General features: G+C 41.9%; 53 protein-coding genes (2 of these 53 only partly in view). 44 read left to right on the forward strand and 9 right to left on the reverse strand.

The features are described 5' to 3' along the window. From CVN76_RS12420 to CVN76_RS12435, 4 genes are all read left to right on the forward strand, one after another. Positions 1 to 534 carry the 3' portion of a FadR/GntR family transcriptional regulator gene (locus CVN76_RS12420; protein WP_061144192.1) on the forward strand. It extends 183 nt beyond the left edge of the window, so only the last 534 of its 717 coding nucleotides appear in the window; its start codon lies off the left edge, out of view; the stop codon is at positions 532 to 534. Positions 535 to 589: 55 nt separating this feature from the next. Then, entirely contained in the window at positions 590 to 1,576 is a 987-nt protein-coding gene (locus CVN76_RS12425) for a fumarylacetoacetate hydrolase family protein (protein ID WP_100531487.1), read from the forward strand. Between the two features lie 149 nt (positions 1,577 to 1,725). Beyond that, positions 1,726 to 3,318: a bifunctional 3-(3-hydroxy-phenyl)propionate/3-hydroxycinnamic acid hydroxylase MhpA gene (mhpA, locus tag CVN76_RS12430; RefSeq protein ID WP_157805655.1), complete on the forward strand. Its 1,593-nt coding sequence runs from the start codon at positions 1,726 to 1,728 to the stop codon at positions 3,316 to 3,318. Between the two features lie 179 nt (positions 3,319 to 3,497). Continuing rightward, positions 3,498 to 4,379 (forward strand): VOC family protein, encoded by an 882-nt coding sequence (locus tag CVN76_RS12435; RefSeq protein WP_198512547.1) that lies wholly within the window; start codon positions 3,498 to 3,500, stop codon positions 4,377 to 4,379. Positions 4,380 to 4,776: 397 nt separating this feature from the next. Here the strand turns inward: CVN76_RS12435 and anmK are convergent, their stop codons facing one another. Beyond that, positions 4,777 to 5,931 (reverse strand): anhydro-N-acetylmuramic acid kinase AnmK, encoded by a 1,155-nt coding sequence (anmK, locus tag CVN76_RS12440; protein ID WP_100531490.1) that lies wholly within the window; start codon positions 5,929 to 5,931, stop codon positions 4,777 to 4,779. Between the two features lie 44 nt (positions 5,932 to 5,975). Beyond that, positions 5,976 to 7,499 carry a glycoside hydrolase family 10 protein gene (locus CVN76_RS12445; protein WP_100531606.1) on the reverse strand — a complete coding sequence of 508 codons (1,524 nt, stop codon included), beginning with the start codon at positions 7,497 to 7,499 and terminating at the stop codon, positions 5,976 to 5,978. A 368-nt stretch (positions 7,500 to 7,867) separates the two neighbouring features. Here CVN76_RS12445 and murQ point away from each other — a divergent pair, with 368 nt between their 5' ends. The 10 genes from murQ to CVN76_RS12495 all read left to right on the forward strand — a co-directional run bounded on the left by murQ (position 7,868) and on the right by CVN76_RS12495 (position 16,410). Further along, positions 7,868 to 8,761, forward strand: coding sequence for an N-acetylmuramic acid 6-phosphate etherase (gene murQ / locus CVN76_RS12450; protein WP_269800034.1), 894 nt, complete (start codon positions 7,868 to 7,870; stop codon positions 8,759 to 8,761). A 33-nt stretch (positions 8,762 to 8,794) separates the two neighbouring features. Beyond that, on the forward strand, positions 8,795 to 9,100 hold the full coding sequence (locus tag CVN76_RS12455; RefSeq protein WP_100531492.1) for a PTS sugar transporter subunit IIB: 306 nt from the start codon (positions 8,795 to 8,797) through the stop codon (positions 9,098 to 9,100). Positions 9,101 to 9,151: 51 nt separating this feature from the next. Then, the gene (locus tag CVN76_RS12460; RefSeq protein WP_061144185.1) at positions 9,152 to 10,441 is read left to right on the forward strand and encodes a PTS sugar transporter subunit IIC; all 1,290 of its coding nucleotides are present in this window, start codon (positions 9,152 to 9,154) and stop codon (positions 10,439 to 10,441) included. Between the two features lie 74 nt (positions 10,442 to 10,515). Then, positions 10,516 to 10,800 (forward strand): hypothetical protein, encoded by a 285-nt coding sequence (locus tag CVN76_RS12465; RefSeq protein ID WP_100531493.1) that lies wholly within the window; start codon positions 10,516 to 10,518, stop codon positions 10,798 to 10,800. A gap of 23 nt (positions 10,801 to 10,823) precedes the next feature. Beyond that, the gene (locus CVN76_RS12470; RefSeq protein ID WP_100531494.1) at positions 10,824 to 12,173 is read left to right on the forward strand and encodes a 6-phospho-beta-glucosidase; all 1,350 of its coding nucleotides are present in this window, start codon (positions 10,824 to 10,826) and stop codon (positions 12,171 to 12,173) included. Positions 12,174 to 12,246: 73 nt separating this feature from the next. Continuing rightward, positions 12,247 to 12,576 carry a PTS lactose/cellobiose transporter subunit IIA gene (locus CVN76_RS12475; protein WP_100531495.1) on the forward strand — a complete coding sequence of 110 codons (330 nt, stop codon included), beginning with the start codon at positions 12,247 to 12,249 and terminating at the stop codon, positions 12,574 to 12,576. Positions 12,577 to 12,596: 20 nt separating this feature from the next. Then, a complete protein-coding gene (locus CVN76_RS12480) occupies positions 12,597 to 13,682 on the forward strand; it encodes a DUF871 domain-containing protein (RefSeq protein ID WP_100531496.1) in 1,086 nt (361 codons plus the stop codon). Positions 13,683 to 13,750: 68 nt separating this feature from the next. Continuing rightward, positions 13,751 to 14,647: an N-acetylglucosamine kinase gene (locus CVN76_RS12485; protein ID WP_100531497.1), complete on the forward strand. Its 897-nt coding sequence runs from the start codon at positions 13,751 to 13,753 to the stop codon at positions 14,645 to 14,647. Between the two features lie 23 nt (positions 14,648 to 14,670). Beyond that, entirely contained in the window at positions 14,671 to 15,546 is an 876-nt protein-coding gene (locus CVN76_RS12490; RefSeq protein WP_100531498.1) for a MurR/RpiR family transcriptional regulator, read from the forward strand. A gap of 135 nt (positions 15,547 to 15,681) precedes the next feature. Then, a complete protein-coding gene (locus CVN76_RS12495; protein WP_100531499.1) occupies positions 15,682 to 16,410 on the forward strand; it encodes a GntR family transcriptional regulator in 729 nt (242 codons plus the stop codon). A 133-nt stretch (positions 16,411 to 16,543) separates the two neighbouring features. Here CVN76_RS12495 and nfsA read toward each other — a convergent pair whose 3' ends face one another. Next, entirely contained in the window at positions 16,544 to 17,293 is a 750-nt protein-coding gene (nfsA, locus tag CVN76_RS12500; protein ID WP_100531500.1) for an oxygen-insensitive NADPH nitroreductase, read from the reverse strand. A 169-nt stretch (positions 17,294 to 17,462) separates the two neighbouring features. Between nfsA and CVN76_RS12505 the strand changes: the two genes are divergently transcribed. The 13 genes from CVN76_RS12505 to lacD all read left to right on the forward strand — a co-directional run bounded on the left by CVN76_RS12505 (position 17,463) and on the right by lacD (position 32,290). Further along, on the forward strand, positions 17,463 to 17,951 hold the full coding sequence (locus CVN76_RS12505) for a MarR family transcriptional regulator (protein ID WP_100531501.1): 489 nt from the start codon (positions 17,463 to 17,465) through the stop codon (positions 17,949 to 17,951). Positions 17,952 to 18,133: 182 nt separating this feature from the next. Continuing rightward, the gene (locus CVN76_RS12510) at positions 18,134 to 19,156 is read left to right on the forward strand and encodes an ROK family transcriptional regulator (protein ID WP_100531502.1); all 1,023 of its coding nucleotides are present in this window, start codon (positions 18,134 to 18,136) and stop codon (positions 19,154 to 19,156) included. A gap of 50 nt (positions 19,157 to 19,206) precedes the next feature. After that, the gene (locus CVN76_RS12515; RefSeq protein WP_100531503.1) at positions 19,207 to 20,439 is read left to right on the forward strand and encodes an MFS transporter; all 1,233 of its coding nucleotides are present in this window, start codon (positions 19,207 to 19,209) and stop codon (positions 20,437 to 20,439) included. Between the two features lie 244 nt (positions 20,440 to 20,683). Then, positions 20,684 to 21,415 carry a GntR family transcriptional regulator gene (locus CVN76_RS32105; RefSeq protein ID WP_100531504.1) on the forward strand — a complete coding sequence of 244 codons (732 nt, stop codon included), beginning with the start codon at positions 20,684 to 20,686 and terminating at the stop codon, positions 21,413 to 21,415. 408 nt (positions 21,416 to 21,823) lie between these two features. Then, the gene (locus tag CVN76_RS12525) at positions 21,824 to 22,873 is read left to right on the forward strand and encodes a LacI family DNA-binding transcriptional regulator (protein ID WP_100531505.1); all 1,050 of its coding nucleotides are present in this window, start codon (positions 21,824 to 21,826) and stop codon (positions 22,871 to 22,873) included. 84 nt (positions 22,874 to 22,957) lie between these two features. Then, on the forward strand, positions 22,958 to 24,232 hold the full coding sequence (locus tag CVN76_RS12530) for a Gfo/Idh/MocA family protein (protein WP_100531607.1): 1,275 nt from the start codon (positions 22,958 to 22,960) through the stop codon (positions 24,230 to 24,232). A 284-nt stretch (positions 24,233 to 24,516) separates the two neighbouring features. After that, positions 24,517 to 25,761 (forward strand): ABC transporter substrate-binding protein, encoded by a 1,245-nt coding sequence (locus CVN76_RS12535; protein ID WP_100531608.1) that lies wholly within the window; start codon positions 24,517 to 24,519, stop codon positions 25,759 to 25,761. 57 nt (positions 25,762 to 25,818) lie between these two features. After that, positions 25,819 to 26,766, forward strand: coding sequence for a carbohydrate ABC transporter permease (locus CVN76_RS12540; RefSeq protein ID WP_100531506.1), 948 nt, complete (start codon positions 25,819 to 25,821; stop codon positions 26,764 to 26,766). Positions 26,767 to 26,780: 14 nt separating this feature from the next. Then, the gene (locus CVN76_RS12545; RefSeq protein ID WP_100531507.1) at positions 26,781 to 27,614 is read left to right on the forward strand and encodes a carbohydrate ABC transporter permease; all 834 of its coding nucleotides are present in this window, start codon (positions 26,781 to 26,783) and stop codon (positions 27,612 to 27,614) included. A gap of 301 nt (positions 27,615 to 27,915) precedes the next feature. Beyond that, positions 27,916 to 28,821: an ROK family protein gene (locus CVN76_RS12550; protein ID WP_100531508.1), complete on the forward strand. Its 906-nt coding sequence runs from the start codon at positions 27,916 to 27,918 to the stop codon at positions 28,819 to 28,821. Positions 28,822 to 28,837: 16 nt separating this feature from the next. Further along, a complete protein-coding gene (locus CVN76_RS12555) occupies positions 28,838 to 30,010 on the forward strand; it encodes an SIS domain-containing protein (RefSeq protein WP_100531509.1) in 1,173 nt (390 codons plus the stop codon). 333 nt (positions 30,011 to 30,343) lie between these two features. Then, positions 30,344 to 31,279 (forward strand): hexose kinase, encoded by a 936-nt coding sequence (locus CVN76_RS12565; protein ID WP_100531510.1) that lies wholly within the window; start codon positions 30,344 to 30,346, stop codon positions 31,277 to 31,279. Positions 31,280 to 31,294: 15 nt separating this feature from the next. Then, positions 31,295 to 32,290, forward strand: coding sequence for a tagatose-bisphosphate aldolase (gene lacD, locus CVN76_RS12570; RefSeq protein WP_100531511.1), 996 nt, complete (start codon positions 31,295 to 31,297; stop codon positions 32,288 to 32,290). Between the two features lie 281 nt (positions 32,291 to 32,571). Here lacD and CVN76_RS12575 read toward each other — a convergent pair whose 3' ends face one another. Beyond that, entirely contained in the window at positions 32,572 to 33,555 is a 984-nt protein-coding gene (locus CVN76_RS12575) for a LacI family DNA-binding transcriptional regulator (protein WP_061140367.1), read from the reverse strand. A gap of 308 nt (positions 33,556 to 33,863) precedes the next feature. Between CVN76_RS12575 and CVN76_RS12580 the strand changes: the two genes are divergently transcribed. From CVN76_RS12580 to CVN76_RS12610, 7 genes are all read left to right on the forward strand, one after another. Further along, positions 33,864 to 35,162: an ABC transporter substrate-binding protein gene (locus CVN76_RS12580; RefSeq protein WP_100531609.1), complete on the forward strand. Its 1,299-nt coding sequence runs from the start codon at positions 33,864 to 33,866 to the stop codon at positions 35,160 to 35,162. A gap of 11 nt (positions 35,163 to 35,173) precedes the next feature. Further along, entirely contained in the window at positions 35,174 to 36,118 is a 945-nt protein-coding gene (locus CVN76_RS12585) for a carbohydrate ABC transporter permease (RefSeq protein WP_232732196.1), read from the forward strand. Then, the gene (locus CVN76_RS12590; RefSeq protein WP_100531512.1) at positions 36,118 to 36,966 is read left to right on the forward strand and encodes a carbohydrate ABC transporter permease; all 849 of its coding nucleotides are present in this window, start codon (positions 36,118 to 36,120) and stop codon (positions 36,964 to 36,966) included. The genes CVN76_RS12585 and CVN76_RS12590 overlap by 1 nt, the downstream gene beginning before the upstream one ends. 112 nt (positions 36,967 to 37,078) lie before the next feature. Next, positions 37,079 to 38,332: an MFS transporter gene (locus CVN76_RS12595; protein WP_100531513.1), complete on the forward strand. Its 1,254-nt coding sequence runs from the start codon at positions 37,079 to 37,081 to the stop codon at positions 38,330 to 38,332. Positions 38,333 to 38,345: 13 nt separating this feature from the next. Beyond that, positions 38,346 to 39,818, forward strand: a complete 1,473-nt coding sequence (locus CVN76_RS12600; RefSeq protein WP_100531514.1) for a glycoside hydrolase family 32 protein — start codon at positions 38,346 to 38,348, stop codon at positions 39,816 to 39,818. A 53-nt stretch (positions 39,819 to 39,871) separates the two neighbouring features. Next, the gene (locus CVN76_RS12605) at positions 39,872 to 40,867 is read left to right on the forward strand and encodes a carbohydrate kinase family protein (protein WP_100531515.1); all 996 of its coding nucleotides are present in this window, start codon (positions 39,872 to 39,874) and stop codon (positions 40,865 to 40,867) included. 246 nt (positions 40,868 to 41,113) lie between these two features. Continuing rightward, on the forward strand, positions 41,114 to 42,541 hold the full coding sequence (locus CVN76_RS12610; protein ID WP_100531611.1) for an aldehyde dehydrogenase family protein: 1,428 nt from the start codon (positions 41,114 to 41,116) through the stop codon (positions 42,539 to 42,541). Positions 42,542 to 42,752: 211 nt separating this feature from the next. On the opposite strand, the gene CVN76_RS12615 is transcribed toward CVN76_RS12610, so the two are convergent. Together CVN76_RS12615 and CVN76_RS12620 are read right to left on the reverse strand one after the other, a co-directional pair. Further along, positions 42,753 to 42,956, reverse strand: coding sequence for an alpha/beta-type small acid-soluble spore protein (locus CVN76_RS12615; protein WP_100531516.1), 204 nt, complete (start codon positions 42,954 to 42,956; stop codon positions 42,753 to 42,755). A gap of 352 nt (positions 42,957 to 43,308) precedes the next feature. Beyond that, entirely contained in the window at positions 43,309 to 43,953 is a 645-nt protein-coding gene (locus tag CVN76_RS12620) for a 2OG-Fe(II) oxygenase (protein ID WP_100531517.1), read from the reverse strand. Positions 43,954 to 44,320: 367 nt separating this feature from the next. On the opposite strand from CVN76_RS12620, the gene CVN76_RS12625 reads away from it, so the two are divergent. Then, positions 44,321 to 45,508 (forward strand): styrene monooxygenase/indole monooxygenase family protein, encoded by a 1,188-nt coding sequence (locus tag CVN76_RS12625; protein WP_442857570.1) that lies wholly within the window; start codon positions 44,321 to 44,323, stop codon positions 45,506 to 45,508. Positions 45,509 to 45,579: 71 nt separating this feature from the next. Beyond that, on the forward strand, positions 45,580 to 46,083 hold the full coding sequence (locus CVN76_RS12630; protein ID WP_100531519.1) for a DinB family protein: 504 nt from the start codon (positions 45,580 to 45,582) through the stop codon (positions 46,081 to 46,083). 104 nt (positions 46,084 to 46,187) lie between these two features. Here the strand turns inward: CVN76_RS12630 and CVN76_RS12635 are convergent, their stop codons facing one another. Further along, the gene (locus tag CVN76_RS12635; protein WP_100531520.1) at positions 46,188 to 46,586 is read right to left on the reverse strand and encodes a DoxX family protein; all 399 of its coding nucleotides are present in this window, start codon (positions 46,584 to 46,586) and stop codon (positions 46,188 to 46,190) included. A 163-nt stretch (positions 46,587 to 46,749) separates the two neighbouring features. Between CVN76_RS12635 and CVN76_RS12640 the strand changes: the two genes are divergently transcribed. Further along, on the forward strand, positions 46,750 to 47,331 hold the full coding sequence (locus CVN76_RS12640) for a DUF2269 domain-containing protein (RefSeq protein ID WP_100531521.1): 582 nt from the start codon (positions 46,750 to 46,752) through the stop codon (positions 47,329 to 47,331). Between the two features lie 270 nt (positions 47,332 to 47,601). On the opposite strand, the gene CVN76_RS12645 is transcribed toward CVN76_RS12640, so the two are convergent. Next, complete coding sequence (locus CVN76_RS12645) at positions 47,602 to 49,095, reverse strand: DHA2 family efflux MFS transporter permease subunit (protein ID WP_100531522.1); 1,494 nt, start codon at positions 49,093 to 49,095, stop codon at positions 47,602 to 47,604. A gap of 885 nt (positions 49,096 to 49,980) precedes the next feature. On the opposite strand from CVN76_RS12645, the gene CVN76_RS12650 reads away from it, so the two are divergent. The 7 genes from CVN76_RS12650 to CVN76_RS12680 all read left to right on the forward strand — a co-directional run bounded on the left by CVN76_RS12650 (position 49,981) and on the right by CVN76_RS12680 (position 57,267). Then, entirely contained in the window at positions 49,981 to 50,526 is a 546-nt protein-coding gene (locus CVN76_RS12650) for a TetR/AcrR family transcriptional regulator (protein ID WP_100531523.1), read from the forward strand. Between the two features lie 18 nt (positions 50,527 to 50,544). Further along, the gene (locus CVN76_RS12655) at positions 50,545 to 51,006 is read left to right on the forward strand and encodes a GNAT family N-acetyltransferase (RefSeq protein ID WP_100531524.1); all 462 of its coding nucleotides are present in this window, start codon (positions 50,545 to 50,547) and stop codon (positions 51,004 to 51,006) included. A gap of 672 nt (positions 51,007 to 51,678) precedes the next feature. Then, on the forward strand, positions 51,679 to 51,999 hold the full coding sequence (locus tag CVN76_RS12660) for a PadR family transcriptional regulator (protein WP_061140380.1): 321 nt from the start codon (positions 51,679 to 51,681) through the stop codon (positions 51,997 to 51,999). A gap of 68 nt (positions 52,000 to 52,067) precedes the next feature. Further along, positions 52,068 to 52,421, forward strand: a complete 354-nt coding sequence (locus tag CVN76_RS12665; protein ID WP_100531525.1) for a DUF1048 domain-containing protein — start codon at positions 52,068 to 52,070, stop codon at positions 52,419 to 52,421. Between the two features lie 194 nt (positions 52,422 to 52,615). Continuing rightward, entirely contained in the window at positions 52,616 to 53,377 is a 762-nt protein-coding gene (locus CVN76_RS12670) for an ABC transporter ATP-binding protein (RefSeq protein WP_100531526.1), read from the forward strand. Further along, positions 53,378 to 54,127, forward strand: coding sequence for an ABC transporter permease (locus tag CVN76_RS12675; RefSeq protein WP_100531527.1), 750 nt, complete (start codon positions 53,378 to 53,380; stop codon positions 54,125 to 54,127). It begins immediately after the preceding gene. Positions 54,128 to 54,906: 779 nt separating this feature from the next. Then, positions 54,907 to 57,267 carry a universal stress protein gene (locus CVN76_RS12680; RefSeq protein ID WP_100531528.1) on the forward strand — a complete coding sequence of 787 codons (2,361 nt, stop codon included), beginning with the start codon at positions 54,907 to 54,909 and terminating at the stop codon, positions 57,265 to 57,267. 152 nt (positions 57,268 to 57,419) lie between these two features. Here the strand turns inward: CVN76_RS12680 and CVN76_RS12685 are convergent, their stop codons facing one another. After that, positions 57,420 to 57,671 carry the 3' portion of a DUF2294 domain-containing protein gene (locus CVN76_RS12685; protein ID WP_100531529.1) on the reverse strand. It continues 123 nt past the right edge of the window, so 252 of the gene's 375 nt are visible here — the last part of the coding sequence; its start codon lies off the right edge, out of view; the stop codon is at positions 57,420 to 57,422.

Raw genomic sequence — 57,671 nt, forward strand, 5'->3', positions numbered from 1 at the left:
AGGTCAGGAACGAGTGTATTGCCAAGGGCCATGTGGCAGTGGTGGGATATTGATGTATTGACCTGGATCATTGAAGATGAAAACAATAGTGACTTTATCCTTCATTTGACCGATGTTCGGCTGGGGCTTGAACCAATGGCAGCAGCCTTGGCAGCTAAAAGGGCAACGGACCAAGATCATGTCAAGATCAAGGCATGCTTCGAAAAGCTTGAGCAATCTGTCGGGGACGAGAGAGCCTGGGCAAAGGCTGATTTTGAATTCCATCAAAGCATATTACACGCGTCTTATAACGACTTAATGATCGGCACCATCCAGTCCCTGCATAAAGCGCTCATAATAAGCCGTGAAAAAACGTTTCATGCGGTGAAGGAATATGCAGATCCGACCTTCGATTCTCCAACAAAGGAAGTGTTGGATCGGCATCGGGCAATATATGAGGCCGTGCTTGCACGTGATGAAGACCTGGCACGTCAAAAAATGACAGACCTGATCTTACGTGTCAAGCGGTTGCTGGAAGAGATATATGTATCATGAAGTTCTCCATGATAAATGCTAATCATCATTTTTCTAAAAGAAAGGAGTAATGGAGTTGGGTATACAAGTTGTTAGATTCGAAAAAGAAAATAAAGCAAGCTGGGGGGTTGTTGCTGGAGACAAAATCCTCGTCCTTAATGAAGCATATGGCACCCTGGCCGAATTTCTCGAGAAAGGGGCCGAGAAGGCTCGTGGGATAATGAAGCAAGGAACAGCCGATTTTGTTTCATTAAAGGAAGTGAATATCCTGAGTCCGGTTACGAAACCGGCGAGGATCGTTTGCCAAGGGGCGAACTATTCCACACATCGTGCCGAGGCAGGGCTTGAAACGGGACGTCCGCCGTTTAATATGATTTTTAGTAAAGCGGACAGTTCCCTTTGTGGGGCCTACACGGAAATCGTTCGTCCTGCGCACGTGAAATTGCTGGATTATGAAATAGAGCTTGGTCTTGTGATCGGTACGGATATTACAGCGCCAGCCCATGTTACCGATAAGAACCTTCATCGATATGTGGCAGGTTTAGTCATTGTGGATGATGTCTCAGCAAGGGATATCCAGCTTCCCGAAGGTCAATGGTTAAAAGGGAAAAGCTATCGGACATTCGGCCCCACAGGTCCTTACCTTTACCTGCTTGATGAAGAAGAAATCCCGTTAATCCATGATTTAGAGGTGAATCTTTGGGTGAATGACGAATTACGTCAGTCTGCTAATACGAATCAATTATTATTTAAGCCAGCAGAAACATTAACAGAGCTAAGTGAAATCATGGACTTATCAAAAGGAGATTTGATCATTACCGGAACAACAGGCGGGGTCGCTCTAAATCTTTCAGCAGAAATCATGGGTAAAGTATCCAGTCTGGCGGTCCCTGGGCAAGAGAAACTGGATTTGCTCGTTGAGAATCAAAAAACAAGTGCAAAATACCTTCGGGATGGCGATGTAATTCGTTGTACAATCAAAAGCCAGGATGGGAGGATAGACCTTGGCGAACAGATTAATACAGTCATTCCAAGTCAAGTTGCTAGTCTCCTAAATTCTTAAGTGGATGTAAAAGGTTGGGATCGTGCATGTACCTTGTTTTGAGGTGAATCCCAGCTTTATTCCTCGCTTAAGTTATACAGCTCGATTTATTTGTATGCGCTTACATGAGGTATTGCGATATTGGTATGAATGATGGAAGGGGATGTTTTATGAAAAATGAGATTTTCGATGTAGCGATCGTCGGTTATGGTCCAGCAGGGAAATTGTTAGCAGCCTTGCTTGGCCAAAAAGGCTGGAAAGTGGGTGTGTATGAACGATTTCCAGAGCCCTTTTCATTACCTAGAGCCGTACATTATGATCATGAAGTAGCGAGGATCCTTCAAACGGTAATCCCTACGATTGATATCGAAACGATTTCCGAAAGAGTTCAAGATATGTACGAGTGGTGTAATGCGGATCATCAAGCCCTTTTGAAATTGGATTGGTCGGAGTTTGGCATCTCTGGATGGCCGCGGGATATGTTTTTCAATCAACCTGAACTGGAACGAAAAATGGATATATCGTGCAAAAGCCTATCTACAGTAAGCATCAATCTTGGATATGAGGCAGTCGGACTTTCTGAATATCAGGATAGGGTGGATTTGATCGTCAAAGATTTTCAGGGTGTACAAACAAAAGTAACAGCTCGGTATGTTGTAGGATGTGATGGGTCCAATAGTTTCGTTCGTAAACAGATGGACCATACGGTCACCGATCTGGGATTTCAATCCGACTGGCTCGTGGTGGATATCATCCCAAAAGTAGAACGGGAGTGGAAACCTAGCAATCTGCAATTATGTGACCCAGCACGACCAACAACCGTTGTTTCTGGAGGACCAGGAAGGAGGCGGTGGGAATTCATGGTTCTTCCTGATGAAACAAAGGAGGAACTTAATCATGAAGAAGTCGCTTGGCGTTTATTGGAACCGTGGAATATTTCAGCTGATAATGCGATTTTGGAGCGGCATGCCGTTTATACATTTCGGGCAATGTGGGTGGATGACTGGCGAAAAGGAAGGCTTATGTTAGCAGGCGATGCTGCTCACTTGACTCCACCGTTCATGGGGCAGGGACTATGCTCAGGGCTTCGTGATTCGAAGAATTTGGCTTGGAAGCTAGATCTTGTTTTACGCGGCGTAGCTGATGAAGCCATCCTGGATACGTATACCACAGAAAGAAAACCTCATACACAAGCGGTTATTGAAGCCGCTCTATTTTTAGGCAAAATGATTTGTGTAACCGATCCAGAAGCTGCGAAGGAAAGGGACGAAGCCTTTTTAACTGGAAAGGCACCGGAATTTCCAGAATTCCCGAACATGACGGACGGAATTCTTTATAAAAACGATGAAGCAGCCAGTGAATCGCATGCAGGTCGGTTGTCGTTGCAAAGTGAAGTGAACTACAAAGGCGTGACAAGCCTGTTGGACGATGCAGTTGGACAGGGATGGAAGATTTTGAGTTTCCTTGACGATGCAAGCAGATTTTTAGGGGATGGGCAGATAGAGTTTATGGAGCAACTGGGAACAAGATTCATAACCATTATTCCGAATCAAGAAATAGGCAGGGATGCTGTAGTGGATGTAAAGGGGAAGTACAGACAGTTTTTTGATGAAACCGGATTCAAAGCGGTCATTGTCCGCCCGGACTTTTATATATTTGGTGCTGTTTCGTCATTCGATCGGCTGCCTATTTTGATCGATGATCTTTCGAGACAAATAAAGCTGAATAGGAAGACAGACAATTCTAGATACATCACTCAATAAGAGAGTATAGGGTGTGTCATCACCCTATTGATAAGGTATTGCCTGTGGGAGGCAGGACCAATCATGTCCATGAATTAAGTATAGCATAACTATCGAACTATTATTAATGAATTAGCTGAATATTAGAAATCCGACTTATAAGTTTATTCATATAGCAAATGATAATGGAGGAATGAATGATGACCAAAATAAAAGTTTTTCGGTTAGCATATGCAGATTTCATGACGAAAAATCCAGAAGATATGATTAATTATTATACAAATGTAATGGGTTACCGGGTCACGGAAAAGACAGCAGGCATTACATATTTAAGTAACGGGCTCGATCATCATAATATTATCATCACACCAGCTGAAAAAACGGCCATTCGCAGCTATGGATATCAATTGGATGGTAAGCTGAGCTTGGAGGAAGTACAGGAGCAATTACAATTACAGGGCATCGCATCAAAACTGAGAAAAGGAAAGCCTGGAATTGCCACGCTCATTGAATTAAATGATCCTGCTGGAAATATCATTGAATTATTTACGGATATGGAACACTCAGCTGTTGGCTATGGTTCTTCGGGTATCGTTCCCCTGAAACTTGGACATATCGCTTTTTATGCGGACAATCACAAGGAAGTGGTTCAATTTTACCAAGAGTCATTAGGCTTCTGGTTTACAGATCAAATTGGTGAAGACTTTTGCAACTTCTTAACATGTAATTCGGATCATCATGTATTGAATATTGTTGCATCCAACGACACCAGAATGCATCATATTGCCTTCCAGCTGAAAGATGCCAGTCATCAATGCAACAGTTCAGATGTATTGGCGAAACATGGCCGCCCGATACTTTGGGGACCATCGCGCCATACGGCTGGCCATAACATTGCTTCATACCACCATGATCCAGATGGGAATATCATCGAGCTTTACACGGATCTTGATGTATTCATCCCTGAACTTGGCATGTTTGAGCCGCGTCCATGGCATAAATATTTACCGCTTAAGCCGAGAGTTTGGGAAGGTTTGAGTTCATGGGGAACTGAATTCGAAGTGGATTTGGCAAAAGTATAAGAGTATAGGGCGAGCGGTGATCGATCGTTAAAGCGGCAGCAGGATGGGGCAGTATTTTCTCTACCTCTGATCATGGATCGGACTTTTCATTTTCCCGATGCTTCTTCTCGGTGATCTAATAGGAGGGGCAGGAGGAGAAATCCATGAATACCTGAAGTCCAATTTAGAGTATGTTATGTAGGAGCCAATTGGAGGATTGGCTCCTCTTGTTTTCAAGCATCAGGTAATGATCAAACTGCAGATATCCGAAAAGCTGAACCTGATATGATGAAGGAGGCCATCTCCTGGCCTATTTCAAATGCTACAGTAGCGGACTCGCATTAAAAATTCCCCTAAGATTCAGTTCCAAGGGGAATTTATAAGAGTCTCAGCTTCTTATTTTATGTTTTTTTCATCATCAATATCCTGTTAAAGGGGGTAAGGTGATGTTCCCCAGGATGACATCCTTTTTTGCACCTGTAGCGCAGGGGACATTACTTGGTTTGCCATTAAACGTCTCGTTTGCAAGCAAGGCAAATGCTACGGCCTCTTTTGCTTCAGATGAGTATCCCAACTCTTCCTGCGTGAGGACGGTTATGGAATCTCCAAGCAAAGAGCGGATCATTTCAATTAACGTGTTATTGTAGCTGCCGCCCCCGCCGATGATCACTTCTTCTATGTCGGTTTTCGGCAGGATGAATGCTCGATAGTTGTCGACGATGGACTTGGCGGTAAACATCGTTACCGTCGCTAAGATGTCTTCGCCCGGAAGCGTGTTGAATTGCCTTAATAGATTTTCAACATATTGTTTGCCGAACAGCTCCCTGCCTGTCGACTTTGGTGGATGGCTCATAATATAGGGGTGGCTGAGGCAATAAGCTAATAGCTCTTCATTCATTTGCCCCTGCTTCGCCAATTTCCCGCCTTCATCATATTTCCTATTAAATAACTGGCGGCATACCTCATCAATGATCATATTCCCTGGACCGGTATCGAAGGCATACATGTCTTCGAGGGTGGCTTGCTTGGGCAGCACCGTCACATTTCCGATTCCCCCGATATTTTGAAGCAATCTTCCCTTCGTTTCACTTCTGTAAAGAACATATTCGGTATAAGGTACGAGCGGGGCACCCTGACCGCCAGCGGCCATGTCCATGGTGCGAAAATTGGATATGACTGGTGTGTTCGTGTCGTATGCTATCACTGCTGGTTCCCCAATTTGAAGGGTTGACGGAACCATATTCTCTTCCTGCAAAGGCTGATGATAGATCGTTTGCCCATGGCTTCCTACTAGATCCAGGTGCTCCAGGGGCAGTCCGGCTTTCTTGCAAACTTCCTTCGTTGCCTCTGAAAATAATTTTCCTAACTTGAAATTCAAACTGCAAATCAATTGCACATTGGATGTATCAACGGATAAAGACTGAACGATTTCTTCTTCCACGGCTTTCGGAAAAGGGTAGGTGATGAATTCGATCATTTCAATTTCCGTCTTCAGGCCGCTATCATTCACACGAACAAGTGCCGCATCGATGCCATCCAATGAGGTTCCGGACATTAATCCTACTATGTACATTTTCATGCCACCCATCTTTGCTAGTTTTATCATAACAAGGAATGTTATCTTACCTTTATTTTAATCTGCTTGGTTTGTTTGCTTTCATTGTGGGTACGGTCCAAGGCAGTCACTACATAAGTGTAAGTCTTTCCTTTTTCGACGGTACGGTCGATGAACGATTGATCATCCTTTTCTTTGTGGGCTGTAGCCAGTAAGTTCGTTGAATCCTCAAGATTTCCTTCATGCTTCCCATCAAAACGATAAATGGCATAATAAGATGCATCTGAATGCTTGTGGTCGCGAATCTTGAATTGGATTTCGGCACCCTTCTGCTTGGCCTTGCCAACCTTAGGAGGTTTTGGCGCTTCATTATCTATCCAAGGCATCGATGGAACCAAGGCAGGATGGCGGTAAATGTCTTCACGTAAACGGTCTGCTATCCCGAGTGGGTTATTCCGTAAATCTTTTGCACTGAAATGCATGCTGCCATCGAACTCTTTAAAAGATCGATTTAATTTTATCTGGTTTGGCAGTTCTTCCGGATCAAACCAGTTTTGCACGCCGTTGGACTCCGTATTGATTTTGTAATCTGCCTGTCCAATATAGAGCTGGACATTTTTACCTTTGACTTCTTTTGTCCACCAATCAAGAAGCTTCGCATAGTCGGCTACGGGCAATCCTATGTTCCAGTATAATTGAGGCGCAATGTAATCGATGTAGCCATTATTGATCCATGTTCTTGTATCCGCATATAAATCATCATAATTGGTTTGTCCGGCAGCGGTGTCCGAGCCTGTTGGATCAACCGCTTTGTTACGCCAGACTCCAAATGGACTGATACCAAACTTCACATAAGATTTTTCCGCCTTGATTTGTTCATTGATATGTTTAACTAGATTGTTAACATTGTCCCTGCGCCAATCTTCTACATTCGAAAATTCAGCTGCGCCATACCTTTGATAGGAATCATCATCTGGAAAAGGTATGCCGGCAATCTTATAAGGGTAGAAATAATCATCCATGTGAACCGCGTCGATATCATAATTCTTAACAACTTCCATAATACCGTCAATCACGAACTGCTGTACTTCAGGGATGCCTGGATCAAAGTACAATTGCTGTCCGTAGGGGATGACCCAATTTGAATGCTTTCTGGCAGGATGGGATTCCGGTAGTTTATCAAGGTCAGAGAGTTCAGCCGTTTTTCCTAAAGGCATGGTGATTCGATAAGGATTGAACCAGGCGTGAAATTCCATATTCCGTTTGTGAGCTTCCTCAATCATGAATGCAAGGGGATCGTATCCTGGATCCTTTCCTTGAACACCTGTTAAATATTGTGACCAAAGTCCATAGCGGGAAGGATAAAAAGCATCGGCTGTCGGTTTGATCTGCATGACGACAGCATTCATCCCCATCGCTTTTTGCTCATCCAAATACTTGATGAATTCTTCTTTCTGAGCCGTAACTGTCAATCCGGGCTTCGATGGCCAGTCGATGTTTAGCACGCTTGCAATCCAGGTGGCACGAAGTTCCTGCTTAACATGGGCCGTTTTGGGAGATGGCGAGTGAGCATCTGCATCTGCCATCAAGTCAGCGGGAAGGAGAAGCGATCCCCCCACTAAAGCAGTCAGTGCCAATGAACCTAGTTTTCTTTTTGTGATTCTTCCATTCATCAATCGTACAACCTCTTTTCAGCTAGTAATTTTTATATGATTATTTGTAAGCGTTAACAAATAATGAATATACCTATTCACTTAAAAAATGAAAGGGAATGCCTGAAAAAATAATGAATGCATGAAAATATTAAAAGTATGCAAAAATTCATAAAAATATAGAGGTAATACGCTTATTTTAAAATTAATTTTCAAAAATGTATATACAATATTGAAATTAATTTTTAGTAATGTTATATTCTTTTTAGAGATTCAACAGCATCACTACAGAAATAAAAAGGATGATAGGCATGCTAGAGCATTTAACGACAGAGCGTCGTAACGAAAAGACCATGAGTTTGGATGAAATGAAAACGATTGAATTTTTAGAAGTGATGAATGAGGAAGACATGAAAGTTGCACAATGCGTTAAGAAGGAATTGCCGCAAATTTCAAAAGCCGTGGATATGATCGTTGCAGCAATGAATGCGAAGGGCAGATTGATCTATATGGGTGCCGGAACGAGTGGACGCATCGGTTTATTGGACGCCGTGGAATGCCCCCCTACCTTCAACACTGACCCCGGGGAAGTGGTGGGTCTTATAGCAGGAGGAGAAAAGGCTTTCATCAAAGCGGTTGAAGGTGCTGAAGACAGCTTTGATTTGGGACCCGAGGATTTAAAGAAAATCGATTTAACAAGCAAAGACGTTGTTGTCGGCATTGCCGCAAGCGGGCGAACGCCATATGTCATTGCCGGCCTTGAATATGCCAATCAAGTTGGCGCAGGCACGGTATCGATAAGCTGTAACAAAGGTTCAGAGATAGGGAAAATCGCCAAAGTTGCCATCGAAGTCGTAAACGGGCCTGAAGTTCTGACTGGTTCTACACGATTGAAAGCGGGCACATCCCAGAAACTAGTGTGCAACATGCTTTCCACAGCTTCAATGGTGGGCATCGGGAAAGTCTATGGGAATTTAATGGTGGATTTACAGTTGACTAACGAAAAGCTGGTCGAACGGGCAAAACGGATCATCATGGATGCCACCGACTGCAGTTATGATGTGGCAGATGAATATTTAGCAAAGGCACATTCACAGCCTAAAATTGCCATCGTGATGATTTTAACGAATGTTTCATATGAAGAAGCGACAAACCGTTTGGAAATCGGAAAAGGTTTCATAAGAAAAACGATTTAAGCTTTTTATAAAAAAAAATGGGAGGAATTAATAATGAAGGTATTATTCGTATGTTCAGGTGGAATGTCAAGTGCAATCGTTGTAAGCGCTTTAAAAAAGGAAGGCGAAAAACAAGGCGTGAACATTGAAGTGTTAGCAGTGGGCTCTCAAGAATTCGATGCAGAGGTCCGGAACGGCTGGGATGTTGCCATGGTGGCACCTCAGGTCAAGCATCGTTTTGACGGCTTCAAGGCATCCGCCGATGATGCGGGAGTGCCATGTGAAGCGATACCTGCCCAAGCTTACAGCCCGCTTGGCGGCCCTAAGCTCTTAAAGCTAGTAACCGAACTAGTAAAATAATCAATCACCAAAAAGCTTCTTATCTATCATAAGTAAAAGGGGAAAACAACCATGGACAAGTTTGTAGCGTTTTTAGAAAATAATCTTTCAACACCGATGGCTAAACTGTCTGAGCAAAAACATTTACGGGCAATTCGGGATGGAGTGGTTTCTGCATTGCCATTCATCATCTTTGGGAGTTTGTTTTTAATCATCGCTTTCCCGCCTGTCGCAGCAGACTCGGCAATAGGTGAATGGTCTGCAAAGCACATAGCAGAAATTTTAATTCCATATCGGTTAACGATGTTCATCATGACGCTTTATATTACATTTGGTATAGGCTACAGTTTATCCCAAAGCTATAAACTTGATCCGCTATCAGGAGGCCTGCTCTCATTGGCTGCCTTCTTGTTCACAATCGGTGTAAAAACGATGGATGACGTGGGGTTTGTGCTGCCCATGACAAATCTCGGTGGCCATGGTCTATTTGTGGGAATGCTTGTATCCATTTTCGCAGTTGAAGTTTTACGGCTATGCAAGACGAAAAACATCACCATTAAAATGCCGGATTCGGTTCCAACATCCGTGGCCCGTTCCTTTGAAGCGTTAATACCGGTTTCGATCGTACTGCTAGTGATGACGTTCATTACCGTCGTGTTTGCAGTCGATTTACATTCCCTTGTCGATAAAGCGGTTGCACCGCTAATCAGTGCAGGTGACACTTTGCCAGGTGTATTGATTCCAGTGTTTTTGATTACTTTCTTCTGGTCGTTTGGCATTCATGGCGTGTCTGTTGTGGGCGCCGTTGCTCGCCCGGTTTGGGAAGTGTATTTAGCGAATAACTCGGCAGCGGTTGCAGCGGGATCAACAATACCGCATGTAGCGCCTGAAACATTCTTCCAATGGTTTATTTGGATTGGTGGCTCTGGTGCAACACTCGGCCTGGTCATTGCAATGCTGTTAACGGCAAAATCGACCTATAGCAAAGCGATGGGGAAAGCAACGATCGTTCCAAGCATCTTTAACATCAATGAACCAGTCATATTTGGGATGCCGATTGTACTAAATCCGATCTTGATCATTCCATTCATCATAACTCCATTGATTGGTGCGACACTTGCCTATATAGCAACGTCCATAGGGCTGGTCAACCCTACATATGTAATGGTGCCTTGGACATTGCCAGCTCCGATAGGCGCCTATCTTTCAACAGGCGGTGATTGGAGAGCGATCATTCTTGTCCTGGTCAATCTATCAATCTCTGTAATTGTTTATCTGCCATTCTTTAAAATGTACGATAAAAAACTCTTGGCTCAAGAAAATACGGTAGAAACAACAGATAGCAAAAATATCGCTTTATAAGTGAGAGCAAAAAAGGGAGTTTGGAACGGAATGCTCCAAACTCCCTTTAATTAGGATGGAGAAGGTGGAGTACGATGAATACGACAAAAAAAATTCACTTTTTCAGTTACAAAAGTGCATTTATCTTTTTCAGTTTCATTCTTGTTTTTAATTTTATCTTTAACGCATTGATGGATGCCCTCGGAATGGATAAGCAATTATCACTGTACTTAGGAAATACATGTGCGATCAGTGCAGGATTGACGATTGTCATATGTTTGGTTGAAGGTAAGTTTAAAAACAAGAAACAGGCGTCACTCTTATTCTTGTCTTTATTGGCAGTCAGCGCCGTTGTATGTCATGCAATCATCTATGCATAAAAGTAGAAAGTGGTGAGGGGTAAATGAAAGTGTCAAAAGGGTTGAAGGTAGCCACGATTGGAGGCGGATCCAGTTATACACCTGAATTAATAGAAGGTTTCATTAAACGTTTTGATGAGCTGCCGATTAAAGAACTTTGGTTAGTGGACATCGAAGCTGGAAAGGAAAAGCTGGAGATCGTTGGGACGTTGGCAAGGAGGATGGTCAAAAAGGCGGGCGTACCCATGGAGATCCATTTAACATTGGACAGGCGTCAAGCATTGCAAAATGCGAATTTTGTCACTACGCAGATGAGAGTCGGTTTACTGGAGGCACGAGTCAAAGATGAGCGCATCCCATTGGAACTGGGATTGATAGGGCAGGAAACGAATGGAGCTGGCGGTTTGTTTAAGGGTTTGCGAACGATACCCGTTCTCCTTGAAATCGCCGAAGAAATGCAGGAGCTGTGTCCGGATGCATGGCTAATTAACTTCACGAACCCAGCCGGAATGGTGACGGAAGCACTTCTCCGCTACAGCAGCCATAAAAAAGTCATCGGGGTATGCAATGTGCCATTTAATATGCATATGTCAATTTCAAAAATGATGGGTGTTGATAGGGAGAGAGTACATATAGACTTCGCGGGACTGAACCATATGGTATTTGGGGTTCATGTATACATTGATGATCGGGAAGTGACCGATGAGGTGCTCGAAATGCTCGCTAATCCGGAAATTCAGCTGACGATGAAGAATATTGCCCCGCTTCCTTGGAACAGGAGGTTCTTGAAATCATTAGGCGTAGTTCCTTGCCCATACCATCGCTATTATTACAAAACAAAAACGATTTTAGAAGAAGAGTTGGCAGCGTTCAAATCAGGGCAAACCCGGGCTGAAATTGTGAAAACATTGGAAGAGGGCCTTTTTGATCTATACAAGGATGAGACCCTTGCCGTCAAGCCTCCACAGTTGGAGCAACGTGGCGGGGCTTACTATAGCGATGCTGCGTGTAATGTCATTTCGTCCATTTATAATGATAAAAAGGACATTCAAGTTTTGAATGTCCAAAACAAGGGCGCCCTCGCCGAAATTGATTTCGATTCAGCTGTGGAGGTTAGCTGTATCGTCACTAAAAATGGCCCAATCCCCCTCACAATGGGAAAACTGCCTGTCCCAATACTCGGCTTGATTCAGCAAATTAAATCATTCGAAAGAATAGGAGCAGAAGCAGCTGTTACGGGCTCCTATGACAGAGCGTTGCTCGCATTGACCATTAATCCGCTGATTCCCAGTGATGACCTGGCTGAAGAGGTTCTGCAAAAACTGTTGAAAGCACATGAGGAATACTTACCACAATTCTTCCAAGAAAATGCTTTGGCGGACAGACAGGGATAAATCCAATCATCATCTGAATATTTTTCATGAAAACATACCGATCATACTTTAACATAAATAGGAGTGTAGAAATATGTCAACTGAACTGAACAATAACGAAATGGAAATCTTTGAAATCATCTCACATAGTGGAAATGCAAGAGGACTGGCCTTTGAAGCATTGACGGAAGCGGAAGAATTCAATTTTGAAAAAGCGGAAGAGCTAATAAAACAAGGTCAGGAAGAATTGAATTTGGCTCATAAGACACAAACCAAATTAATTCAAGCCGAATTGAATGGTGTTCCCAGTGAAAAGACTTTGTTGATGATCCACGCGCAGGATCATTTAATGACGGCGATGAGCGAGCAAAAACTGATTGAACATATGATCCGGATCATCAAAAAATTAGCGCCGCAACAGTAATAAAGAAAGAGGTGAGACAAATGGGCAAACTAGGTATTTCCATCTATCCAGAACATTCAACCGTTGCAAAAGATATCGAGTACATTGCTATTGCACATAAGTACGGTTTCAAAAAGATCTTTACATGCCTGCTTTCAGTCGAAGGTGATAAAGAGAAGGTCATGAACGAATTCAAAGAAACGATTGTATTTGCCAATCAATTGAATATGGAAGTGATGGTCGATATTGCGCCGCGTGTCTTCGGGACTCTAGGGATTTCTTATGACGATCTTTCATTTTTTGCAGAGCTGGGTGCATATGGAATTAGGCTGGATATGGGCTTTACAGGTAATGAAGAGTCGATCATGACACATAATCCATATGGTATGAAAATTGAAATAAACATGAGCAATGCAACGAATTATTTAGAAAATATCATGAATTATAAACCGAAAAAAGAAAATTTGATCGGATCACACAACTTTTATCCTCATCGCTATGCAGGATTGAGCTACCCTCATTTTGTGAAATGCTGTGAATCTTTCAAAAAGCATAATATCCGCACATCAGCCTTCATAAACTCAAAGGCGGCGACTTACGGGCCTTGGCCCATAACAGAGGGATTGTGTACATTGGAAATGCACCGGGAATTAGCCATTACCACTCAAGCGAAGCACTTGTTTGCAACCGGATTGATAGATGACGTGATCATTGCAAATGCCTATGCATCGGAAGCGGAATTGCAACAGCTTAGCATGCTGGATCGTGGATTGTTGACATTAAATGTAAATCTCCATGAAACCATAACGGATTTAGAGAAAAAAATCGTCCTGGAAGAATTTCACTTTTACCGTGGGGATGTGTCCGATTATCTTATCCGTTCGACTCAATCACGCGTCAAGTATAAGAATGAAGAGTTTAAGCCAACCTACACGCCTGATATTAAACGCGGTGACCTTTTAATTGAAAATGAGCTCTACGGACAATATAAAGGTGAATTGCAAATTGCGTTGAAAGATATGAAGAACTCAGGCAAAACGAACGTAGTTGGCCGTATCGCAGACGAGGAAGTTTTCCTGCTTGATCATTTGGAGCCATGGGGTAAATTCCAATTCAATTCAAATTAGTGGTTTAAAGGTGAAAAGGGAAGGAACAGTAAACATTCCTCCCTTTTTTTTATGAATAGGAGAATGATATGAACTATATTATCGGTGTTGATGGCGGCGGCACTAAAACAGAAGCAGTTGCCTATGGAGTAGCGGGGAATAAAATTAGCGAAGGCAAAGCCGGCTATGGTAATTTGCTCATAAATGAAGAACATGCGATAGCGAACATCATCCAGGCCATTGAACAATGCAAGGCACCGATTGAAAATGGAAAATGCCTTTACATCTGTTTAGGATTAGCTGGATATGGCGGGGTGAAAAACCCACAAGGAATAAAAAGTGCATTAACGAAGGCGTTCAATATCCCTTTTACGATCGTTAATGATGGAATTATCGCCCATGCTGCCTTATTGAAAGGAAAAGATGGGGTTTTGACGATTTCAGGAACAGGAGCTGTAAGTATCGGAACCCATGATGGTGCCGTGGAGCAGGCTGGGGGCTGGGGACATCTCCTTGGGGACGAAGGCAGTGGCTATTGGATTGCGATGAAGGCATTCATCAATATGACAAAAGAAGATGACGAAGGCCTGGAGCAGAGCCAATTAACTGGAGCGCTTCTGTCAAAACTGGGCTCTCAACGTGTAGGGGATTTGAAAAAATTCATCTATTCCGCGACGAAGGCCGATATTGCCGCATTTGTTCCATTGATTGTCGAACAAGCAGAGGCAGGAGATGAGATTTCAGAGAAAATACTTATTCAGGCAGGATATCACCTTGCAAAGAATGCCCTCGATGTTTGCAGGAAGTTAAATGTTGGAGAGAATGTTACAATTGCAATGAAAGGCAGCATCCTGACCCAAGTCCGATTGGTTCAAAGCTCCTTTATCGAACATATCCAACTTGAAAAACCAGATGTGAGTTTTATCGTGGATGAAGTATCATCAACGTTGGGTTGTTATTACATAGCGGTGAAGCATATAAGTTAAGACAAGGTCGAGGGAGCAATGATATGCACGTTGAAAATATTTTACTGAGAATTGAAAGTCTACTGAATCTATTGCCTAAATCAGAAAGAAAAATCGCCCAATATATTTTAGATAACCCTGCGGAAACCATAAGGATGACCATACATGAATTAGCTGCACATGCCGAGGCCAGCAGTTCGGCTGTGACAAGATTTTGCCGTTCCATAAAAGTGAACAGTTTTTCGGAATTGAAGGTATCTTTATCATCTCTTATTTCGCAACCGGAAAAAAAAGGATTTCATGACATAGAACCTGACGAAACGATCGCCTCCATCAAGGACAAGATCGTTTCCAACTCTGTCCAGGCCATTCAAGAAACCGCACATTATTTGGATGAAGACGTCCTTGATCAAATCGTCGAAACCATGAAGGTGGCCGATGTCATTTATGTTTATGGCCTGGGGGCTTCATGGCTGATAGCGGAGGACATCAGCCAGAAATGGTTACGGCTCGGAAAAATCGTAAGTGCTAATCAAGATCCTCACATTACGGCAACAGCACTTGCTGCGGCATCCAAAAATACCGTTTTTTTCTGTATTTCCAATAGCGGTGAAACGGAAGAAATCCTCCAGCTTGTTGATATCGCTAAAGCATATGGGATCAAAACGATCGGCTTATCACGATTGGGCAACAATGGGTTGACCAAAAAAGTCGATATGCCATTACATCATGTACGGGCACCGGAAGCTAAATTTCGAAGTGCTGCAACAAGCTCGCTGTTCGCACAATTGTTAACGGTGAGTATTATTTTCTATGCGTACGTTTCAAAATATTATAATGAAAATAAAAACGGGATTGAGCGTTCGAGGGAATCTGTATTGAAATTCACCAAAAGAAATCAGGAAACGCCAGAAAAGTGAAGGTAAACCTGCAAGAAAGATGTATCGTATGCTCGGGATTTGATAGGAAGAAACTGTTTTCTTCGATAATACAGAAGATTCCAGGTAGGATATTTTGGCAAACCTACATCACCTTGAAAGGATGTTGTATCCTATATGATCGATAAGAATTCGCCGCTTCCAATATACCATCAACTTGAAGAAGTGATTAAAAATGCAATTCAAACCCAACGATTACTGCCTGGCGAGATGATTCCTTCTGAACGGGAATACACGGAAAAATATGAAATAAGCAGGATGACGGTAAGACAAGCCATAACCAATCTTGTGAACGAAGGATATTTATATAGGAAGCGGGGAGTAGGCACATTCGTTGCCCACCAAAAAATCGAGCAGCCCCTGCAAGGATTAACAAGCTTTTCCGAAGATATGCAGTCTAGGGGGCATGAGCCGAGTACACGTGTTATCCGGCTATCGGAGGTCCATGCTGATCGGGATCTTGCTGCCAAACTTGAGGTGGAGGCGGGAACGCCAATTCTTGAGCTGAAACGGGTAAGGCTGGCTGATCAATTGCCGATGGCTTATGAAACGGTTTATCTTTCAAAGGCGCTTTCACGGGGATTGACGGAGGAAATGGCCCTTACCTCCATTTATGGCTATGTAGAAAAAACGTTTGGCCTGAAAATTCAGTATGGAAGGCAATCCATTGAGGCCTCCATCGCACAAAAAATCGAGGCAGAGATGCTTGGGGTAGCCGTAGGGGACCCGGTATTGCGAATTGAACGAATAAGCAGGCTGGATACGAACAAACCGTTTGAAGTTGCCCATTCTGTTTACCGCGCAGATCGCTATAAGCTGACAATTGATATGGAGAGGTCATCGTAAGGGGACATTCCTTATTCAAGGATAATCACTTTTCCGTCCGCAACTATTCAATCACCCTAAATCCAATCAATTAAGGTGATTGATAGGAGAAGATCATGCCTCACGTACTGTTCGACTCGTTTCGATCAAAGCGCTACTTTACATTCATTCTTTTACTTTTTACATATTGTGAATATTTCGCATCCGCCTTTTTTTGAAAGAGAGCAATATTCTTGCCGGACCATGTATCCGCCCGCGGATTTTCCGATCGTGTTTGGTAATAGGCTTTCATTTTTTGGTCATAGCTTTCTGTAAATTCTCGCTGCTCTTCTGCATCGCTGTTGTATCGATTTTCAAAATAAACGGCCTGTATCGGTAAACGAGGCTTAATTTCCGGTTTCTGGTCCGGGATGCCGATTGCCATTCCAAACAAAGGAATGACATGGGAAGGTAGGTTCAATAGCTTGTCTATTTCCGGTAAATTCTTCGCGATGGCACCGATATAGACGACTCCCAGTCCCATTGATTCTGCTGCGAGAGCGGCATTTTGAGCGGCTAACGATGCATCTATCGTCGCTATCTGATAGAACTGTGTACTTTCGAGCATGTCTTGCATGTTTTGTTTTTCCTCTTCAGAGGCCATGACCGTCAATCTATGTAAATCGGCACAAAATATTAGGAAGTGGCCATTGTTTTCAACATAGGTTAAGCCAGTGATCGTTCCGAGTTCTTTTTTTAATAGTGGGTTGGTTATCCCGATAATCGAATATGTTTGCATGAATCTGGAAGAAGGGGCCATTTGTGCTGCTTCTATGATGGTCTTCATTTGTTCTTTTGTCATGGCTTCATCCTTGAACTGGCGTATGGAGCGATGGCTCATTATCGTGTCAATGACTGGATTCATTAAGGCTACATCTCCTAATGGGCATTGGTATTTTTGTTTCCTGGAAACTATAATACCAATGCCTTAAATGGTTGTCAATATTGTTTCTCGGAAACAATGTGGGTTAGCTATGTCTTGATATATCGGTTAAATAAAATTAAGATAAGTATTCAAAGGAGGTCTTTTTTTTATGAATGATTCTTCACAGAAAAAGATTATGGATTCTTTTATTAAATTAATGGAAAGAGAATCAGAGAATGACGAAGAAAAACAATGGTTAATGCAAAAAAGCAGTCATGATACCATCACCGACATGATAAAAGGAATGACGACCCTGATGCTGCATGTCCTCGATGGCATCGGTCGTTTTGAGCCCGTCAATGGGATAACGATTTCAAGACAGCTGAATATCCCTAAAGGCAGTGTTTCAAAAATCACCCGGAGGCTAATGGCTAAAAAATTGATCAGGGCAGAATTTCTCCCCAACAATAAAAAAGAAGTGCTTTACCATACAACAATGCTGGGTCAAGAGCTTTTCAATCTCCATCAAGAATTACATAAGGAAATGGAAAAGAACTTTGGCCAATTTTTACAAAAGTACAGCGAAAGCGAGCTGCTTGTAATCTCCGCTTTTCTTCAGGATCTTGCCGGTACAACATTCGTAACCTTAGAGAAATAACCCTGAAAAACGGGAGGACTTATTCCCCGGCCTTTGTAATGGATACGAAGGCTTTTTTGCGTTTTCATCGATTATGAATATAACAACCTAGTATCCATTGTTTTCAATTCCTGGATATGGTATATTGGTCCGGAACTTATTAAAGTTATTTAATAAGTGTGTAAAAGGGGGTGATGAACCAAATGGATGAGCTAGTATTTAAGCCAAAATCGGTCCTTCATGGCATTCGTGCTGCTCTATTAGAACATGGAAGTGCTACAAAGGTTGAGCTCAGCGAAAAATTGGGAATCAGTTTCCCGACCATAAGTAAATTTCTGCGGCAGATGGAGAAGGATGGAGAACTGATTTTGACAGGTCTCGATGACTCCAGTGGCGGACGAAGAGCAAAAAGATATACATACAATCCGGAGTATAAGTTGGGTTTGGCCTTATTTATGGAGGAACATGAAACGAATTATGTGGTCTTTAATTGTTTCGGGGAAGTGAAGGAGCAGGGGAGAACGGCACCTGCCTTAATGGATGGTGCATTTCGCTTCTTGACCAAGGACATAGAAGACCTCATGGATCACTATCCGCAGGTCAGCTCCATGGCAATCGGTGTACCCGGTTCCGTAGAGAATGGACGGATTTTTTTCATTCCAGGCTACGAGCATATTCAGGATTTTGATTTAAAAGGGTATTTTGAAGCTCATTTTTCCATACCGGTAGTCGTGGAGAACGATATGAATGCTGCAGTACTTGGCTATCACAATAACAGGAAAATCAAGCACAATCATTCTCTTATTTATTTATATTCCGGTCAAAATGGTCCAGGCGCAGGAATCATGATCAACGGGGGCGTGGTTCGAGGGAGCACTTATTTTTCGGGAGAGGTTTCCTTTGTCCCTCAGTATGATGACCGAAACTTTCTGCAAGCTTTGGCAAAAGGAAAGCAGACACGGAAGAAGGCCATTCGTGAGGAATATGAAATCGATGCGATCAGCAGACTGGTGGCTTCTTTTACAGCCATCATCAATCCGAAAACCATCATTTTTTGCAATGATGAGGTGGACGAATCAATATTGGAACAGATTGCAGGAAGAAGCTCGACGTATATCCCGGAAAAACATCTTCCTGAGCTTGTAGCAAGTAATTGGAAACAAGACTATTTATACGGCTTACAAGTCCTTGGCCTTGATTTGATGATTGCTGAAAAAAGTAGTTAAAAAGAGAAACAAATGGAACGTGAATAAATGAACGGGAGGCGAATTCTACTATGGCTACATTTTTTTTAGTCATCATCTATTTGGCTTTTATCAGCCTTGGTTTACCTGATTCATTGTTAGGAGTCGCTTGGCCTGTGATGAGTGCGGAATATGGTGCTCCGCTTGAGACGGCTGGCTGGCTTTTTATGACGATAGCAGCCGGTACCATCATTTCCAGTTTAGTCAGTGGTGTCGTCCTTAAGCGGTTTGGAACCGGCCAAGTCACATTTGTCAGCTGCTTACTGACTGCCGGGAGCCTGCTAGGTTTTCATTATGCTCCATCGGTTGTCTGGCTGGTCATATTCGCCATACCATTGGGGATAGGCGCAGGGTCTGTTGATGCTGGATTGAACAATTACGTTGCTACGCATTACAAAGCGCACCACATGAGTTGGCTGCATTGCTTTTGGGGAGTCGGGGCCACTCTTGGTCCCATCATTATGGCCCAGTCCATTTCAGGGGGGAATTCCTGGAGAAGCGGGTATCTTGCAATTGCCGGCATTCAGTTCGCATTGGTCATCATCCTTTTCTTCACCTTGCCTTTATGGAATAAAATCGCAAAAAACAGCGCTGCCGCGTCTTCGGAAAAGAAGGACGAACCGGCTGGTGCCTTGCTTGAAGAAGATGCTATACAAACAAAACCTTTGCGAATTAAAGGCGTGAAGCTTGCTCTGGTTTCCTTTTTGTTTTATTGCGGGGCCGAAGCAACAATAGGTCTTTGGGGAAGCAGCTTCCTCGTGAATGTAAAGGAATTGCCTGTTGATGTAGCGGCAAAATGGGTTTCCTTATATTATGCAGGAATAACGATCGGACGGTTCATTACAGGCTTCATTACATTAAAAGTCAGAAATCGCACGCTGATTCGAGTCGGTCAAGTGACAGCCTTGTTAGGAACAGCACTTTTATTATTACCCTTGCCGCCAGGCTTCTTGCTAGCGGGGTTCATCATGGTCGGATTAGGCTTCGCTCCGATATTCCCATGCATGCTGCATGAAACGCCAGCGCGATTTGGAAAGGAACATTCCCAGACCATCATGGGCTTTCAAATGGCCATGGCCTATACTGGCAGCATGTCCATGCCTCCTCTTCTTGGATTCTTCGCATCTCACACATCAATCGGGATTTTTCCGTTTTTCATTGCCTTTTTAGTGGCAGCGATGTTCTTGGGATCGGAAAAATTAAATGATTTATTAAAAAAAAGGCGATCCGTACAGGGTGAACATTCGAATTCCATGACACTGTAAACAGGAACGGGCTTGTTAAAGAGATTAAACAGAGGAGTCTTTGAATTGAGATAATATGGTTAAATGATAACGATTCATATACAGGCGATCCTTACTAAAAAACACAGAACCTAATGGAATTTTTCATTCCCCATCGGAAAACTGATGCCAAAGACATCTGTGCGTGCTCGTTTGACACAATTAGTGTCGATGATATAATTTGGTAATAAGAATGCAAGTTTGGATGGAAGGAAGGCTTACGATAATGAAACCACTGGAGCATGGAAGTGTAATACCTCTTTATCACCAATTAATGGAGAGGTTAAAGGGGTCAATTGAAAAGGGTCATTGGGCGCTCGGTGATAAAATCCCATCTGAAAATCAATTAATGGACCAATTTGGTGTGAGTCGGAACACTGCAAAAAAAGCTATTGAAGAGTTAGTACAGGAAGGAATCCTTTACCGAATTCAAGGAAAAGGTACCTTCGTGGCAAAACCAAAATTACAACAGTCATTGATGGGGTTTTACAGCTTTAGTAAGGTATTGAAGGAAAAAGGAATGAATCCCAAAGATATCATTCTAAAAATAGAGGAAGTCCATCCCACTTCAAAAATCAGGGAAGCGTTGCTGATCGGGGAAGATGAGAATGTAATTGAAATGAAACGCCTTCGTTGTGCCAACGATGAACCGTATATTTTGGAATCATCTTTCATACCGAAAAACGTGGTTTCCGATACGGAGCAACTTAAAAAAGTTGGTGAAGTTTCACTATATGATTTATTTTCACAACAATTTAATATCGTAGTAACCAGAGCAAAAGAATCATTTGAACCAGTTCTAATTCGTGCCGAAGAAAGTGAGTACCTCCAAACGGAAGAAGGCCGTCCTGCTCTGTTGCTTGAGCGGACTGCTTATGATATCAATGGAAAGCCTGTTGAATTTTGTATTTCTATTGTTCGGGGCGATCGCTGCCGTTTTTATACAGAACTTACATAAAGATTCCATCACTCATAGCATTGTGTCTATGAGTTTTCTTATAAGCTAAAAACTCCTTAACATACAAGATGGACGAAATAATAACTTACAAGGATTAAAGAATCATATTATGGGTTAAATTATTTAAGTTGTTGGGTTGACAGGTTAACTTTCAGGATATATATTTGTATTAGTTAAAATTTTCTGTCAATAAACGAAGGTAAAGAAGACGATTTTGGCTGGAATCTTTTTTTAATATGACTTGTACCTACAACCCATTAACTTCAATTTAATATGACTATTCCATAGTAAAAAGTAAAACTTCTCTTAAAACATTTTTAAGATGCAAAAGTATTTCTTAAAAGGATACAAAATTTGTTATCCTATTTAAGAAGGCTGAAAAGTACATAATTAAGAGGTGTTTTATTCGTGATAAGACTAAAGGATATTGCTGAACGGGTAGGAGTTTCTATCTCTACTGTTTCGAGAGTAATTCAAAATGATCAAACCAGAAATGTTAACCAGGAAACAAAAGCGAGAATTTGGGAAGCAGTTAAGGAGTTAGGGTATATACCAAATCAGCATGCCCGAAATTTAGTTGCAAATAAGCAAGAGAAGCGGAACATAAGAACAATGAAAATTGGATGGGTAGCCAATCCCAAACAAGCGGAAATTAACCCGTACTTTGCAAATATTTATACAGGCATTCGTGATGAATTAACAAATAATGAGTACAACTTGATTAGTATTACCAAGGATGAACTTGAAAATGAGGCCCTGCTTCTTAAGACCATTCATGATTCAGGAATTGAAGGACTGCTTCTAATCGATAAGATTAATGATCGTATTATCGAATATATTCAACAATATATACCACTAGTAGGGTTGGACTTTTTTTATGCAGATAAAAATATAGCGATTGTAGATTACGATCGCGAGACTTCTATCAAAATGGTTGTTAAGCATTTAGTTAAGCAAGGTCACCACGATATAGGCTTTATTGGCGGAGGCGTTAATGAAAACTTTGAAGATTTGTATGCTGAACAACGGTTTAAAGGCTTTCAACGTGCCATGGAAGAAACCGGGCTGAAAATCCAACCTGATTGGGTAATGAATACACGGTGGAAAATGGATAATAGCTATGTGGAAATGAAAAAATTGATTAAAAAGGATCCGTTGCACCTGCCAACAGCTATGGTCTGTGCGAGTGATTTGATGGCTATCGCTGCCATGAGAGCTGCCAGGGAAAATAACATTAGAATTCCAGAAGACATCGCCTTCTTTGGAGTAGATAATATTGAGATGGGCAAATATTCGTCACCCCAGCTGTCAACGGTAGATATCCCTAAATATGAAATGGGGAGAATGGCAGCTAAAACGATTATAGAAATGGTAGAAGAGAAAATTAAACTCCCGGTGAAAATCATCCTGCCATTTGAATTAGTCCTTCGAGAATCTTCTAACATAAAACGAACCTAAGCGGTTCTTTTTTTAAAACTCACTGGAAAACGTTTGGCTTAAATCGGGAAAATAATAGGAAAATTAAAGATGGGGGAATATGCCATGGAACAAATGAAAGCAATAATTATCGGAGCAGGTGACAGAGGGGGAAGAGCTTATGCACCATATGCCTTAAAGAACCCAAATGAATTGAAGATCACAGGTGTGGCAGAGCCGTTTAAAGAAAGAAGGATCAAATTTCAAAAAGAACATAATATTTCCAATGAAAATTGCTTTGAGTCGTGGGAGGAGGTATTCAATTTAAAAAGAAAAATAGCAGATATTGCCATAATATGTACACTAGATCGCCATCACTTTAAACCTACCATGAGAGCATTGGAACTAGGTTATCATGTTCTTTTGGAAAAACCGATGTCCCCAGATCCGATGGAATGCATAGAAATGGAACAAGCAGCGAAAAAATATAATCGAAATCTTACAATATGTCATGTATTAAGGTACACAGAATTTTGGTCAGCGATAAAAAAGGTTATTTCCACTGGGGAAATTGGAGAGGTAGTATCGCTGCAATTGAATGAAAATGTAGAAGTGATGCATATGTCTCATAGTTTTGTACGTGGAAATTGGAATAACAAAGAAAGAACGAGCCCCATGATTCTGCAAAAGTCCTGTCATGACATGGATATCATTTCTTTTGTAATAGGCAAGGATTGTAAACGTGTAAGTTCATATGGTTCGCTTATGCATTTTAAAGAAGATCATGCACCTAATGGAGCCCCAGAAAGATGTTTGGACGGTTGTCCAATTGAATATGAATGTCCATATCATGCTGGCAGGTATTATCTTGGTGAAGGTAAAGGGTGGGCAAGGAAATTTACAGAAGATTATACGAATGAAGGAATCATAAAAGCGTTACATGAAACTCCATATGGAAAATGTGTTTATCGTTCAGATAATAATGTCGTCGATCATCAAGTAGTAAACATGGAATTCGAAGGTGGGGCAACAGCGACATTTAGTATGTGCGGGTTTACAAGGGAACAAACACGTATCGTGCAAATAATGGGAACAAAAGGGGAAATACGTGGAAATATGGAGGAAAATAGTATTTCGATTTTTGATTTTCTCACCAAGCATGAAACGGTAATAAAATTTGACAATCCTATTGGTGGACATGGTGGTGGAGATAATAGCATCATGAGGACTTTTTTGAAAGAAATTCAATTTGGAAATAAACAAGATGGCGTATCATCTGCCTTAGCTTCAGTAAGAAGTCACCTTATGGCATTTGCTGCTGAAGAGTCTAGGTTAAATAATGGTCAATCCATTAATATAGACCAGTATTACCGTAGTTTAGAAGAAAATGCCAATAGTTAAGAATTTGGAGATTATAAAGGAAGTTTGTTCTCATCCAGGTTTTTAAACAAGATATCATCTGATGACTGAAGCTTTAAAAATAAAAAAATTACATCATGAGACCATTTTATTTAGTGGGGGTGGTAAGCTATCAGCATTTGGATGGGGTTCACAGTTATTTAATAGGAAATGTTTCAAGAGATGAAGCAAATGTAAGGGCTACCAAGGGGGAACTAAGCATAAAACCATCATGTCCTGGGAGTTTTTAGAATACTACTAACTTTATTTGAAGGAAGGGAAATATGATGAAAAAATGGCTAATGATAGTTTTTACCGCGATTTTAGGATTAATGGCACTAGTTGGATGCAGCAATGATGACGCTGCATCAGGGGACGGGAATGTTGAAATCACTTATGGATTTTGGGATAAGAAGCAAGTCTCTGCCATAGATGAAGTTATCAAATTATTTAACGAAAAATATCCGAACATTAAAGTCAAAACGGAGATCACTCCTTATGGTCAATATTTCCAAAAACTTGAAACTGCTGCCACTGGTGCGGCGCTACCTGATGTTATGTGGATGAATGGGGCCCATGTTCAACAATATGCTGAGGGAAAGGTAATCCTACCACTTACTGATCTTGCAAAAAAAGAAAACTATAGCTTAGATAATTATCCGGAATCTTTAATTGATCTTTATACTGTTAAAGGAGATATATATGGTATACCAAAAGATTTTGATACAACAGGCTTATGGTATAACAAAAAAATCTTTGATGAAGCAGGTGTGCCATATCCAGATGACACCTGGGATTGGAATAAGTTAAAGGAAAACGCCAAAAAACTGACGGATAAAAATAAAGGTATTTGGGGCTATGCTGCTTTAATGGGCAACCAAGGTGGTTATTATGATTTCATTTGGCAAAATGGGGGTTATATCATTTCTGACGATGAAAAGTCTGTAGGATTCGATCAGCCGGAAGCGATTGAGGCACTTCACTATAATACCAGTTTCATAAAGGAAGGATTATCTCCGACACAGGCTCAAATGACAGAAACAGCCGCTTCTGAATTATTCTCTTCAGGAAAAGTAGCTATGATGTTCGATGGTCCTTGGATGTTACAAGAGTATAAGAATAATCCGGATATAAATGTTGCTGTAGTACCAAAAGGAAAACAGCGTGCAGTGGCCATTCATGGGCTAGCCAATGTTATAGCGGCTAACACAAAGCATAAAGATGCTGCATGGAAATTTGTCCAATTTCTTGGTTCTAAAGAAGCGGCAGAGATATTTGCCAAAACAGGGACGGTTATTCCAGCCTATAATGGCACACAAGAGGCTTGGGTTCAAGCCGTTCCAAATATAAATCTTCAAGCCTTTATTGATGGTGCTGATTATTCTGTTCCGCTGCCTAGTGTTAAAAATACCGGAGAAATTTGGCAGTACGAAACGGACGTTCTTAAAAAGGTTTGGAGCGAAGAAGAAAGTGTGGAAGATGCCGTAAAAGAGTTAACAGACAAGGCAAATGGGGCACTATCCAAGAAATAGAAAAATTGAAGGAGAGAAGATATTTCTTCTCTTCTTTCCATAAAAGGAGTGAAAACGGTGCAGGAACATTCTCTACAGGCCGAGGTCAAAGCAAATTCAAAACTTAAGGTTTCTAACTTAACGAAGACAAGGAAAAGTTCAGACCTTTTTTGGGCTTATCTCATGATTGCTCCTACCATGTTAGGTTTGTTCATTTTCTATCTCTGGCCCATCTTTCAGAACTTTTACTTTAGCTTCACCGAATGGGGAGCCTTTGGTCAATATGAGTGGACGGGGCTGGATAACTATAAGCGCATGCTAGAGGATACCAACCTCATTAAATCATTTAAGAATACAGCGATATATATTATCTTTACAGTTCCCATCGGTATATTCTTATCTATTCTACTAGCTGTACTCCTGAATCAAAATATTAAAGGGAAATCCGTTTATCGCACATTATATTTCTTACCCGTAATCACTATGCCAGCTGCCATCGCCATGGTTTGGAAATGGCTATACAATTCGGATTACGGACTGCTAAACTATCTTTTATCTCTATTCGGAATCAAGGGCCCACAATGGGTAAGTGATCCGAAAATTGCTTTATATTCAATTATTGTCGTAGCAATCTGGAGTGGAATCGGTTATAACATGATCATTTTCCTTTCCGGATTACAAGGAATTCCGAAGTCCTATTATGAAGCAGCGGAAATGGATGGAGCTGGCCCGCTTAAGGTATTCTTTAATATTACACTGCCGCTGCTCTCCCCTGTTATTTTCTTTGTAAGTATCACGTCCCTAATTGGAGCTTTTCAAGTTTTTGATTTAATTTTCATGATGATTGGTAAAAGTAGTACAGCCTTGGAAAGTACGCAATCAGTTGTTTATCTATTCTATCAGCACGCATTCGTTTTAAACGATAAGGGATACGCAGCAGCAATCGCTGTTCTTTTATTGATAGTAATCTTGATTATCACTGCAATCCAAATGGTCTTACAGAAAAAATGGGTTCACTATGACTAAAGGAGGTAGAAACAATGGAAAGAACGAGGCAGCTTGTGACAAGTAAAACATTCCTTATCCATTTTGTGCTCATTTTGGGATCTGTAGCAATGGTCACGCCTTTTTTATGGATGATCTTAACCTCCTTAAAAACGTATGCTGAGTCCATTCACGTTCCGCCTATTATCTTTCCGAAGGACTTGCAATGGGGAAATTATATAGAGATTTTTGGACTTTTGCCATTTTTTAAATTTATGTTTAATACAGTTATTGTTACGGTCGTAAGGACAGCGGGGCAATTATTTTTGTGTTCGTTAGCCGCCTATGCATTCGCCAGGATTGAATTTCCGGGCAGGAATATCCTGTTTTTGTTAGCTTTATCCGTTTTAATGGTACCAGGGCAAGTGTTTTTACTCCCGCAATATATGATTATGGTTAAACTTGGGTGGTTAAATACATTACAGGCGGTAATAGTCCCAGGAATGTTTAGCGCATTCGGTACGTTCCTGCTAAGGCAATTCTTTATGGGCCTTCCAAAAGAACTGGAAGAGGCAGCAAGACTTGATGGCTGTAACCATTTTCAAATTTACTGGAAAGTAATGCTTCCTCTCGCCAAACCTGGTTTGATTGCATTGGGTATTTTCACGACTCTTTGGAGCTGGAATGAATTGATGTGGCCAATGATTGTAAACAGTTCTCCCGAATCAATGACACTTTCAGTTGGATTGTCATCTCTTCAAGGTCAGTATTTAACGAACTACCCTATACTTATGGCAGGCTCCTTTTTAGCGATACTGCCCATGCTCGTATTATTCATCATCTTGCAAAAACAATTCATTGAAGGTATTGCCGTAACAGGCGGCAAATAAAGACAAGAATAAATAAGGACAAAGGGGGCTAACCTTTAGTTCGCATCATTTTAACCACCTTATTAGGTGGGGGTGACCCAATGAGTTTTCTTGATGAGGAATATGCAGATGTAACGCCGTATGAATTTCAAGAAAAATGGAAAGTCTTTATCGCATGAAAAACTCATAGTATTGGCTATGAGTTTTTCATGAAAGTAACTTGTACCAACAACCCATCTTTTTTTAAGAGCGATGAAGATAGAAAAAGTAAAAAGCTTGGACTAAAAAGTAGGCGATCGAGAGGAATAAGGGGTGCAGGAAAATGAAACAGGCGATCGGCATTGATATTGGAGGGACTAAGATAACAGCAGGGATCATTACAGATTCCGGAAAATTGCTAATGCGTGAGGATATTGAAAGTGATCCTTCAGATCGGGAAAAAATGTTTGCTAGAGTCTTGGAAGCGGTGGAACAACTCTTTAAAAAAACCTCTTTTTCCTTGGCTGACATAGAGGGTATCGGCGTGGGTGTACCAGGTAAAGTGGATTGTGAGAATGGCATCGCTATTTTTCAAAATAATTTACCTTGGGAACAATTCCCCGTCATCGCTCGTTTACGAGAGCAATTCGGCTTTGAAAGGATTAGCATTGACAATGATGTCTATATGGCAGCATTTGCAGAGTGGAAGGCTGCAAAGGAAAAGCGGAATGAGACATTTATCTATGTGACGATTAGTACCGGCATCTCCTGTTCAATCATTCAAAATGGATCATTTTTCAGGGGGGCGGGTTTTGCCGGGGAACTTGGGTTGATACCAGTACTTTTTAAGGCGAACAATCGGGAAAATAGGCGATTGGAAAACGTCGCGGCTGGACCGGCCATTAAAAAGTTGGCAGAAACGGAATTGCAATCCGACCAAATTTCCACTAAGGAAGTGTTTGAACGCTATATAAAGGGAGCTTGTGAATTTCTACCCATCATCGAAGAAGTGACTGACAACTTAGCTCAAGGACTTTATGCGATTTCCTGTTTATTGGATCCACATAAAGTGGTTTTCGGCGGCAGTGTAATCGTAAATAATCCCTTTCTGCTTAAGTTAATTAAAGAAAAGCTAAGAAGTTACCTATTACCTGAACAACGACATATTTTAAGCCAAATGAGCATCAGTACATTGAAGCAAGATAATGGTGTCATTGGGGCAGGATTGCGCGTATTCGAGAGATTATAAAAGAGGAGTGTCTTGGATGTTTACACTTAATCAGGAAAAATTAGTTTCGTTAGGTGCATCGATTACAACAGATGAAATCAAGCAACAACCTGTTCTATGGGATGAAACCTATTCACTGTATACAAAGAAACGTTTAGAAATTCAATCGTTTTTACAAAAATTAGCTAAACAATATGATCGGATTCGTGTCATTTTTACAGGTGCTGGAACTTCTGCCTACGTGGGTGACACGGTTACACCCTATTTAAAAGGAAAAGTGGATGAAAAAAAGTGGGATTTGCTGAATATTCCGACTACCACATTAGTGTCAAACCCCTATGAATTTTTGAAAGCAGATTTCCCAACCTTATTGGTTTCATTTGCTCGAAGTGGCAACAGCCCCGAAAGTTTGGCTGCCGTAGAATTAGCGCAAAACATCATCACGAATTTCTACCAGTTGACGATTACTTGTGCAAGTGATGGAGAGTTAGCGAAAAGGGCAAAAGGTGACGAAGATAATCTTTTGTTGTTGATGCCCGAAAAAGCCAATGATCAAGGATTTGCTATGACCGGAAGCTACTCATGCATGACTCTATCAGCATTACTGGTTTTCGATACGCTCTCATTGGAGGAAAAGGGATCACTAGTAAGCACAATCTCTCAAATGGGAAAAACTGTTATTGGTAGAGAGGAAGATATCCAACAAATCATCGATCATGATTTTGAAAGGATAATTTATCTTGGCTCAGGGTGCCTAGAAGGCTTAGCGAGGGAAGCTCAGTTAAAAATATTAGAGCTGACGGCTGGTAAAATCGTAACAGCATTCGATTCGCCATTAGGTTTCCGTCATGGACCTAAATCATTTGTCAATGAAAAGGCGGTGGTTTTTGTTTTCGTTTCGAATCATCCTTACACACGTCAATATGATTTGGATCTGTTAAATGAATTGAAGCGAGATAACATTGCTAACTACATCTGTGCCATAGAAGTTGATGGGAAATCCAGATATGCTGGGAACTCATTTTTATTTAATAGTGATGCCCAATCCGTACCGGATGCTTACCTGGCATTGCCATTTGTCATGATTGGGCAAACTGTCTCACTACTAGCTTCCATAAAAGTCGGTAATACACCTGATACACCTTCTCCGACTGGAACAGTTAACCGTGTGGTCAAAGGCGTAACCCTATACGAGTATAACAAAATGTAATGTCCTGGAGCATGTAGTTGTTTTATAGAATGAGGCATGTCAACATATTTTTGCCGATTGTATGATGGCTGGTGGTATGTCAGAAGGCAGTGCTTTGCAATTGAAAGATGCCGTCAAAAATGTTGTCCAATGGGGTGGCCACCCCGGAAAAGCCGTTTATATGGCAAGTACTGCTCCTGCCAAAGTGTTCAATTAAATAACGAATGCGGGAAAATTGCAACGGGGTACGCAGCTGATTTTATCTATTGAATTCAGGGCTTGATTTACTTGCAACTGATTTGAAAGGTGTCTGTCGTTATCAAGCCTAATCAACAATCGGAAAGAGGGATGACGATGATTGTAGCTGTAACAATGAATCCCTCGGTCGACATATCCTACCCATTAAATCGATTTGAATTTGACGATGTCAACCGTGTAGAAACGGTAAGTAAAACGGCTGGTGGAAAGGGCTTGAATGTTGCCCGAGTGATCGCGCAAATGAAAGAAGATGTCATATGCACAGGGGTTGTAGGCGGAACGATTGGCGATTACATTGTTCAGCAATTAGATGAAAGGAATATTCGAAATGACTTTTTGAGAATCGATAGTGAATCAAGAAATTGCATCGCCATCCTTCATGAGGGTATGCAAACTGAAATTTTAGAATCAGGGCCGACATTAACTGAACAAGAAGGTATAGCTTTTCTTGAAAAATTCGAAGGTTTGATTACATCTGCTTCTCTCGTAACCATTTCAGGAAGTCTACCGAAAGGCTTACCGACTCACTATTACTGCAAAATGATGGAAATCAGTCATAAAAAGGGAAAACGTGTGATTGTCGATTCTTCAGGAGAATCGTTAAAACAAGTCTTGATGCATGAGAAAAAACCTTTTGCCATCAAGCCGAATACTGCGGAATTTTCACAGCTAATGGGGTTCGAAGTGGAAGCTGAAATCATTGATTTGAAACGAACGTTAAGCCATAAGATTTTCGAGGGGATTGAATGGATTGTCGTGTCCATGGGTAGTAAGGGGGCTTTTGTCAAGCATGGAACTGATTACTATCAGGTTAAGATTCCGGAAATAGATGTGGTCAACCCAGTAGGGTCAGGAGATGCGACCGTTGCCGGATTTTCTGTGGCCTTGAACCGAAATCAAAACGTGGCAACTGTGCTGAAAACGGCAATGACCACAGGGATGTTAAATACGATGGAAGCCGGAACCGGCTATATTAATAAAAACAAATTTAAACAGTACTTCGATTTCGTAAAAGTTGAAAAAATAGATTGAAAGAGGAGAATGCCGATGTTAGACCTATCAAAAAATAAAGTGGATGCTCTTAAACGTTTATCGGATGAAAATGGTGTGATTGGAGCATTAGCCATTGATCAACGTGGCTCATTAAAAAAAATGATTGCAACCGGCAATGCAAGTCATGTGGGAGATGAAGGCATCATTCGTTTCAAAAGATTGGTTTCTGAGGAATTAACACCATTTGCAACGGCCATTCTTTTGGACCCTGAATTTGGTATGCCAGCGGCAAAGGTCCGTGACAAGAAAGCCGGTTTATTAGTAGCCTATGAAAAAACAGGCTACGATGCGTCAGACGTGGGACGGTTACCTGATTTACTACCGGAATGGTCAGTGAAACGCTTGAAGGAAGCCGGCGCCGATGCGATCAAATTCCTCCTGTATTATGATGTGGATGAAGAAGAAAAAATTAATAACGCTAAACATGTTTATATGGAACGTGTTGGATCCGAGTGTGCGGCTGAAGATATTCCATTTTTCTTGGAAATTGTAACTTATGATGCTAAAAACGAAGATGTGAAAAGTAGAGAGTATGCAAAAGTGAAACCGAATAAAGTGATTGGGGCCATGAAGGAGTTCTCCAAACCCCAATACCAAGTGGATGTATTGAAGGTTGAGGTTCCGGTAAATATGAACTTTGTCGAAGGGTATGCGGAGGGAGATGCTGTTCACAGTAAAGAAGAAGCTGCCTTTCTTTTCAATGAACAAAGTAAAGCAACTGAACTGCCCTTTATTTTCTTGAGTGCTGGGGTGAGTGCAAAACTATTCCAAGAAACATTGAAATTTGCCAAAAGATCCGGTTCCACCTTTAACGGTGTATTATGTGGACGGGCAACCTGGAAGGAGGGCGTGTCACCTTTTGCCATAGACGGAGAGCAAGCAGGCCGCATCTGGTTACAAGATACTGGTAAGAGAAATATTGAAGAACTGAATGTCGTTTTGAAAGAGACAGCTAAATCCTGGTTTGGGAAAATAAGCGCTTCAACTTGAACCGATCGCCTTTTATTGAAGACTGCAACTATAGTTTTATATAGTAATGAACCGAATTCAAATGTTTGACATCATTTTTGCTTAGATATGGAAAATGGAGTCTTCAAACATTAAACCAACAAGACCCAAAGAAAGTTGGGATACAGAAGTGACGGAGTTTTATTTATATGTTGAAAAGTTGTATCTATCGCACATTCTTGCCTTTTTCATCTATAAGGAAAATAGAAAGCCTGTATCCAATTTGGATCAGGCTTTTTGCTAATGTAAGGCTGTCATGATGTTTACGTGCTTCCACCTTCGATAAGAGTGACGGGGAGGCATGTTTCCAGCGGCAGATCGTTGAACTCCCCTTCAATTTCTTTCAATAAAATGTCGATGGCCGTCTTTGCGATTAAATCAATCGGCTGTTGGATCGTTGTCAATTCCGGTAATAAAATCTGACCTGTTTCCGTACCATCATATCCGACAACTTTCAATTGCGATGGTATGTCTTTTTTGCGTTTTTTAGCTTCAGCCATTACGGAAGCCGCGATTAAATCATCGCTTGCAAAGATACCATCCACCTCGGGCTGTTCATCAAATAGCTTACAAATCAGCTCCCGGTGGATCATCTGGTCAAATGTATTGGAAACTTCATATGTAATGGGTGTTCTTCCATTTTTCATCATGATATCTTCGTACGCTTTTCTCCTTAAATTTGCGGGCGTTTCCAGTTCAATAGGGCCATTAATATGAATAATATGCTGGCAGCCCTTTTTCAATAATAGTTCGGTGGCCTGTTTTCCGCCGTCATAATTATCAGAGCCAACGACAGGAATCGTTTCTGATAGGTAATGGTCAACCGCAACGACAGGGAAATTTTCCCGATGATAATTCATTACCCCTCGGTTATAGGTTACGACGATTACCCCATCGACCTGATTTCGCAGCAGCATTTCAAGATATTTTTCCTCTTTGTCCATTCGGTTGACACTGTTGCAGAGCAATACCTTATAACCGAATGAAGCGCAAATGCTTTCAATGTGGAAGGAGAGTTCACCGAAAAATGGGTTACTCGTTTTGGGGACGATCAGACCTATGATATTGGTTCGTTTATTGAAAAGAGAACGAGCCAAGTCGTTAGGGATATAATTGATTTCCTTCATTGCCTTGTATACATTGTCTTTCGTTTTTTGACTGATGTAACCGCGATTATTCAAGACACGTGAAACCGTTGTCCTTGAAACGCCTGCAGCTTCTGCTACATCATCAATGCTGGGCTTCATTTCCTTTCCTCCCATCTTCTAAATGACCATTCATATTGTACCTGCATTTTTTCTGAATAGTAACTGTATAAGCTTTATTTGTGGTTTGATAACGATGTTTCACTTGGTTTAAGAAGTATTTTTCAGCAAGCTGATTTTGGCTTGATTATCATATGGTTTCCAACTTCATCCTCTTTTTGAAGTTTACCATAAAATTTAAATTTTTCAAAAAAAACATGTCAACCGATTGACATATGGTACCGGTTGACATAAAATTCTAGTTGAAAGCGCTTTTATCGATGGATTCATAAGAAGGGGGAATGATGGTCATGAAAAAATTACTTTTTGTCGGGATGTCATTATTATTGATGTTTGCAGCGGTAGGTTGCAGTAATAGTGAAAGCGTGGATGGAGATGGGAAAAAGAAAATCACGATGTGGGTCCACGTTTCTGATGATAATGAAGAAGGAAAGGTATACAAAAAACGCGTGGAAGCGTTTAACAAGGAATATGCCTCTGATGATGTAGAAGCTAAAATTGAATTCATTCCGCGCAGCGGAAATGGCGGAGGCTACGAAGATAAAGTGAATGCAGCCCTTACGACCAGCACCCTGCCGGATGTCATCACATTGGATGGGCCCAATACAGCCGCGTATGCCAAATCCGGTGTCATTTCGCCGTTGGATGAATATGTGAAAGACCAGGATGACTTGCTTCCAAGCATTAAGCAGCAGGGAACCTATCAAGACAAGCTTTACGCGATCGGTGTGAGTGAATCATCCGTGGGCATTTACTACAACAAAAAAATGTTCCAAGAAGCCGGAATTGATTTGAAAACGCTACCAACGGTCGATTCTCCTTGGACGTGGACCCAATTCCTTGAGCTTTGTAAAACGCTAACAGATAAATACAAAAAACCAGCGATAGATATGCAATTACAAGCGAAAGATGAAATGCTGACATACGCACTGACACCCTTTGTTTGGTCAGCTGGGGGTGACCTTGTTTCGAAAGATGGCAAGAAGGTCGAGGGTGTCTTCAATCAAGCTCCTACCGTCGAAGCCATGGATTTCATCCAAACGATGCTGAAGGAAGGATATACGACACGGACTCCGGTCAAACAAGCGTTTGAAACAGAAAAATATTCTATGAAATTCAGCGGTGTATGGACCGTAACCGATTTGAAGACCAACTTCCCGAAAGTGGAGTATGGCGTGATGCCTTATCCGGTCTCACCAACTACAAAGAAATTGGTTTCTCCTTCAGGCAGCTGGCAATTTGCGATGACGCAAACCTCGGAAAATAAAGAATGGTCGGCAAAATTGGTCGATTGGATGACGAATAAAGAATCCAATATCGAGCTGAGCCGTTCGATTGCAGCATTGCCCGTTCGTTATTCTTCGGAAAAAGTAATGACGAAAGAATTTTCCGAGCAAATGAATGTCTTCATGAAGCAATTAAAGGAAACAGGGCATGCACGCCCCGTGACACCAGCTTATCCGCAAGTGACGCGTGCCTTCCAGCAAGCGATCGACGATATCAGCTTCTATGATCAAAATCGTGATATTCAGAAAGTTCTGGATACACGTGCTGAAGAAATGCAATCAGCTGTCGATAAGGCCAATTAGAGGGAGGAAATATGAGTAAAATGGGATGGAAAACGAACGGCTTGGCCTACACGTATCTGAAATCGGAGAAAGGTTTGAGGGCACGGATCCACTGGAAGGATAATATGATCGCTTATGCGTTTTTGGGTCCCGCATTATTGATTTTGTCGATGTTTCTCGTAATACCGGTAATCATGGCAGTCTATTATGCATTTACCGATTATTATTTACTTACACCCGATATGCGTAAATTTGTGGGTCTGGATAACTTTTTCCATTTATTCAAAGACCCGATATTCCTCAAAAGTCTGTTGAATACACTCAAATTCGTAGTTTTCGTGATTCCATTGCAGGTAGGGTCAGCGCTCGGTATGGCCCTCCTGTTAAATAAACAACGAAGGGCCAATACGTTTTTTAAAGTAGCCTATTTCAGTCCCGTCGTCATGTCACTTGTGGTCATATCCGTTCTATGGCTATATTTGCTGAATCCGAATGAAGGCATCATCAATAACGCACTTAAATACATCGGGATTTCAGCCCAACCATTTTTGACGAGTCCAAAGCAGGCAATATTTACGATCGTTGTTGTTTCGGCTTGGCAAGGGGCTGGATTTCAGATGCTGATTTTTCTGGCTGGATTGCAGAATATCCCACTGGATGTATACGAAGCGGCACAGATGGATGGCATGAACAAATGGCACAGATTCATTTACATCACCTTACCTTTATTGAAGCCGACTTCCGTGTTTATCTTCATCACCACGTTGATCGGGGCATTTAAACTGTTGGTCCAACCGATGGTCATGACACAAGGTGGGCCGATGAATTCCACCATGACGGTTGTCTATTACATTTATCAAACAGGATTTACGGATAGGATGGTCGGTTATGCCAGCTCGATGGCGCTGTTGTTCGGTACCATCATTGGAATAGTTACGCTTGCGCAACGAAAATTGGTCAAGGAGGACGATGATTGATGCAAAGGAAATTCGGGCCCTTAACCATTCTTGAATACGTTTGCTTGGTTCTGTTAGCGGTACTATTCATTTTCCCGCTGTTTTGGATGGTAGCATCCTCGATGAAACCAGAGGCGGAAGTATACAATAATATGAATACATTGAAGGCCTTCCTGCCATCCTTTCATATCTCGGAATGGTTTGTATCCTACAGTCAGGTTCTGTCACGCTTTCATTTAATCGGTTACATCGGCAATAGTTTGTTTTATGGAGCGTGTGTGGCGATCGGTTCGATCATTATCAATGGGATGGCCGGGTATGCATTCGCTAAGCTCAAATTCAGCGGAAAAAAACTGTTGTTCGGGATCTTGTTGGCGCTTTTGATCGTACCATTCGAAACGATCTTAATCTCCCAATTCACCATAATTCACAAACTAGGGTTAGTGGACACACGTCTCGCCGTTATCTTGCCGGCATTGGCAGGAGCATTCAATATTTATTTGTTCAGGAACTTCTTCATGGCGATTCCGGAATCCGTTATTGAATCGGCTAAATTGGATGGTGCGAACAATTGGCAGGTCTTCTGGCGAATCATGCTGCCGATGTCAAAGCCGGCTGTCGCCACAGTTGGAACATTGGCGTTCATCGGAAGCTGGAATGATTATATTTGGCCGCTGATGGTCTTGACGGACAAGTCGAAATTCCCCATCCAGGTGGCGATAACGGCCATCAACAGTACCGATCCAGTTTACATCAATCAGGTCATGGCTGTATTGACGATATCCACGATTCCCTTGATTCTTATTTATATCGTGGCACAGCGATACATCTTGGAAGGCCTCGGGGGCTCGGGAACTGGCATTAAGTAGGCTTTGCCTGTGCTCAGATTAACAATCAGGAATGATTACGGCATTTCAAAGATAGCGGGAATGGATTGGTCCCGAGTGGGATTTTTAAATATTCGGTAAAAGGGGCTATCATATGGCAATCACAAGGAATGATTCAAAAAGGCTGTATTGGAAATTGAGTGCCTATTTTTTCTTTTTCTTTTTCACATGGTCTTCCAGTTACTCGTTATTTTCCATTTGGTTAGGACAGGAGATACACTTGGATGGGGCAGCCACAGGGATCATCTTCTCCATCAATGCTATTTTTGCCTTATGCATGCAGCCAATATATGGTTATATTTCCGACAGGATAGGTTTAAAGAAGAATATCTTGTTCTTCATCAGTATGTTGCTCATCTTTGTAGGGCCGTTTTATATTTTCGTTTACGGGCCGCTCTTGCAATACCATCTTTTTTTAGGGGCAGCGGTTGGGGGAATTTACTTAGGCATATCGTTCCTGGCTGGAATTGGCGCGATTGAATCATACATTGAAAAAGTCAGTCGGAAATATGAATTCGAATATGGAAAGTCGAGAATGTGGGGTTCATTGGGATGGGCATCAGCGACATTTTTTGCCGGTCAGCAATTCAACGTGAATCCGAATATCAATTTTTGGGTGGCATCGGCATCAGCGATCATATTGGTTGCCGTCATCCTGTCTGTAAAAATAGAAATGACAGATTACGAGATGGACAAAGCGGATTCTGTAACCTTGAAGGATGTTGGAGGACTTTTCTTACTGAAGGATTTTTGGTTTTTGATGATGTACGTAATGGGTGTGAGCTGCGTCTATGCCGTGTATGATCAACAATTCCCACTATATTACGCATCCTTATTCCCGACTGTTGCCATGGGGAACCAAGTATTTGGCTATCTGAATTCGTTCCAAGTATTGTTGGAGGCAGGCATGCTATTCGCTGCTCCATTCATCGTGAATAAGATCGGGGCAAAGAATAGTTTGATTTTAGCCGGGGCATTGATGTCCTTCAGAATCATTGGTTCAGGTCTTGTGGATGGCCCGATCGGAATTTCATCCATGAAATTGATTCATGCCCTGGAATTGCCGATCATGTTGATTGCCATTTTTAAATATTTGGCGGCTAACTTTGATACACGTTTATCCTCCATTTTATATTTGGTTGGATTTCATTTCACTTCCCAAGTAGGGGCATCGATCCTTTCGCCGATCGCGGGGCAATTATACGATAGTATAGGCTTCCGCCAGGCATATATCATCATGGGAATCGTGGCATTATGCTTTACGTTCCTTTCCATTTTCACTCTCTTGAACCCTAAAAAGAATACAAACTTCAATAATAATGAGAAGAATCTATCTCAAGTAGTCTAGGAGGATTTTTAATATGTTCCAGAAAAGCAGAACGAACCGAGCGGAAGAGGCACTTAGCGAAGCAAAAGGAAAAATGAATGATCGCTATCGATTAGGCTACCATATCATGGCCCCTGCTAACTGGATAAATGATCCCAATGGTTTAGTCCAATATAAAGGCGAATATCATGTATTTTACCAACATAATCCTTTGGATGAAAATTGGGGACCCATGCACTGGGGGCACGTGAAAAGTAAGGACCTCATCCATTGGGAGCACCTGCCCATTGCTTTAATTCCCGGAGATGCTTGTGATACCGATGGTTGTTTTTCTGGCAGTGCCGTAGATAACGATGGTGAATTAACGTTAGTTTATACAGGTCATCATTATACGGATAAAGAAAAAGACATCTTCTATCAAAATCAAAACATTGCCGTCAGTAAAGATGGAATTACTTTTGAAAAAGTAAGTGAAAATCCAGTCATTGACCATCCACCCGCAGATAGCGCGCATCACTTCCGGGATCCAAAGGTTTGGAAGCATGATGACACATGGTATATGGTTTTAGGCAACGCGACTCAAGATAAAGTAGGAAGGGTTATCCTTTATCGCTCGCCTGACCTTCGGCATTGGGAATACAGAGGAGTGCTTGCACAAAGTGACGGTGCGCTTGGGTATATGTGGGAATGTCCTGATTTTTTCGAATTGAATGGTAAACATGTTTTAATGATTTCACCCCAAGGAATGGAAGCGGACGGAGACTCGTATAATAATCTTTTTCAAACCGGATATTTGGTAGGGGACTATGATTATGATACTAACGAGTTTAGTCATGGTCCTTTTACCGAATTAGATCATGGACATGACTTTTATGCTGTTCAAACTTTATTGGATGATGAAGGACGCAGGATTGCGATTGGATGGATGGATATGTGGGAGTCAAACATGCCGACCAAAGCAGATGGATGGTGTGGTGCATTGACATTGCCGCGCGAAATCACGCTAGGGGACCAATTGGAAATATTGATGAATCCAGTTGAAGAGATTACCTTATTGCGAGAAACCGAACACAATGAATGTAAAAAACGACCGATTTTGGAGAATTACTTGATTGATACAAAAGAAGACCTGATTGAAGTGAAAGCCGTTTTCGATTTAACGGATGCTACCGCCCGATCTGTCGGTTTGAAGGTTCGCGGAGTCGAGCAAGAGGAGCTTACTCTAAGCTATGATGTAGAAGAAGGGCAGCTAACACTTGATTGCTCCAAGTTTGGAAAAATGAAAGACGGTGTTAGAAAGGCACCTCTAAATGCGAAAGACTTACTCTCTTTGCGGATATTCCTTGACCGATCCTCGATTGAAGTATTTGCCAACAATGGACAAACCAGCATGACAAGCCGTATCTATCCGAAAGAAGAGAGGCTTGGCATCGAGCTATTTACAGTGAATGGTGCTGTGCAAATCGACGAGTTAACTTACTGGACGCTACAAGACACATGGAAATGAAAATACTGGGAACAAGTGACTAAACACTTGTTCCTTAGTTCGGAGGAAATGCATTGAAAAAAATATTTTGTATCGGTGAGGCATTAATTGATTTCATTCCCGTTCAAAAGCAAAAATCATTAAAAGCGGTGTCTTGTTTTGAACGTGTCGCAGGCGGAGCTCCGATGAATGTGGCCATCGCGATTGCAAAGTATGGAGGGAATTCCGTCATGCTTTCCAAAATAGCCAATGATCATTTTGGCGACCATTTACTGGACGTGCTGCAAGAAAACGACGTAGATACCTCGTATATCGTGCGAAGTGATGAAGGGGAAACTGGCTTGGCCTATGTATCGATCGATGCGGCAGGAGAAAGAAGCTTTAGTTTTTACCGGAAAAATGCAGCGGATTTATTGCTGTCTCCTGAAGAAGTGAAAGACGATTGGTTTAATGGAGGTGACTTCCTTCATTATTGCTCTGTTGATTTGGTTGAGAGCCCAATGAAGCAAACGCATAGGAAAGTCATCAATGCTTTTCGCGAAATTGGCGGCATCGTTAGCTTTGACCTTAACGTACGGCTTCCGTTATGGCCTGATGAAGCAAGCTGCCGCCAAACGATCCAAGACTTTTTGCCTCTTGCTGATATCGTTAAAGTATCCGAGGAAGAACTAACTTTCGTAACGGATACGAATATGGAAAAAGCGGCGATTGACTCTCTTTTTGTCGGGAACGTGAACGTCGTCATTTATACTAAAGGCAGTAAAGGCGCGAGCATCTATTTAAAGAATGGCGAGTTATACGAAGACCCAGGATTTTCCGTGACTGTTTCAGATACAACAGGGGCGGGTGATGCATTCATGGGTGGATTTTTATCGGAGCTGATTTCCTTGGATATTACAAACGAAAATCTTTGTCAGCGAGTCAGGGAACACCATCAGCGATTACTTACATTTGCCAATGCAAGTGGGGCACTGACGGCCTCCGTCAAAGGAGCGATACAGGAAGCTCCCGGTAAACGTCATGTATTGACATTCATTGCCACTCAACGTACCAAAAACGAATCTCGATGACAATCGAGGTTTGCAAGCTTGCAAGTATACTCATCTTTTTTTGTCTGCCCCGTTCGGGAGAAACCGAACGGGTTTTTTTTACGTGAGCTCCCTCGGGGCGTAGGTTATGTGTCGGTTAAAGGTGTCAAGAAGAAGTGGAGACACAATGAATTCAAGTGTGCCCATATTTTTTTAGTGTTTACTGAAAAAAAAATAGGGAAAATAATTGATATGAATAAAATCCAACAAGATAAAGGAGCTGGAAAGATGCGTAATTATACACAACAGTACATTAATGGTGAGTGGGTTGATTCCACAGGATCGGAAACGATTGATGTTATCAATCCAGCTACGGAAGAAGTCATCGGCAAGATCATTTCGGGAACAAAGGAGGATGTCGATCGCGCTGTCGAAGCGGCTCGTGCAGCATTTCCTGCATTTTCTAGAATGTCGAGAGAAGAGAGAATCAAGCTTCTGGAGAATATCGCAAAAGAATATGAAAATCGGAAGGATGATCTTGTCAGCGTCATGACAGAAGAGTTAGGCTCCCCTGTTACACGAAGTGAACAAGTGCAGTATGAGATGGGCTTACAGCATTTTAAAAAAGCGGCTGAAAACCTGAAAACATTCGAATTCACCGAACAGCGTGGAGACACTCTCATTCAAAAAGAGGCAATTGGTGTTGCTGGGCTCATCACACCTTGGAATTTTCCTGCCAACCAAGTTTGTACGAAATTGGCGAGTGCATTTGCGGCAGGAAGCACAGTTGTCCTCAAGCCGGCTGCCTTGACGCCACTGACGGCAATCATTCTCGCGGAAATATTTGAAAGTGCTGGAATGCCAAAAGGTGCATTCAATTTAGTGAATGGCTCTGGTTCCACCATTGGGGAAGCGATCAGCTCCCACCCTGGTATCGATTTTGTCTCGTTTACTGGTTCTGGAAGCGTTGGTTCGAAAATCATGGAAAACGCAGCTCAGGGTATAAAGAAAGTATCACTCGAACTTGGCGGGAAATCACCATTAGTGATTTTAAAAGACGCCAATGTAAAAGAAGCGGCAAGAACGGCTGTCTTGAATGTCGCGATGAATACAGGACAGGTTTGTACGGCTGCCACGAGGACCATCGTTCCCAAATCGATGCATGATGAGTTCATTAAAGCGATAAAAGAGGTGCTCCCGGAATTTCCTGTAGGAGATCCGCAAGATAAGGCCACCTTCATGGGACCGCAAGTATCGGAGGGGCAGTGGAAAACGGTCCAAGCCTATATTGAAAAAGGTATGGATGAAGGGGCGGTGCTTGTTGCTGGAGGCACGGGAAAACCAGAAGGCCTTGATAAAGGTTACTTCACGAAGATTACGGTTTTCACTGATGTGAAAAGCGATATGACCATCGCAAAAGAAGAAATATTCGGTCCTGTCATGTCAATTCTTACGTACGAAACCATTGACGAAGCGATTGAGATCGCCAATGATACGATATATGGTTTAGCAGGATATGTATTTGGTGAAGATGCTGCCGAATTGAGAAAAGTGGCTTCAAATATTCGTGCTGGGCAAATCACGGTCAACAATGCCAAAATAGACTATTCAGCACCATTTGGAGGATTCAAGCAATCAGGTATCGGTCGTGAATGGGGAGATTACGGAATGGAAGAATTTCTTGAACCAAAAGCCATTCTAGGCATGCCTTCTTGATATGGCATTTGTGGCCTTGCCCACGATAAATTAGCTTCCCACATAAGATTGTAAGCGGCGGCCTTTTCTCGGTATTCACCCGGGGAAAGGTCGTTCGTATTCTTTAAAAACGTTCCGTAAGAATGGACGACAATAGGATGTTTTAAAGAGGAATAAACAAAATAAATAGGGATAGCATAATCACTATCCCTAACAGTACATATAATTTCGATTAACGAGTTCTTCCGCCTAATTGCTGCTCAGCCATTTGCACTAAACGTTTCGTGATTTCTCCACCAACAGAGCCATTTGCGCGGGATGTTGTATCAGGACCAAGGTTAACGCCAAATTCATTTGCGATTTCGTATTTCATTTGTTCTAGAGCTTGTTCTGCACCACTAACTACCAATTGATTGCTGTTGTTGTTCTTAGCCATGTTTTCAGCTCCTAATAATTTAATGTGTTGCTAGTCATAGGTTTCGATATTGTAAACAGTTATATACATCAAAATGAAAAAAAAATTCCGGAGATTTGATTGAATGCATTGCATGCTCCAGCAGTCTATAAGCATATAAGATGAGGTCGATTGTAGCGTGGTGAATTATATGAATGTTAATTTCAAATAGTCCTTGGGGATGATAGCTTCATTGATCTTGATATCCTCGGGAAGTTTTTCAAAGTGAAAGGCAGTAAAAAAGGACCCCTTGGGTCCTTTTCAATCTCAGCAGGCGTGCAAAACGGTTATATGATGAGGGAGGGGTTCGTATCGCCTTTAAAATCGCAATCGATCAAAACGTTATTTTTTTTTGTTTTCTCATCCATTGAGTCGCCACCCATTTTTCATCGGCGATAACCGGTGCGCCGCCGTGTAATGTCCGTTCGTTCAATTCATGGTCATTATAGAAATACTCGAAATAGACCGCCATTCCCTTATGCGGGGATATGGACAAATTCAGTTTAGGGAAAAATGTTTCTCCCCCATGCTCCACATCATTTAGATACATGACAAGTGTGCTGATTCGATTATTCTTAGTCTCTTTACTTGTGAAAAAATCAAAGTGAGCTTTATATTCTTGACCAGGAGTATATTTAAGGATTTGAATGCCATCCCCATGTTCACGAGGGATATTCATGATGGTCGATATTCTTTTTTCAATCTTGGCGATGGTGTCATTTTCATTTTCTTGAAAAAACATGCTGCTGCTTGTCCTCATCTCATTTACTTCGCGAGCATTTCCAATTTTGGAACGATGCAATTTGTCTTTTGACAGCTGGATCAGTTCGTCACATTCCCCGTCGCTCAAAACATTTCCCAATATTAAAATTAACGGTTCTTCCATTCTAGCAATGATATTGATTACTCTATCTTCTGTTTTGATTTTATTTCCAATGTGGTTAAAGATGGTCTGTTCTTTACTGGTTTCAATTGTCAACTTTCATCGACTCCTCAAAAGGTATAATTAACAGAATAATATATTTTTTCTGTAATTTTTTCAATCTAGCTAATTATAGCACAAATTGCCTGTCATAAACCTTTTTGCCTATTCAGGAATTGGGCACCTTCGGCTCAAGGGAGCCCCAGTATTACCGATCAATGGATGGATTCGTTACATAGGCAGCCTGTTATATCTCGTTCATTGTCACTAAAGTACCATTTACATGAAAAACAGCCTCCAATAAAATAAATGGTGGGCTGGAAATGTTAGCCAAGGAAAGTCCTTAAACCTGTTAAAATCATTTCCCCCCAGGCAGCATTTACAAAAGCACATGGTTGATAACAAAATAGCGCCGGATAAGGAAGTGGTAGCGTTGAAAAAGAGCATCTGCATCATTGGCAGTGGGATTGCCGGGCTGCACCTGGCTTATGCACTAAAGGACGAATTTGATATCACCGTCATTGAACGCCGTACACCAGAGGAAATCAAAGAAGGACGCATCATGTCCACACAGGTTCATTTTGGATCGACAAGGATACGCGAAGGACGCTTCAATATGCCGAACTGGGGAGAACAATCAGAGATCGAAAGCATCCATATTACAATCGGAAATCAAAAACTTTTTGCCGGGATATTGCAGAAACCGGCATTATCTATTGATCAACGCTTGCATTACGCTCGTTCAATGAAAGACCTTGCAAAAAAAGGGGTCTCCTTCCGTCTGGAAAAGGTGGACAGGGAAAATGTCGAAGCGTTGGTTGAAGGGTTTGATTTAATCATTGATTGTACCGGGAAAAATGGACCTTTGTTTCCGTTTCCAATTGAATCGGAGCTGTCTCCTTATCTAGCTCCGCAGCGAAAATGCACCGTAGGCTATTTCACAGGCATAAAAGCAAATGACCCTCCGGGAATAGGGGTAACGGTTCTTCCTGGAGTGGGTGAAATGTTTGAAATTCCTGCAATAACCGAACAGGGCCCTGTTACGATTTTATTCATCATGGCAATTCCAAACACTGAGCTGGATGTATGTAAAGGGGTGAAGAATGCCACGGAATTCACTCATGCAATGAGCGGGGCAGTCCAACAGTACTTTCCTGACGTTTATGAGCGCCTTGATCCGGAAAAATTTAAGTTATGTGACAGGAATGGCTTTCTTCAAACAGCGGTAACGCCCGTTATACGAAAGCCATATCTTATGGTTCATGATAAGCTGGTTGTTGGCTGCGGGGACAGCGTGTTTTTAAACGATCCGATTACGGGTCAAGGCTGTAATCTCTCTTCTTTTTGTGCGGAGCAATTGTATGAAACCCTCATTGAATGGAAACATTCCAAGTGGGACGAAGAATTGGGCGAGTCTTATTGGAAACGTACGAAACCATTTGTAAAAGAAGTAACGGCATGGACAAATGCCATGACTGAGCCATTGCCTGAGCATGTTGTTCAATTGCTGCTGCAGGGTTCACAGGACCAGGTCAAAGCAAATGAAGTTGCTCAATGGTTCGCGGATCCGACTAAAGGATTTGAAGCGTTTTTTTCAAGACTGAACGTTTAGTTTGAAGTGCAGGAACGTATGTTTTATAATGTAGGCCAAGCGATCCCATATCTTTGAAAAGGAGGAATACAATGTATCGTTCGATAAAGGATTTTATCAGAGAGTGGCATAAAGAAGCCATTCTGACTCAACATGTATTGGATAGCCTGACAGATGACGCCTTAAAACAACAAGTGTATCCTGAAGGCCGTACTTTAGGAAGAATTGCGTGGCACGTAACAACGAATATCCCGGATTATCTAACTCATTTTGGATTCAAGATCGACAGGAAAGAGGATGGAGAACGCGTTCCTGCTTCAGCCAAAGAAATTGCTGCGGCATTCAAGGAGATAAGCTCCCATGCAGCCCAAGTCATTGAACAGGATTGGACAGATGAATCACTCGAACAAATGCAAACAGCGTTCGGAAGACAGGAATCGAATGCTGAGATTTTAATGGGGTTAATCAAGCATATCATCCATCATCGCGGGCAAATGACGGTACTAATGCGCCAAGCAGGAATAAAACCTCCTGGAGTTTATGGACCGCCAAAGGAAGATTGGATCCATCTAGGCGTGGAAAATCCACCACTTTAATGCCATAAAAGCTTTTTATTGAATCACTGATTAGAAGTAGGATTGAAGGAAATAGCCAAAGAAAAAGCACCGTTCACGCCGCTTTTTCTTTGGCTAAAGTGTCGTCAGTTCGTGATGCTATCGTTAGTAAGCACTGAAGCGGCTTTGCTTCTTTTGTGATGATAAATATAAGACCCAGCTATCAAAATAAATCCGAAGACGAAAAAAAGCCAACTACTTACGGGATCGCCGACAACGATGGTTGAGTACATGGCACCCGTCAAATCGAATGTCATTCCGGCATAAGCCCATTCCTTGATTCGAGGAAAGCCTGGAACGAGGATTGCCACAATACCTAATAGTTTTGCGATTCCAAGAAACGGAAGGAGGTAGGCAGGATAACCCAAATGCTTAAATAACGCGACTGCATCAGGAGCAGACAAGATATCGGGAATGGAACCAATGCCCATTAAGGCCACGAGCAACCCGGTGAAAACCCAGTAAAGGCTATTTGTTTTTTTCATTTACTACTTTCCTCCCCTTGTTTGATATTTAATCATATTCCCTTTCCGTTTTTTTAATCCGCACTTTATATTGAAGCTTGGAGTTCCAGGAAGACTTTAAGCAAAATAAGCTGAGGATAAAGCTTTAAGGGACATTAATTTAAAAATGTTGGGAGGCTGGCATGTGATCGTGTTTATCATAAGGGTAGCAGTGATACTATTGATGTTGATATTGACAATGGTATTCATCGCTAAAAAAATACCAAGAAAAATGCCCCATAAGCAAAAACAATGGTGGGTCATTGCACATATCCTTTTTGTTATTGTGTATTTCTGTGGCATTGCGGGTCAATCAGTCGTTCTATTTTCAATGGCTTCCTTTTCAGAAAAAGGGTCCATTCATGCGGGACTTAAATTCATCAGTTATTTTGACGATTATTTAACGATTCCAGGTGCGATGGGCTCCTTCGTTACAGGAGTTTGGATCGCACTACGTACCAATTGGGGAGGACTTACAGCATATTATTGGATCATGGCCAAGTGGATCGGTAACATCTTCGCGATCTTATTAGGGTCAACGATCACTGGTAATGTCGTACATAATCTATTCCCGAAAATCCTTTCCAGTGATGTGGAGCCCTCACAAAACCCCCTTTATTTTCAGAGCCGGCAAATCTTGTTTTTAGGTATGGGGATCAGCTTAACGATTTTAACTTTTTTAGTCGTGATTTCTTATCTGAAACCGTGGGGAAAAAGGAAGAAATAAAGCGGTGAACCAATAGGACATATCCTGGACAGGGGAAAAAGGACGAACCTTCTCCAAAAAGCAATCAATCTCTAAAATAGGCCCACTGGTGAACAACAGAAAAACCTGCCTGGTTTCCGGACCAGGCAGGTTTTTTCCTTTGGGAATGAAACAGGTGTACCCACGTTTCGTTTATTTCTTTTCGTACAAGGACTTAGAGCCCATTAAAGAGTGGACACCTGATATAAGTGCCCCTTCCTTTTAAGCCGGAAATTTTAAAACCTCATTGATTCAAGTTGCATGTTTCTTTGAGAGACGATTCGTGATGGTATCTTCCTGCGGTGAAGTTCGCCGTATGTAAAAGGCGAGTATGAAAGCAACTATTGTTAACCATGTTGCGATCATGAATGCGTCATTTACTCCCATTACGTTTCCTTGTTTGATGGCCATGGCCATTTGGAGTTTATTTTCTGGTGAGATGTGTTGTTGAGTTAAGATCCCTTGTACATGTTTCGTTCCCTGATTGGTCATGATGGATACAAAGAAAGCCATGCCAACAGCACCTGCAACCATCCTCAATGTATTGACCATGGCTGTTCCATATTTATTCAGGCTAAGTGCCAATTCATTCAATCCGGCTGTGAAGATTGGCATCATCAATAACGACATGCCGAGCATTCTTATCGTATATACCGCCACCACATATGAAAAGGATGTATCCGTTTCAAGACGGGTTAAAAGGAAGGTGGTGATGATGGTAATGGCAAGCCCGCTTACCGCCAGCCATCTCGCGCCAAACCGATCAAACAACTTCCCTGTGATAGGGGACATGATTCCCATTAAAATGCCGCCGGGCAACAGCATGAGGCCAGATTCCAGGGGAGTGAAGCCACGGATATTCTGCATATAGATCGGCATGATGATCATACCGGAAAACATTCCCATGGTCGCGATAACGTTGATGATTGTCGTTAATGTGAACATCCGGTAACGAAATATCCTGAATTCCAAGATAGGATGCGTTACAGTGAATTGCCTCCAGACAAATAAACCTAAACTCATCCCTCCAACAAGGAACATAGTCAGGACTTCGAAACTGCCCCAACCCTTGGTACCCCCTGTTGCAAATCCGTATAAAACCCCGCCGAATCCGAGAGTCGATAAAATCACGCCAATTTTATCGAGTTTTGGCCTGCTAGTTTCACCCACTTTTTTAATGATGAAAATGGCAAAGATAAAGTCAAGAAGAGCAAATGGGAAAATGATGAAAAACAGAACGCGCCAGGAATAATTTTGTACAATCCATCCTGATAACGTAGGCCCTATGGCTGGGGCGAAATTCATCGCAATTCCAAATATACCCATTGCAAAGCCGCGTTTGTTAGGGGGAAATAAAGTGAAAATAACGTTTGTAATCAAGGGGAATAATATACCTGCGCCTGCAGCTTGAACGACACGTCCGATCAGTAAGACGGAGAAGGTAGGGGCAATTCCGCATAATAAAGTGCCTAGCGCAAACAGTCCCATCGAAGCAAGATATAATTGTCTCGTGTTGAATCGTTCCATTAAGAAAGCCGTAATCGGGATGACAATCCCATTCACCAACAAGAAGATCGTTGTAAGCCAATTGGCGGTTGCGGCTGATATTTGAAAATGATTCATCAATTGAGGCAACGCGATATTGATCAAAGTCTGATTCAAGAAAGCGACGAGAGCACCAGCAAGCATCACCGCAAACATGGGGCCTGTTCGAATTTTAGCAATGGTTTTTTTGTCTTGATTCATTCTTAGAGCACGTCCTTTTGGATAAGTTGAAACATATCGTTACTAACTGCTATGTTTTTGTAGGTATGGAAACACATCACTATACTGAGTTCATGTTCCTCTCTTTCAAAATGGAAACCAACTTGTTTCCACCAATATACATCATCTTAAGATATTAAGCTAAATCCACGACTTTAAGCAATGTTTTTTTCTAAAACCAGTGATATGTCCGATAGAATCAAAGGCAACTGGGGGCTTTGTTAACTTACGACTCCAGAGGTCGATGGGGCGCAGCTTCAAGACGCCCTTCAACAAACCTGGAAATCATATTTGAACATTTTCGCGTTATGAACACTCTGGCGGACCAGAGCTTGGACGATATAAGACGAAACAGCAACAAGCCGATTATGGATAGGTTCAAGCCAGTATATATGTTCCAATCATCGAGCGAGGCTAAAGGGGCCTTGCTCTGAAGTGACCCCGATCTTTAGATTTTCGTCTAGCGGATCGGGGGGTACAGTTATTGGAAGGGAGATGATTACAGGTGCTTTTTATAGAAAGCTTCCACTTTTTCAACATCTTGATGAACAGGTTCTGGTTGTGGATAAATCATAATGACTTGCGCCTTCGACAATGCCCGATTATAGAGCCCGTGACCATCTGAATACGAACCGAACCCGCCCGTTACACTGCCTATGAGTATAGGTAAAGGTGCGCGTTAACAGCTCTTCGGCTACATGAAAAGCATCAAAGCCTTTCACTGATTTCATATACGCATAAGAGTTTTAATGCACTTGTGTGTATTCATGATAAAATAGTTATCGAACCTATTAAATGCGCACTAGTAAAACAGCGTATTAAATCATATTTCTTGAGTATGTATAAGTACAAAAAGGAGCCTTCTGTATGAATACAATAGATAGACGAATAGTCAAGTCACAGTCAGCCATTCAATCGGCATTTCTGGAAATGCTGATAAATGAAGGATTTGACGATATTACCGTGAAGAATATTACGGAAAAAGCTAACATTGGCAGAAAAACATTTTACTTGCATTATATGGATAAGTTTGATCTATTGGATAAGATTGTGGATGCCCATATAAAACGGTTGAGAGTAATATGTGATCAAAAACAAAGCAAAGGATTCATAGAAGGTACGATTATCTGGTTCGAGTATTTTCAGGAGCATAAATCTTTTTTTGCCTCCATTTTCAGAAGTAATGGCACCTTATCATTTCGAAAAAGAATATTGTCATTCATCATGGGTGAGATGGATAAAAAGCTTAATGCAAAAGCAGCTTTGAACCAAAATATCAATAAAAATATCGTTTTGAGATTTTTAGGAACAGCTGTCATGGGTGTAATGGAATCTTATGTGCTGGGAGAAATTGATGGTGATATGGAATCCGTAGCCATGCAAGTGGGCGAGTTGCTCAAAAGAAATATATAAATAGGTGAGGGGATTGTTATGAAAATCAGTCAAACGAAGGATTTCCAATTGGTGGCTAAATTAAATGAATATGTGCACGGTTTACACTCAAATTTATATCCTGCCCATTTTAAGGAATATAATCATGAGAATGTGAAGGCTGGTTTCAAAAGCCTCTTTCAAAACGAACGTTTCATTTTCCTGCTGGTGGAAGATAATGACGAAGCGGTAGGCTATGCATGGATAGAGACAAGGGAATATCCCGACAATCCATTTAAAAAAGCTTATAAGTCCGTTTATGTACATCAAATCAGCATAGTCGATACAAAAAGGAATAAGGGATATGGGTCAAGCCTTATGAAACGGATAGAAGAAATTGCCATCGAGAAGGGAATAGACGTATTGGAATTGGATTATTGGTCAGGGAACAGTGCGGCAAAGCAGTTTTATCAAAACCAAGATTTTACAAAATACAGGGAATTTGTGCATAAACAGTTGTGACGATATTGTAAAGCATTGGGTGTATAGAAAGGATTCAACGTAGCTATTATAAATAAAACAACCAAAAAACTTTTCCGATAGTGAATGAAACATTAAAATATTAGAATGCATGGTATGTATGGGGTGGAACCTTCTTAATAAATGAAGTAAGCTCTTCTGCTTGAGCCAACGATTGTGTTGCCTGAAGATCGGTGCAGCCTTTTTTATACAGCTATCGGGGGCAGGATAATACAAATAACGATATTCGTGTAAAATTTTTTTCGGAAGGAATTGGTCATTCGAAGTATGTGAAGACCACACATCAGCGAACCTGGAAACCTATATTTACAGCTGCTATGTGGAAATGAATGGCGATGTAATCATGGAAAAAGCATAAGAGGAAATAAAAGGTCCCCCCAAAACAAGCCTGTATAAAATGGAGATAGCCCGTAAAAAAATAATCAGAGTATCCTGTTGACAGTATATCTACTGAGTGATACGATATACATGTAGTAAGTCTCACTGGATACCAACGCGACTGAATCGTTAGGCTGTAAAAAAAATCGATTTAACCATGCACATGTATACTCATTACTGAATAGCATATCATTAGAAAAGCTATACTGTGAAAAATTTTCCTCGGTACTGAGTTATACTTAATATAAGTCAGACTAAGTAGAGGAGGCTCTGAACATGGAAAATTTAACTGAAATGCTGAAGGGGTCGCTGGAAGGCTGCGTGCTCGAAATCATCAGCCGCCACGAAACTTATGGCTACGAGATTACCCGCCGCCTGAACGAGCTTGGGTTCACTGAAGTCGTGGAAGGGACGGTCTACACCATCCTCGTTCGCTTAGAAAAGAAAAAACTGGTGAACATAGAAAAGAAACCGTCAGATATGGGACCGCCCCGCAAGTTTTATTCACTTAATGATGCCGGCCGCGAGGAACTTGAATTGTTTTGGGAAAAATGGGCTTTTGTTTCCTCAAAAATCAACGTCTTAAAGTCAATTTAGCATCATATAGTATTCCGTAAGATATTAAGGTGTTTTGTTCAGCTTTAAAAAATAGGAGGAAAAATAACATGATGGAAATGTTCAAAAAAATGATTGGTGATAAAAGAGAATACAAGGTGATGATGGCGCGGGTCGATGCCCTTCCAGAGGATTACCAGTTTGTGTTTAAGAAAATTCAAGCCTACATGTGGAATTTCTCAGCTGGTAACGGGATGGATATGCTTCGCATGCAGTATGAATTAATCGATTTGTTCGAAGTTGGTGCAGCGGAAGGCAGGCAAGTCCTGGAAATAACAGGGGATGACGTGGCGTCCTTTGCCGACGAACTAGTGGCAAACGCTAAAACCTATGTCGCCAAATATCGTGAAGATTTAAATGAGACTATCGTTAATCGATTGGGAAAAAATAAATTTAATAAATGATATGGACTGAATAGCTGATTGAGAATGTGTATTGCCTATGCTATTCAGTTATATTTTCAATTAGTAGTAAGTCATACAGATTATCAGTCACACTAAATAGAGGAACATAGGCAAACTAGCTCCGCAAGACGCGTTACGGATGATTACGGATATAGCTGGCGGTCTTGCCGAGCTGATTATAAGGAGGAAAAAGTATGGAACATGCAGTGATTTCTGTAAAAGGGCTAAAAAAATCCTTTAAAGGCAAGGAAGTCTTAAAGGGGGTCGACCTTGAGGTGCAGCGTGGCGAAATTTTCACATTGCTGGGCTCAAATGGAGCGGGCAAGACGACGACGGTCAATATTCTTTCGACACTATTGAAGGGCGATGGCGGCGAAGTAGATATTTGCGGTCATGATGTCCAGCGTCAACCGGATCATGTTCGCCAAAGCATCAGCCTGACAGGACAGTTCTCAGCTTTAGACGGTATGCTCACAGGGCGGGAAAACCTGATGATGATAGCCAAATTGCGGCGGATTTCCAATCCTGCCCATGTCGCCGACGATTTGCTTGCAAGATTCAGCCTGACCGATGCGGCCAACCGCCGCGCGGACAAATATTCCGGCGGGATGAAGCGCCGGCTTGACATCGCCATGAGCCTGATCGGGACGCCTGCAGTCATTTTCCTCGACGAACCGACGACAGGGCTTGACCCCGAAGCGCGTATAGAAGTCTGGGATACTGTCAAGGAGCTTGCTGGCGGCGGCACGACCATCTTACTCACGACCCAATATCTGGAGGAAGCCGAACAATTGGCCGATCGCATCGCCATCCTTCATGGCGGAAAAATCATCTCGACCGGCACCCTTTCTGAACTCAAAAAGATGTTCCCTCCAGCGAAAGTGGAGTATATCGAGAAGCAGCCGACATTGGAGGAAATTTTCCTCGCGATCATCGGCAAAAAGGAGGAGATGTAAATGAAACGTAAAACAGGGGTATTGCTAGGGCGTTTAATGCGAAACATCATGCGCAGCCCGGATACAATCATCACGGTCGCAATTACGCCGATCATGATGATGCTGCTGTTTGTCTATGTATTTGGCGGCGCCATTAAGGCCGGCACGGATAATTATGTCAATTATCTATTGCCGGGAATCTTGCTGATGGCCATCGCCTCAGGCGTCGCTTACACTTCCGTGCGTCTGTTTACGGATGTAAAGAGCGGGCTGATGGCGCGTTTCCTTACCATGCCCATAAAGCGCTCGTCAATATTGTGGGCACACGTGTTGACCTCGCTTGTTTCCAATGCGCTTACCATCGTGGTTGTCATCCTCGTTGCACTCTTGATGGGCTTCCGGTCCAACGCCGGAATCCTCGATTGGCTCGCGGTAGCCGGGATACTCGGGCTGTTTACATTGGCGCTGACATGGCTGGCGATCATTCCCGGACTGACAGCGGGGTCCATGGAAGGGGCTACAGCCTACTCATACCCGCTGATTTTCCTCCCGTTTATCAGTTCGGCTTTTGTCCCCACCGAAACCATGCCGAAAATTGTCCGTGCGTTCGCTGAGAACCAGCCTGTGACATCAATCGTGAATTCGATACGTGCCCTTTTGTATGAAGGATCTGTTGGTAACGGAATCTGGATCGCGATTGCCTGGTGCGTCGGCACCATGGTCGTCGCTTATTTCTTCGCCAGTATAGTATTTAAACGTCAGTTAGGGTAAGCGAACCATAAAGAAACGATACGACTCACAAAACAATGGCATTTGTGTTACATGCACATGCTATCATCTGGAAGGCTGCTTTCATGGCGGCCAAACTGCATTGTTAACATAAGTATCCATGGATTACATTTTCGCTAAAATGTAATTCATGGTTTTTTCTATATAAAGACAATATCATAAATTCTCTGCGAGAAGGCTATAAATCTAACAGGATCTCTATTTTTGCTTGTGCAACGAACGGAAGTGGTTATATGCATATGAAAAAAAGGGGAATCCAGCAAAATCAGATTTTTCAATACATTGATTTACAACTAGCCTTGGTAAACGTAGAATAGACGGAAATAGTGCCAGCTGTCAGTGAATTTTCACCTTGGTACATGGGAAAGGAGCAATTTCGCTTGCTGGGCGTTTAGTATACCTACGGGACTTTATCCTTGCTTTGTCGATTAGTAAGACGAGATAACATTCATGAATTCATTTTCTTATCTGGGTTAGAGTAATGATGCACTTGTGTTCACATGGAAGAAAAGGAACCGAGGTCTCTTTTTAACATTTATTCGTGTGACCGAAATGATGCAAATAGAAACGGTCGGGCTCCTAAGTAACAAAGGGCCTTTAGGTGCAGGGCGATTCTTCTGGAGGTGTTCCTGTATGGTCGATGCTGCACCTACATTGTAGTGTTCTGCACTAAAAAGTGAAATGATGTATTGGAAGGTTCTGAGAATGAAAGGTGCTAAAGCTTTTTTTCACATAGTTTGAAGGAAAAGGAGCGGAAAAAAATGGGAGAGAAGTTTCGCAGAAAATCACCAGAAGAATTTTTACAATCCATTCATAAAGTTCACCGTGGCCGCTTGAAAATCATTCTGGGGGCAGTGTCCGGATCTGGGAAGACTTATCATATGCTATTGGAAGGAAATGCATTAAAGAGAAAGGCAATTGATGTAGTAGTAGGGACAGTAAGTGCATCCGATCGCCCCAGAACCATTGAACAAATAGGGGCGTTAGAAAGAATTGCACCCATTGAGTGGATGGAGGGTGGGATCCTTAAACAAGATTTGGATATTGATTCCATCATTGAACGGAATGCTGAAGTTGTTCTTGTGGACACCTTGGCCCATCGCAACCGTCCAGATGCCTCAAATAAGACTAGATTAGATGATGTGCTAACGTTAATGAGCTACAACATAAGTGTCATCACAACGATTAACATCTATGAATTGGAGGGTGTGAAGGAGGTAGCTGAAAAGCTTTTGGGTGTGAGGGTTCAAGTGGACCAGTGCGTTCCAGATAATACGCTTGCAATGGCAGACGAGGTGAAGCTTCTGGACGTTACCCCGGAACAAATTCTTAATCGCCTTCAAGATGACTTAATCGAACAAAAAAAAGAAGCGAAAGGAAAAAGGGGGGAATTATTCAGACGAGATAATTTGGCCGTATTACGGGAGCTTTCCCTTCGCTTTTTAGCTGGAGAGGTTAACGACGAATTAGATGATTACCGTGAACAACAAGGATTGATAGGGCCATCTGGTGCTTCTGAGCGAGTCCTTGTTTCGGTCCAATACCATTGGAATGGATCCATACTCATACGGCGCGGGCAACAAATGGCAAAACGCCTGGGCGGGGAGTTATATGTGGTGTGTCTTTATTCTCCCATTAAGAAATTGTCAAAGGAGGAGGGAACCTTCAGGAGATCTATTAAAAAGCTGGTACATAAAATAGGTGGGGAATTTGAAGAACGTCCCCTTGCAGGAGAGGATGTAGCTGGGGAAATAGTAAATTATGCAACTGAGAAAAATGTTACAAGAATCGTAATGGGTCAATCGAAACGAAGCCGTTGGGAGGAAATCATTCACGGATCGATCATTAATAAGATACTTCAAAAAAGCCGGAATATTGATGTTTTTATCGTCGCTGACCGAACGGGAAAAAGTGGTGAAAGGGTGATCCCGGCCAAGTGGAAGGATGAACATAATCTCAATCCATATCGCCGCCTGTCAAATGAAGAGGTAATAGATCATATTGATAAGATCCGCCATGGGCAAATGAAAGTGTATATCGGTGCTGCGCCGGGTGTTGGCAAGACTTATACGATGCTCCGCGAGGCAAACGAACTAAAAAGGAAGGGGATAGATATTGTAATTGGGTTTCTTGAAACGCATGGAAGAGAGGATACGTTTGAACAAATCGGCACATTAGAACTAATTCCGAGAAGGAAAATACAATATAAAAATGTAGTGCTGGAAGAAATGGATACAGACGCGATTTTAAAAAGGAATCCTGAGGTTGTTCTTGTTGACGAATTGGCTCATACAAACATACCTGGAAGTATGAATAAAAAACGTCACCAGGATGTCGAAACAATTTTGAAAGCGGGCATTTCCGTTATTTCCACTATGAACATTCAACATCTGGAAAGCTTAAACGATAGTGTCGAACAAATTACCGGAGTCCGCGTTCGTGAAACAGTACCAGATCATATCCTGCGTATCGCAAAAGAGATTGAACTTATTGACATGTCACCAATTGGCTTGCAGCAACGAATGCTGGAAGGGAATATTTATGCCAAAGATAAAATTGATCAAGCTCTAAGCAATTTTTTCAAAACGGGCAATTTGATAGCTCTGCGTGAATTAGCTTTACGTGAGGTAGCTGATGATGTGGACGAAAGGCTTGAGTCATGGGAAAGAAAGCGGACCTTAAGGGGACCTTGGAGAAAGCAGGAGGTTATTTTTGTTTGTGTTAATTTGCGTCCGGATAGTGAACGTTTAATTCGGCGGGGCTTCCGTATTGCCTATCGGTTAAAAGCACAATGGTTCGTCGCTTACGTTAAGGACCATTCGCCTCTAAAAGAGGAGGAGGAAAAAACATTAGAAAAACTTAAAATATTGACAGAACGGCTTGGGGGGGATTTCAACATGTATGAAACGCATCATCGACGAAAAGTAGTTGGGGAGGTGGTTAAACGATTATATGAAGAAAATGCAACACAGGTTATTATCGGACAATCTGCACGAAAAAGGCTGGAAGAAATCATGAAAGGATCGGTTGTACAAAAATTGCTTCGTGCGGTTCGCCATTTGGATGTATTGGTGGTTGCCGATCATAAACCAGAAATGGCAAAAGAACTTAAAGAACCATAATAATGCAAGTACGGAATTCAAATCCCTTAATAAGGGGAAGGGTTAAACCTGTGTGGAAATACACATAGTATAAACAACAAACCCAGTTGATTATCATTCTGGGTTTGTTTGAATTGGTAATTTGGGGTGTTGCGGAAGAGGAAGGATCAAAATTATGCCTTGGATTCTAAGGATTTTTCAAGATCTCTATCTACAATGAACACTTCCAGTCTTTCCTCCGTTTTCGTGCTGATATCACTATGGCTGGAAAGAACGTTGCATTTTGTCAGCCGTTTCACGATCTCCTCGAAGTCTTTACTGTACATTTCCCTTAACACCTGCCTCATTTCTTTGACTAGCCTCCGCCCGGAATCTTGGGAAACAAGGTGTTTTTCTTCCACAGTCAGCACTCCCTTAAAACGGGT

It is taken from the genome of Bacillus sp. mrc49, from assembly GCF_002803435.1.

Bases quoted from the DNA above. Each gene is read 5' to 3' on its own strand.
- mhpA (WP_157805655.1), top strand. From the start codon at position 1,726: ATGAAAAATGAGATTTTCGATGTAGCGATCGTCGGTTATGGTCCAGCA.
- CVN76_RS12435 (WP_198512547.1), top strand. From the start codon at position 3,498: ATGACCAAAATAAAAGTTTTTCGGTTAGCATATGCAGATTTCATGACG.
- anmK (WP_100531490.1), bottom strand. From the start codon at position 5,931: ATGTACATAGTAGGATTAATGTCCGGAACCTCATTGGATGGCATCGAT.
- CVN76_RS12445 (WP_100531606.1), bottom strand. From the start codon at position 7,499: ATGGCAGATGCAGATGCTCACTCGCCATCTCCCAAAACGGCCCATGTT.
- murQ (WP_269800034.1), top strand. From the start codon at position 7,868: ATGATAGGCATGCTAGAGCATTTAACGACAGAGCGTCGTAACGAAAAG.
- CVN76_RS12455 (WP_100531492.1), top strand. From the start codon at position 8,795: ATGAAGGTATTATTCGTATGTTCAGGTGGAATGTCAAGTGCAATCGTT.
- CVN76_RS12460 (WP_061144185.1), top strand. From the start codon at position 9,152: ATGGACAAGTTTGTAGCGTTTTTAGAAAATAATCTTTCAACACCGATG.
- CVN76_RS12465 (WP_100531493.1), top strand. From the start codon at position 10,516: ATGAATACGACAAAAAAAATTCACTTTTTCAGTTACAAAAGTGCATTT.
- CVN76_RS12470 (WP_100531494.1), top strand. From the start codon at position 10,824: ATGAAAGTGTCAAAAGGGTTGAAGGTAGCCACGATTGGAGGCGGATCC.
- CVN76_RS12475 (WP_100531495.1), top strand. From the start codon at position 12,247: ATGTCAACTGAACTGAACAATAACGAAATGGAAATCTTTGAAATCATC.
- CVN76_RS12480 (WP_100531496.1), top strand. From the start codon at position 12,597: ATGGGCAAACTAGGTATTTCCATCTATCCAGAACATTCAACCGTTGCA.
- CVN76_RS12485 (WP_100531497.1), top strand. From the start codon at position 13,751: ATGAACTATATTATCGGTGTTGATGGCGGCGGCACTAAAACAGAAGCA.
- CVN76_RS12490 (WP_100531498.1), top strand. From the start codon at position 14,671: ATGCACGTTGAAAATATTTTACTGAGAATTGAAAGTCTACTGAATCTA.
- CVN76_RS12495 (WP_100531499.1), top strand. From the start codon at position 15,682: ATGATCGATAAGAATTCGCCGCTTCCAATATACCATCAACTTGAAGAA.
- nfsA (WP_100531500.1), bottom strand. From the start codon at position 17,293: ATGAATCCAGTCATTGACACGATAATGAGCCATCGCTCCATACGCCAG.
- CVN76_RS12505 (WP_100531501.1), top strand. From the start codon at position 17,463: ATGAATGATTCTTCACAGAAAAAGATTATGGATTCTTTTATTAAATTA.
- CVN76_RS12510 (WP_100531502.1), top strand. From the start codon at position 18,134: ATGGATGAGCTAGTATTTAAGCCAAAATCGGTCCTTCATGGCATTCGT.
- CVN76_RS12515 (WP_100531503.1), top strand. From the start codon at position 19,207: ATGGCTACATTTTTTTTAGTCATCATCTATTTGGCTTTTATCAGCCTT.
- CVN76_RS32105 (WP_100531504.1), top strand. From the start codon at position 20,684: ATGAAACCACTGGAGCATGGAAGTGTAATACCTCTTTATCACCAATTA.
- CVN76_RS12530 (WP_100531607.1), top strand. From the start codon at position 22,958: ATGGAACAAATGAAAGCAATAATTATCGGAGCAGGTGACAGAGGGGGA.
- CVN76_RS12535 (WP_100531608.1), top strand. From the start codon at position 24,517: ATGAAAAAATGGCTAATGATAGTTTTTACCGCGATTTTAGGATTAATG.
- CVN76_RS12545 (WP_100531507.1), top strand. From the start codon at position 26,781: ATGGAAAGAACGAGGCAGCTTGTGACAAGTAAAACATTCCTTATCCAT.
- CVN76_RS12550 (WP_100531508.1), top strand. From the start codon at position 27,916: ATGAAACAGGCGATCGGCATTGATATTGGAGGGACTAAGATAACAGCA.
- CVN76_RS12555 (WP_100531509.1), top strand. From the start codon at position 28,838: ATGTTTACACTTAATCAGGAAAAATTAGTTTCGTTAGGTGCATCGATT.
- CVN76_RS12565 (WP_100531510.1), top strand. From the start codon at position 30,344: ATGATTGTAGCTGTAACAATGAATCCCTCGGTCGACATATCCTACCCA.
- lacD (WP_100531511.1), top strand. From the start codon at position 31,295: ATGTTAGACCTATCAAAAAATAAAGTGGATGCTCTTAAACGTTTATCG.
- CVN76_RS12575 (WP_061140367.1), bottom strand. From the start codon at position 33,555: ATGAAGCCCAGCATTGATGATGTAGCAGAAGCTGCAGGCGTTTCAAGG.
- CVN76_RS12580 (WP_100531609.1), top strand. From the start codon at position 33,864: ATGAAAAAATTACTTTTTGTCGGGATGTCATTATTATTGATGTTTGCA.
- CVN76_RS12585 (WP_232732196.1), top strand. From the start codon at position 35,174: ATGAGTAAAATGGGATGGAAAACGAACGGCTTGGCCTACACGTATCTG.
- CVN76_RS12590 (WP_100531512.1), top strand. From the start codon at position 36,118: ATGCAAAGGAAATTCGGGCCCTTAACCATTCTTGAATACGTTTGCTTG.
- CVN76_RS12595 (WP_100531513.1), top strand. From the start codon at position 37,079: ATGGCAATCACAAGGAATGATTCAAAAAGGCTGTATTGGAAATTGAGT.
- CVN76_RS12600 (WP_100531514.1), top strand. From the start codon at position 38,346: ATGTTCCAGAAAAGCAGAACGAACCGAGCGGAAGAGGCACTTAGCGAA.
- CVN76_RS12610 (WP_100531611.1), top strand. From the start codon at position 41,114: ATGCGTAATTATACACAACAGTACATTAATGGTGAGTGGGTTGATTCC.
- CVN76_RS12615 (WP_100531516.1), bottom strand. From the start codon at position 42,956: ATGGCTAAGAACAACAACAGCAATCAATTGGTAGTTAGTGGTGCAGAA.
- CVN76_RS12630 (WP_100531519.1), top strand. From the start codon at position 45,580: ATGTATCGTTCGATAAAGGATTTTATCAGAGAGTGGCATAAAGAAGCC.
- CVN76_RS12635 (WP_100531520.1), bottom strand. From the start codon at position 46,586: ATGAAAAAAACAAATAGCCTTTACTGGGTTTTCACCGGGTTGCTCGTG.
- CVN76_RS12645 (WP_100531522.1), bottom strand. From the start codon at position 49,095: ATGAATCAAGACAAAAAAACCATTGCTAAAATTCGAACAGGCCCCATG.
- CVN76_RS12650 (WP_100531523.1), top strand. From the start codon at position 49,981: ATGAATACAATAGATAGACGAATAGTCAAGTCACAGTCAGCCATTCAA.
- CVN76_RS12655 (WP_100531524.1), top strand. From the start codon at position 50,545: ATGAAAATCAGTCAAACGAAGGATTTCCAATTGGTGGCTAAATTAAAT.
- CVN76_RS12660 (WP_061140380.1), top strand. From the start codon at position 51,679: ATGGAAAATTTAACTGAAATGCTGAAGGGGTCGCTGGAAGGCTGCGTG.
- CVN76_RS12665 (WP_100531525.1), top strand. From the start codon at position 52,068: ATGATGGAAATGTTCAAAAAAATGATTGGTGATAAAAGAGAATACAAG.
- CVN76_RS12670 (WP_100531526.1), top strand. From the start codon at position 52,616: ATGGAACATGCAGTGATTTCTGTAAAAGGGCTAAAAAAATCCTTTAAA.
- CVN76_RS12675 (WP_100531527.1), top strand. From the start codon at position 53,378: ATGAAACGTAAAACAGGGGTATTGCTAGGGCGTTTAATGCGAAACATC.
- CVN76_RS12680 (WP_100531528.1), top strand. From the start codon at position 54,907: ATGGGAGAGAAGTTTCGCAGAAAATCACCAGAAGAATTTTTACAATCC.